Annotated in this window: 49 protein-coding genes, 1 tRNA gene and 1 pseudogene; 24 read left to right on the forward strand and 27 right to left on the reverse strand. The window is 71.4% G+C overall.

Annotated elements, in window-relative coordinates; all coding sequences use genetic code 11:
- Nucleotides 1-88: 88 nt before the first annotated feature.
- Entirely contained in the window at nucleotides 89-904 is an 816-nt protein-coding gene (locus ACZ5NJ_RS36335) for a serine hydrolase domain-containing protein (protein ID WP_468770925.1), read from the reverse strand.
- Between the two features lie 79 nt (nucleotides 905-983).
- Between ACZ5NJ_RS36335 and ACZ5NJ_RS36340 the strand changes: the two genes are divergently transcribed.
- A complete protein-coding gene (locus ACZ5NJ_RS36340) occupies nucleotides 984-1,394 on the forward strand; it encodes a MerR family transcriptional regulator (protein WP_468770855.1) in 411 nt (136 codons plus the stop codon).
- The gene (locus ACZ5NJ_RS36345; protein WP_468770856.1) at nucleotides 1,391-2,410 is read left to right on the forward strand and encodes an aldo/keto reductase; all 1,020 of its coding nucleotides are present in this window, start codon (nucleotides 1,391-1,393) and stop codon (nucleotides 2,408-2,410) included. The genes ACZ5NJ_RS36340 and ACZ5NJ_RS36345 overlap by 4 nt, the downstream gene beginning before the upstream one ends.
- 23 nt (nucleotides 2,411-2,433) lie before the next feature.
- Here ACZ5NJ_RS36345 and ACZ5NJ_RS36350 read toward each other — a convergent pair whose 3' ends face one another.
- From ACZ5NJ_RS36350 to ACZ5NJ_RS36360, 3 genes are all read right to left on the reverse strand, one after another.
- Complete coding sequence (locus ACZ5NJ_RS36350) at nucleotides 2,434-3,294, reverse strand: DUF4429 domain-containing protein (RefSeq protein WP_468770858.1); 861 nt, start codon at nucleotides 3,292-3,294, stop codon at nucleotides 2,434-2,436.
- A 96-nt stretch (nucleotides 3,295-3,390) separates the two neighbouring features.
- Nucleotides 3,391-4,560 (reverse strand): alpha/beta hydrolase, encoded by a 1,170-nt coding sequence (locus ACZ5NJ_RS36355; protein ID WP_468770927.1) that lies wholly within the window; start codon nucleotides 4,558-4,560, stop codon nucleotides 3,391-3,393.
- A 217-nt stretch (nucleotides 4,561-4,777) separates the two neighbouring features.
- The gene (locus ACZ5NJ_RS36360) at nucleotides 4,778-5,431 is read right to left on the reverse strand and encodes a TetR/AcrR family transcriptional regulator (RefSeq protein ID WP_468770860.1); all 654 of its coding nucleotides are present in this window, start codon (nucleotides 5,429-5,431) and stop codon (nucleotides 4,778-4,780) included.
- A 129-nt stretch (nucleotides 5,432-5,560) separates the two neighbouring features.
- On the opposite strand from ACZ5NJ_RS36360, the gene ACZ5NJ_RS36365 reads away from it, so the two are divergent.
- Both ACZ5NJ_RS36365 and ACZ5NJ_RS36370 read left to right on the forward strand, forming a co-directional pair.
- Nucleotides 5,561-7,153 carry an MFS transporter gene (locus tag ACZ5NJ_RS36365; RefSeq protein ID WP_468770861.1) on the forward strand — a complete coding sequence of 531 codons (1,593 nt, stop codon included), beginning with the start codon at nucleotides 5,561-5,563 and terminating at the stop codon, nucleotides 7,151-7,153.
- Nucleotides 7,154-7,352: 199 nt separating this feature from the next.
- Complete coding sequence (locus ACZ5NJ_RS36370; RefSeq protein WP_468770863.1) at nucleotides 7,353-7,733, forward strand: peptidase inhibitor family I36 protein; 381 nt, start codon at nucleotides 7,353-7,355, stop codon at nucleotides 7,731-7,733.
- On the opposite strand, the gene ACZ5NJ_RS36375 is transcribed toward ACZ5NJ_RS36370, so the two are convergent.
- Together ACZ5NJ_RS36375 and aceE are read right to left on the reverse strand one after the other, a co-directional pair.
- Nucleotides 7,714-8,520: a potassium channel family protein gene (locus ACZ5NJ_RS36375; protein WP_468770865.1), complete on the reverse strand. Its 807-nt coding sequence runs from the start codon at nucleotides 8,518-8,520 to the stop codon at nucleotides 7,714-7,716. The two genes, ACZ5NJ_RS36370 and ACZ5NJ_RS36375, sit on opposite strands and share 20 nt — an antisense overlap.
- 93 nt (nucleotides 8,521-8,613) lie before the next feature.
- Nucleotides 8,614-11,361 (reverse strand): pyruvate dehydrogenase (acetyl-transferring), homodimeric type, encoded by a 2,748-nt coding sequence (gene aceE / locus ACZ5NJ_RS36380; RefSeq protein ID WP_468770867.1) that lies wholly within the window; start codon nucleotides 11,359-11,361, stop codon nucleotides 8,614-8,616.
- A gap of 457 nt (nucleotides 11,362-11,818) precedes the next feature.
- On the opposite strand from aceE, the gene ACZ5NJ_RS36385 reads away from it, so the two are divergent.
- From ACZ5NJ_RS36385 to ACZ5NJ_RS36410, 6 genes are all read left to right on the forward strand, one after another.
- A complete protein-coding gene (locus ACZ5NJ_RS36385) occupies nucleotides 11,819-12,244 on the forward strand; it encodes a DUF3052 domain-containing protein (protein ID WP_395509257.1) in 426 nt (141 codons plus the stop codon).
- A gap of 185 nt (nucleotides 12,245-12,429) precedes the next feature.
- Nucleotides 12,430-12,888, forward strand: coding sequence for a peroxiredoxin (locus ACZ5NJ_RS36390; protein WP_468770929.1), 459 nt, complete (start codon nucleotides 12,430-12,432; stop codon nucleotides 12,886-12,888).
- A gap of 141 nt (nucleotides 12,889-13,029) precedes the next feature.
- Nucleotides 13,030-13,605 (forward strand): TerD family protein, encoded by a 576-nt coding sequence (locus ACZ5NJ_RS36395; RefSeq protein WP_042816748.1) that lies wholly within the window; start codon nucleotides 13,030-13,032, stop codon nucleotides 13,603-13,605.
- A 146-nt stretch (nucleotides 13,606-13,751) separates the two neighbouring features.
- The gene (locus tag ACZ5NJ_RS36400; RefSeq protein ID WP_468770869.1) at nucleotides 13,752-14,327 is read left to right on the forward strand and encodes a TerD family protein; all 576 of its coding nucleotides are present in this window, start codon (nucleotides 13,752-13,754) and stop codon (nucleotides 14,325-14,327) included.
- A 25-nt stretch (nucleotides 14,328-14,352) separates the two neighbouring features.
- The gene (locus tag ACZ5NJ_RS36405) at nucleotides 14,353-15,489 is read left to right on the forward strand and encodes a DUF475 domain-containing protein (RefSeq protein ID WP_468770871.1); all 1,137 of its coding nucleotides are present in this window, start codon (nucleotides 14,353-14,355) and stop codon (nucleotides 15,487-15,489) included.
- 143 nt (nucleotides 15,490-15,632) lie between these two features.
- Complete coding sequence (locus tag ACZ5NJ_RS36410; RefSeq protein WP_468770872.1) at nucleotides 15,633-16,382, forward strand: TerD family protein; 750 nt, start codon at nucleotides 15,633-15,635, stop codon at nucleotides 16,380-16,382.
- A 27-nt stretch (nucleotides 16,383-16,409) separates the two neighbouring features.
- Here the strand turns inward: ACZ5NJ_RS36410 and ACZ5NJ_RS36415 are convergent, their stop codons facing one another.
- Nucleotides 16,410-17,201, reverse strand: a complete 792-nt coding sequence (locus tag ACZ5NJ_RS36415) for a TerD family protein (RefSeq protein ID WP_468770930.1) — start codon at nucleotides 17,199-17,201, stop codon at nucleotides 16,410-16,412.
- A gap of 194 nt (nucleotides 17,202-17,395) precedes the next feature.
- On the opposite strand from ACZ5NJ_RS36415, the gene ACZ5NJ_RS36420 reads away from it, so the two are divergent.
- The 4 genes from ACZ5NJ_RS36420 to ACZ5NJ_RS36435 are packed head-to-tail and all read left to right on the forward strand — an operon-like array spanning nucleotide 17,396 to nucleotide 22,693.
- Nucleotides 17,396-18,583, forward strand: a complete 1,188-nt coding sequence (locus ACZ5NJ_RS36420) for an HpcH/HpaI aldolase/citrate lyase family protein (protein WP_468770874.1) — start codon at nucleotides 17,396-17,398, stop codon at nucleotides 18,581-18,583.
- 38 nt (nucleotides 18,584-18,621) lie between these two features.
- Nucleotides 18,622-21,207, forward strand: a complete 2,586-nt coding sequence (locus ACZ5NJ_RS36425) for a phosphoribosyltransferase (RefSeq protein WP_468770876.1) — start codon at nucleotides 18,622-18,624, stop codon at nucleotides 21,205-21,207.
- A complete protein-coding gene (locus ACZ5NJ_RS36430) occupies nucleotides 21,204-22,037 on the forward strand; it encodes an HAD family hydrolase (RefSeq protein ID WP_468770878.1) in 834 nt (277 codons plus the stop codon). The genes ACZ5NJ_RS36425 and ACZ5NJ_RS36430 overlap by 4 nt, the downstream gene beginning before the upstream one ends.
- Nucleotides 22,034-22,693, forward strand: a complete 660-nt coding sequence (locus ACZ5NJ_RS36435) for an O-methyltransferase (RefSeq protein ID WP_468770880.1) — start codon at nucleotides 22,034-22,036, stop codon at nucleotides 22,691-22,693. Before ACZ5NJ_RS36430 ends, ACZ5NJ_RS36435 begins: the two co-directional genes overlap by 4 nt.
- A 40-nt stretch (nucleotides 22,694-22,733) precedes the next feature.
- On the opposite strand, the gene ACZ5NJ_RS36440 is transcribed toward ACZ5NJ_RS36435, so the two are convergent.
- From ACZ5NJ_RS36440 to ACZ5NJ_RS36450, 3 genes are all read right to left on the reverse strand, one after another.
- Nucleotides 22,734-22,937 carry an FmdB family zinc ribbon protein gene (locus ACZ5NJ_RS36440; RefSeq protein WP_468770882.1) on the reverse strand — a complete coding sequence of 68 codons (204 nt, stop codon included), beginning with the start codon at nucleotides 22,935-22,937 and terminating at the stop codon, nucleotides 22,734-22,736.
- A 9-nt stretch (nucleotides 22,938-22,946) separates the two neighbouring features.
- A complete protein-coding gene (locus ACZ5NJ_RS36445; protein ID WP_468770884.1) occupies nucleotides 22,947-23,651 on the reverse strand; it encodes a DUF4383 domain-containing protein in 705 nt (234 codons plus the stop codon).
- A 125-nt stretch (nucleotides 23,652-23,776) separates the two neighbouring features.
- Nucleotides 23,777-25,021, reverse strand: coding sequence for a hypothetical protein (locus ACZ5NJ_RS36450; protein ID WP_468770885.1), 1,245 nt, complete (start codon nucleotides 25,019-25,021; stop codon nucleotides 23,777-23,779).
- 105 nt (nucleotides 25,022-25,126) lie between these two features.
- Between ACZ5NJ_RS36450 and ACZ5NJ_RS36455 the strand changes: the two genes are divergently transcribed.
- Nucleotides 25,127-25,201, forward strand: a tRNA-Val gene (locus tag ACZ5NJ_RS36455).
- Between the two features lie 20 nt (nucleotides 25,202-25,221).
- On the opposite strand, the gene ACZ5NJ_RS36460 is transcribed toward ACZ5NJ_RS36455, so the two are convergent.
- Both ACZ5NJ_RS36460 and ACZ5NJ_RS36465 read right to left on the reverse strand, forming a co-directional pair.
- Nucleotides 25,222-26,058, reverse strand: a complete 837-nt coding sequence (locus ACZ5NJ_RS36460) for a tyrosine-type recombinase/integrase (protein ID WP_468770887.1) — start codon at nucleotides 26,056-26,058, stop codon at nucleotides 25,222-25,224.
- Nucleotides 26,059-26,176: 118 nt separating this feature from the next.
- Nucleotides 26,177-26,497 carry a hypothetical protein gene (locus ACZ5NJ_RS36465; protein ID WP_468770888.1) on the reverse strand — a complete coding sequence of 107 codons (321 nt, stop codon included), beginning with the start codon at nucleotides 26,495-26,497 and terminating at the stop codon, nucleotides 26,177-26,179.
- Nucleotides 26,498-26,912: 415 nt separating this feature from the next.
- Here ACZ5NJ_RS36465 and ACZ5NJ_RS36470 point away from each other — a divergent pair, with 415 nt between their 5' ends.
- A complete protein-coding gene (locus ACZ5NJ_RS36470) occupies nucleotides 26,913-27,974 on the forward strand; it encodes an HNH endonuclease (RefSeq protein ID WP_468770890.1) in 1,062 nt (353 codons plus the stop codon).
- Between the two features lie 213 nt (nucleotides 27,975-28,187).
- On the opposite strand, the pseudogene ACZ5NJ_RS36475 reads toward ACZ5NJ_RS36470, so the two are convergent.
- From ACZ5NJ_RS36475 to ACZ5NJ_RS36490, 4 genes and pseudogenes are all read right to left on the reverse strand, one after another.
- Nucleotides 28,188-28,519: pseudogene (locus tag ACZ5NJ_RS36475) on the reverse strand (site-specific integrase); the annotation flags it as partial.
- A 41-nt stretch (nucleotides 28,520-28,560) separates the two neighbouring features.
- The gene (locus ACZ5NJ_RS36480) at nucleotides 28,561-29,814 is read right to left on the reverse strand and encodes a hypothetical protein (RefSeq protein ID WP_468770892.1); all 1,254 of its coding nucleotides are present in this window, start codon (nucleotides 29,812-29,814) and stop codon (nucleotides 28,561-28,563) included.
- Nucleotides 29,775-31,292, reverse strand: a complete 1,518-nt coding sequence (locus ACZ5NJ_RS36485) for an AAA family ATPase (protein ID WP_468770894.1) — start codon at nucleotides 31,290-31,292, stop codon at nucleotides 29,775-29,777. The genes ACZ5NJ_RS36480 and ACZ5NJ_RS36485 overlap by 40 nt, the downstream gene beginning before the upstream one ends.
- Nucleotides 31,293-31,406: 114 nt before the next feature.
- Nucleotides 31,407-32,600, reverse strand: a complete 1,194-nt coding sequence (locus ACZ5NJ_RS36490) for a DNA cytosine methyltransferase (protein WP_468770896.1) — start codon at nucleotides 32,598-32,600, stop codon at nucleotides 31,407-31,409.
- A 644-nt stretch (nucleotides 32,601-33,244) separates the two neighbouring features.
- On the opposite strand from ACZ5NJ_RS36490, the gene ACZ5NJ_RS36495 reads away from it, so the two are divergent.
- Nucleotides 33,245-33,691 (forward strand): hypothetical protein, encoded by a 447-nt coding sequence (locus tag ACZ5NJ_RS36495; protein ID WP_468770898.1) that lies wholly within the window; start codon nucleotides 33,245-33,247, stop codon nucleotides 33,689-33,691.
- Nucleotides 33,692-33,751: 60 nt separating this feature from the next.
- On the opposite strand, the gene ACZ5NJ_RS36500 is transcribed toward ACZ5NJ_RS36495, so the two are convergent.
- Complete coding sequence (locus ACZ5NJ_RS36500; protein WP_099895366.1) at nucleotides 33,752-33,826, reverse strand: 50S ribosomal protein bL37; 75 nt, start codon at nucleotides 33,824-33,826, stop codon at nucleotides 33,752-33,754.
- 117 nt (nucleotides 33,827-33,943) lie between these two features.
- Between ACZ5NJ_RS36500 and ACZ5NJ_RS36505 the strand changes: the two genes are divergently transcribed.
- A complete protein-coding gene (locus ACZ5NJ_RS36505; protein WP_468770899.1) occupies nucleotides 33,944-34,585 on the forward strand; it encodes a TRADD-N-associated membrane domain-containing protein in 642 nt (213 codons plus the stop codon).
- 7 nt (nucleotides 34,586-34,592) lie between these two features.
- Nucleotides 34,593-34,820, forward strand: a complete 228-nt coding sequence (locus tag ACZ5NJ_RS36510) for a DUF2277 domain-containing protein (protein ID WP_079426589.1) — start codon at nucleotides 34,593-34,595, stop codon at nucleotides 34,818-34,820.
- A gap of 3 nt (nucleotides 34,821-34,823) precedes the next feature.
- Here the strand turns inward: ACZ5NJ_RS36510 and ACZ5NJ_RS36515 are convergent, their stop codons facing one another.
- The 4 genes from ACZ5NJ_RS36515 to ACZ5NJ_RS36530 form a co-directional block, all read right to left on the reverse strand.
- A complete protein-coding gene (locus ACZ5NJ_RS36515) occupies nucleotides 34,824-35,327 on the reverse strand; it encodes a hypothetical protein (RefSeq protein ID WP_468770901.1) in 504 nt (167 codons plus the stop codon).
- Between the two features lie 178 nt (nucleotides 35,328-35,505).
- Nucleotides 35,506-36,120: a DedA family protein gene (locus ACZ5NJ_RS36520; protein ID WP_468770903.1), complete on the reverse strand. Its 615-nt coding sequence runs from the start codon at nucleotides 36,118-36,120 to the stop codon at nucleotides 35,506-35,508.
- A gap of 105 nt (nucleotides 36,121-36,225) precedes the next feature.
- Nucleotides 36,226-37,887, reverse strand: a complete 1,662-nt coding sequence (locus tag ACZ5NJ_RS36525; RefSeq protein ID WP_468770904.1) for an alkaline phosphatase D family protein — start codon at nucleotides 37,885-37,887, stop codon at nucleotides 36,226-36,228.
- A 112-nt stretch (nucleotides 37,888-37,999) separates the two neighbouring features.
- Entirely contained in the window at nucleotides 38,000-38,683 is a 684-nt protein-coding gene (locus tag ACZ5NJ_RS36530) for a GmrSD restriction endonuclease domain-containing protein (protein WP_468770906.1), read from the reverse strand.
- 534 nt (nucleotides 38,684-39,217) lie between these two features.
- Between ACZ5NJ_RS36530 and ACZ5NJ_RS36535 the strand changes: the two genes are divergently transcribed.
- Complete coding sequence (locus ACZ5NJ_RS36535; RefSeq protein ID WP_468770908.1) at nucleotides 39,218-39,799, forward strand: TMEM165/GDT1 family protein; 582 nt, start codon at nucleotides 39,218-39,220, stop codon at nucleotides 39,797-39,799.
- 51 nt (nucleotides 39,800-39,850) lie between these two features.
- Here ACZ5NJ_RS36535 and ACZ5NJ_RS36540 read toward each other — a convergent pair whose 3' ends face one another.
- Together ACZ5NJ_RS36540 and ACZ5NJ_RS36545 are read right to left on the reverse strand one after the other, a co-directional pair.
- Nucleotides 39,851-40,534 carry an HAD-IA family hydrolase gene (locus ACZ5NJ_RS36540; RefSeq protein ID WP_468770910.1) on the reverse strand — a complete coding sequence of 228 codons (684 nt, stop codon included), beginning with the start codon at nucleotides 40,532-40,534 and terminating at the stop codon, nucleotides 39,851-39,853.
- A 133-nt stretch (nucleotides 40,535-40,667) separates the two neighbouring features.
- Nucleotides 40,668-41,825: a peptidoglycan-binding domain-containing protein gene (locus ACZ5NJ_RS36545; protein WP_468770912.1), complete on the reverse strand. Its 1,158-nt coding sequence runs from the start codon at nucleotides 41,823-41,825 to the stop codon at nucleotides 40,668-40,670.
- A gap of 129 nt (nucleotides 41,826-41,954) precedes the next feature.
- Between ACZ5NJ_RS36545 and ACZ5NJ_RS36550 the strand changes: the two genes are divergently transcribed.
- The gene (locus ACZ5NJ_RS36550) at nucleotides 41,955-44,003 is read left to right on the forward strand and encodes a DHA2 family efflux MFS transporter permease subunit (RefSeq protein WP_468770914.1); all 2,049 of its coding nucleotides are present in this window, start codon (nucleotides 41,955-41,957) and stop codon (nucleotides 44,001-44,003) included.
- Nucleotides 44,004-44,077: 74 nt separating this feature from the next.
- Here ACZ5NJ_RS36550 and ACZ5NJ_RS36555 read toward each other — a convergent pair whose 3' ends face one another.
- Entirely contained in the window at nucleotides 44,078-44,599 is a 522-nt protein-coding gene (locus tag ACZ5NJ_RS36555) for a GNAT family N-acetyltransferase (protein WP_468770932.1), read from the reverse strand.
- 134 nt (nucleotides 44,600-44,733) lie between these two features.
- On the opposite strand from ACZ5NJ_RS36555, the gene ACZ5NJ_RS36560 reads away from it, so the two are divergent.
- A complete protein-coding gene (locus ACZ5NJ_RS36560) occupies nucleotides 44,734-45,129 on the forward strand; it encodes a nuclear transport factor 2 family protein (protein ID WP_468770916.1) in 396 nt (131 codons plus the stop codon).
- Nucleotides 45,130-45,198: 69 nt separating this feature from the next.
- Here ACZ5NJ_RS36560 and ACZ5NJ_RS36565 read toward each other — a convergent pair whose 3' ends face one another.
- Nucleotides 45,199-45,516: an antibiotic biosynthesis monooxygenase family protein gene (locus ACZ5NJ_RS36565; RefSeq protein WP_468770918.1), complete on the reverse strand. Its 318-nt coding sequence runs from the start codon at nucleotides 45,514-45,516 to the stop codon at nucleotides 45,199-45,201.
- A 70-nt stretch (nucleotides 45,517-45,586) separates the two neighbouring features.
- Between ACZ5NJ_RS36565 and ACZ5NJ_RS36570 the strand changes: the two genes are divergently transcribed.
- Nucleotides 45,587-47,608, forward strand: coding sequence for a phosphatase PAP2 family protein (locus ACZ5NJ_RS36570; protein WP_468770920.1), 2,022 nt, complete (start codon nucleotides 45,587-45,589; stop codon nucleotides 47,606-47,608).
- A 228-nt stretch (nucleotides 47,609-47,836) separates the two neighbouring features.
- Here ACZ5NJ_RS36570 and ACZ5NJ_RS36575 read toward each other — a convergent pair whose 3' ends face one another.
- The gene (locus tag ACZ5NJ_RS36575) at nucleotides 47,837-49,087 is read right to left on the reverse strand and encodes a cytochrome P450 (protein WP_468770921.1); all 1,251 of its coding nucleotides are present in this window, start codon (nucleotides 49,085-49,087) and stop codon (nucleotides 47,837-47,839) included.
- Between the two features lie 267 nt (nucleotides 49,088-49,354).
- Between ACZ5NJ_RS36575 and ACZ5NJ_RS36580 the strand changes: the two genes are divergently transcribed.
- Nucleotides 49,355-50,524 (forward strand): steroid 3-ketoacyl-CoA thiolase, encoded by a 1,170-nt coding sequence (locus ACZ5NJ_RS36580; RefSeq protein WP_468770923.1) that lies wholly within the window; start codon nucleotides 49,355-49,357, stop codon nucleotides 50,522-50,524.
- Nucleotides 50,525-50,679: 155 nt separating this feature from the next.
- Here ACZ5NJ_RS36580 and ACZ5NJ_RS36585 read toward each other — a convergent pair.
- On the reverse strand, nucleotides 50,680-50,761 hold an 82-nt coding region (locus ACZ5NJ_RS36585; RefSeq protein ID WP_450619489.1), incomplete at its 5' end, for an aggregation-promoting factor C-terminal-like domain-containing protein.

The following is a 50,761-nucleotide window of genomic DNA, read 5'->3' on the forward strand; positions in this document are numbered from 1 at the left end:
GCGATCTGGCACAACCGGGCCACCGGAACACCGATCACACGATCACTGATCGCCTACGACCACTGACCAGGACTTCGGACTTACTCGTCTAGGCCCGGAGCTCCGCGAGGACCGCGTCGGTGAAGGGGGTCCACGCCTCCACGGCCCAGGGGCCGAAGGCGCGGTCCGTCAGCGCGACGCAGGCGGCGCGCACGTCCGGGTCCACCCACAGGAAGGTGCCGGACTGGCCGAAGTGCCCGAAGGTGCGCGGGGAGGAGGTGAGGCCCGTCCAGTGCGGGGACTTGCCGTCGCGGATCTCCAGGCCGAGTCCCCAGTCGTTGGGCGACTGGTGCCCGTAGCCCGGCAGGACGCCCTTGAGGCCGGGGTGGACCACGGAGGTGGCCTCGGCGACCGTGCGCACGTCCAGCAGCCGGGGCGCCTGGAGTTCGGCGGCGAAGCGCACCAGGTCGGAGACGGTGGAGACGCCGTCCTTGGCGGGGGAGCCCTCCAGGCTGGAGGAGGCCATGCCCAGCGGCTCGAAGACGGCCTCGCGCAGGTAGTCGGCGAAGGGGATGCCGGTGGCCTTCGCGAGGTGGTCGCCGAGCACCTCGAAGCCGGCGTTGGAGTACAGCCGGCGCTGCCCGGGCGGGGCCGTCGCGCGGTGCTCGTCGAAGGCCAGGCCGCTGGTGTGGGCGAGGAGGTGACGGACCGTCGAACCCTCGGGGCCGGCCGGCTCGTCCAGCTCGACCGCCCCCTCCTCGTAGGCGACGAGGACCGCGTACGCGGCGAGCGGCTTGGTGACCGAGGCCAGCGGGAAACGGCGGTCCACCGGCCCGTGGGAGCCGGCCAGGCTCCCGTCCGCGCGCACGACGGCCGCCGCCGCGGCGGGCACCGGCCAGTTCTCCACGGCCCGCAGGCTTTCCAGGCTGTTGACGCCCTCCATGCTCTCCATGGCTCCGAGCCTACTTGCTTGGAGTGCACTCCAGGGTTCTAGCGTTGAGGTCATGAACCTGACGGAGACGCGGTACACGATCAGCGAGGTCGAGGCGCGGACCGGTCTGACCCAGCACACGCTGCGCTGGTACGAGCGGATCGGCCTGATGCCGCACGTGGACCGCTCCCATTCGGGACAGCGGCGGTTCAGCGACAAGGACCTCGGCTGGCTGGCCTTCGTGGGCAAGCTGCGCGCCACCGGCATGTCGGTGGCGGACATGGTCCGGTACGCCGAACTCGTCCGCGAGGGGAACCACACGGTCGACGAGCGCCGTGCGCTGCTGGAGCGGACGCGCCGGGAGGTACTGGCGCGGGTCGCCGAGCTGACGGACGCGCTCGACGTCCTGGACTGCAAGATCGCGATGTACGCGCAGAACACCGCGAACGCGGTGGGCGCGGGAACGGGGAAGGGACAGTCATGACGGAGCAGACCACCATCACACGCGTCGAGCTGGGCAAGGGCGGCCCGGCCGTCGGGATCCAGGGCCTCGGCTGCATGGGCATGAGCGAGTTCTACGGGGACACCGACGAGACGGCGGCCCGCGAGACCCTGGACGCGGCGCTGGCCGCCGGGGTCACCCTCTTCGACACGGCGGACATCTACGGGCGGGGCGCGAACGAGGAGTTCCTGGCGCCCTTCGTGGCCGCGCACCGGGACGAGATCACCCTCGCGACGAAGTTCGCCATCGAGCGCACCGACGACCCGGCGTACCGGGGGGTCCGCAACGACCGCGCGTACATCCGCCAGGCGGTCGAGGGCAGCCTGCGGCGGCTCGGCGTGGACGTCATCGACCTCTACTACATGCACCGGCGCGACCCGGCGGTGCCGTTCGCCGAGTCGGTCGGCGCGATGGCCGAGCTGGTGCAGGAGGGGAAGGTGCGCCACCTGGGCCTCAGCGAGGTCACCGGAGCCGAGCTGCGCGAGGCACACGCGGTGCACCCGATCGCGGCGCTGCAGTCGGAGTGGTCGCTGTTCAGCCGGGGCGTGGAGCGCAGCGCGGTGGGCGCGGCGGCGGAGCTGGGCGTGGCCTTCGTGCCGTACTCGCCCCTCGGGCGCGGGTTCCTGACGGGCGCCTTCGCGGACGCGGCGGCCGAGCTGTCGGCAGGGGACTTCCGGCGCGGCCAGCCGCGCTTCACGGGGGAGAACGCCAAGGCCAACGCGGCCCTGCTGACGCCGGTCCGGGAGATCGCCGCCGCGCACGGTGCGACGCCGGCGCAGGTCGCGCTGGCGTGGGTGCACCAGCGGGCCTCGGTGCACGGACTGACGGTGGTGCCGATTCCGGGGACCCGCAAGCCGGGGCGCCTCGCGGAGAACACGGCCGCCACGCGGATCACCCTCACGGCCGCCGAGCTGGCCCTGCTGGAGCCGCTCGCGTCCCAGGTCGCGGGGGCCCGCTACCCGGACATGGCCTTCACCTCGGACTCCCGCGAGGCGTAGCCGCCGGGAGCCGGCCGGGCCGGCTACGCGCCGGCCGTGAAGCGGGCGCGGAGGGTTTCGTACTCCGCGTCCGTCAGCAGGCCGGTGCTGTGCAGCTCGCTGAGGTGCCGCAGCCGCTCCCCGGACACCCGCGCCCGCGGCACGGACCCCACCGGCGCCCGCTCCCGCAGCGCGGCGAGCACGGCGGCCGCGAACGGCAGCGACTCGTGCACCGCCCCGTAGCCCACGCCGAACACCGCCGCCGCGAGGTCGTGGTCGGGGGCCGGCGGGGTCTCCGCGGCGTCGCGCGGGAGCAGCCGCAGGTGCCCGCCGCCGGGGCGGTCCGGGGACACCCACTCCACCCCGGCCAGCGCGGCCAGTGCGAACCTCTGGTCGCCGGCCCGCCACTTGGTGCTGCTCGCGCCCGTCCGCGACCAGTGGAACGTCACCGCGGACCCGTCGAACCCCACCCGCGCGTCGTACGCCTTGAGCGTCAGCGGCGGCTGCGGGACCGCGACGAGGAACCGTTCCGCCGGAGCGGTCCCGCCGGTCCCCAGCCGCTCGCGCAGCGCCTGGGCGAAGGCCGCCGCCTGCTCCGCCCGGTCCCCGGGCAGGACGAGCCGGTACGGATCGCAGGACTCCTTCAGCTGCCCGGCGGCAGCCTCCACCAGCGGATCGGCCCCCGGCCGCGGCACGGCGCGCAGCACCACGCTCTCCCGCCGCCCGACCCCGGCCGCGGCGGCGCCCACCGACACCCCGGACAGCGCTTCGAGGGGGATCCGGCGCTCGCCCAGCGCGTGCCAGAGCCTTGGAGTCCGTATCCCCCGTACGAAGCGGATGAGCACCGAGTCCGAGTCGGCGTCGAACTCCCAGACGGCATGATTTCCGGCCAGTACGTCACCCATGCGGCACATGGTAAAGGGACGCGCCCCCGCGCGTCCCCCTCGTCATCCGGCCCGGTTTTTTCGACTTGCTACGGGTCTGCGGCGGCTCAGCCGCCGTCAGTCACCGTCCGTGCCGGAAATTCCGCCCCGGCAGTCGTCGCTGCCGTTCGCGCACGCGACGGAACCGAAACCCCCGGTTCCGATCTTGGCGAAGTTCTCCAGCGAGGCCGTGCCTGGCTCGAAATAGCCGGTGTGGCTGTGCGCCCCGGCCGAGGAGAGCAGCCGGGCTCCGAACCCGGCCGAGACCGGGTCCGCCCCGTGCCCGACCCCGCCGACCTCCAGGTGCGGTACGTCGGCGATCCAGTCGCCCTCGGCCCGCGTGGCCCACACCCGCGCCGAGGTGTGCAGCTCGGCGGCGTTCCCGACGCGCATGCCGGGGCTGCCCGCCACCACCACGTCGGTCACCCGCTGCGGCAGGGCGTGCGCGGCGACCCCGCACACCACGGAGCCGTAGCTGTGGCAGAACAGGGCCACGCTCGCCCGGCCGGGCAGCGCCGCGGCCAGGGCCTCCAGCCGTACGGCGCCCTGTACGGCGAGCCGGCCGGTGGCGGCGTCCACGCCGACCCCGGCGGGGGCGACGTAGCCGGCCCAGGCGATCACGGCGGTTCGGGCCGCGGGCGCGGCCGCGAGCTCGGCGTCGTAGAGGGACTGCGCCATGCCGGCGGGCGCGGTCAGCCGGCGCTGGCTGCGCTCGAAGGTGAGGGCGTCGGTGTCCACGCCCGGCACGATCACGGAGACCCGGCGGGCCGCGTCGAGGTCGCCGAAGACCTCGGCGACCAGGCCGTCGCCGCTGGGGTCGAAGAGGAGGATCTGCCGGCCGGGCTCGGCGAGGGACTCGAAGCGGTGGGCGCGGCGTATCGCGTTCGCGCGGTCGGCCGGGGTGAGGGCGACGTCCGCGCCCCGGGCCTCCTCCAGGCGCGCGCTCTGGGCGAGCGCGTTGTGGTTGGCCCGGTAGCGGGTCGCGGCGGGGGCCCCGTCGAGGTTGCCGACCACGAGCGGGTAGCCGTCGGCGAGGTGGGCCCGCTGGGCGGTGCCGAGGCCGTCGAAGAAGCGGGCCACCGTCCGTACCGGGGCGTCGGCCGCCGGCACCGGACGGCCGTCGATCCGCGCCGTGGCCCACGCGGCGAGCGCGGCGGCCCGCGCCGGAACCACGGTCTCCGGGCGGTGCACGGCGGTCCAGCCGGTCGTCGCCAGCATCAGGAAGACCACGCCGAGGGCGAGCAGCATGCGCAGGACGGCCGGGGGCGCGGGGACGTCGGCGATGGGGTGGGCGGGGCGGCCGGGCAGGTTCACTGGAGCCAGATTAGGAGACCGCTGGAGCCCGTGGTGGCAGGGGTGACGGGACTCACGGCCGTCCGGGGCGCCGCTCGCCCCGCCCGGTCACGCTCCGTCGCGAGAGGGGTCGTCGGGTGCGGTCGGCGGGGTGGCCGGAACCCGTCGTCGTTTACTCCGGACGGCGCCAGTCGGCGGCCAGCGCGGGGCCGATCTGGTCGAGGTAGGCCTCGGTCATCCGCCGGATCGCCGTCACGCTGACGTCCTCGCCCTGCCCCCAGAGCCGCCCGGTGACCCTCATCACCCCGGAGAACGCGGCGACGGCGACCCGGGGCCGCGGGTCGGCGTCCAGGTCGAGCCCCTCGCGCTCGGCGATCAGCCGCGCGACCTGCTCCTCCAGCTCGGTCGAGCGGCGCAGGTGGACGGCGAGCAGGGCCGGGGTGGACTCGATCAGCCGGTAGGCCCGCATGTAGAGGTCGACGGGGACCAGCTCGGAGATGGCCTCGTCGAGGGTGTCCCAGGAGACGAGCACGGCGTTGCGCATCGCCTCCAGCGGCGGCTCGTCGGCCGGGCGCTCGCTCAGCGCGGTGACGAAGTGGGACTCGACCAGGTCCTGGACGGCGAAGGCGACCTCCTCCTTGTTCGCGAAGTAGCGGAAGAAGGTGCGCTGGGAGACCTCGACCGTCTCGGTGATCTCGTCGACGGTGGTGCGCTCGTAGCCCTGCGAGACGAACAGGAGCAGCGCGGCGCGCAGCAGGGCGTCCCGGGTGCGCCGCTTCTTGCGCTCGCGCAGCCCGGCCGCCCGCGCGGGGCGCTCGTCGGTCATCACCGCGGGGTCCTCTCCGATGCTTCATCTGACGCTGAGTGAGCGGTCAGGGTACCCGTGACGGAGCTGACAGCCACTGCCGCGTTAAGCCGTTTGTGAACTGTCAGTCGCTGTCATAATCTGCTGGGCATGACTGGTCAGATCACCCTCGCCAAGGAATCGAGTCCGCCGCCGGTCCGCACCGGCCTTCGCGGCCACCCGTGGCTGACCCTCTTCGCCGTGGCGATCGGGGTCATGATGGTCACCCTCGACGGCACGATCGTCGCCGTCGCCAACCCCGCGATCCAGAAGGACCTCGGCGCCAGCCTCGCCGAGGTGCAGTGGATCACCAACGGCTACCTGCTGGCCCTCGCCGTCTCCCTGATCACCGCCGGCAAGCTCGGCGACCGCTTCGGACACCGCCAGACCTTCCTCATAGGCATCGCCGGCTTCGGGCTCTCCTCGGCGGTGATCGGCCTGTCCGACGGGGTCGGGCTGGTCATCGGCTTCCGCGTCGCCCAGGGCCTCTTCGGGGCCCTGCTGATGCCGGCGGCCCTCGGCCTGCTGCGCGCCACCTTCCCCGCCGAGAAGCTGAACATGGCCATCGGCATCTGGGGCATGGTCATCGGCGCCTCGACCGCCGCCGGGCCCATCGTCGGCGGGCTGCTCGTGGAGCACATCAGCTGGCAGTCCGTGTTCTTCGTCAACGTGCCGGTCGGCATCGTCGCGCTGGCCTTCGGCCTGTTCATCCTGCTCGACCACCGCGCGGAGAACGCCCCGCGCTCCTTCGACCTGCCGGGCATCGTGCTGCTGTCGGCCGCGATGTTCTCCCTGATCTGGGCGCTGATCAAGGCCGCGGAGTGGGGCTGGGGCGACGTCAAGACCCTGCTCTTCCTCCTCGGTTCCCTGGTCTGCTTCGCCCTCTTCGCCTTCTGGGAGACCCGGGTCGCCGAGCCGCTGATCCCGCTCGGCATGTTCCGTTCGCCGGCGCTGTCCGCGGGCACCGTCCTGATGGTGCTGATGGCCTTCGCCTTCATGGGCGGCCTCTTCTTCGTCACCTTCTACCTGCAGAACGTGCACGGGATGAGCCCGGTCGACAGCGGCCTGCGCCTGCTGCCCCTCACCGGGATGATGATCATCGGCTCCCCGCTGGCCGGCGCCGCCATCACCAAGGTCGGCCCGCGCGTCCCGCTCGTCGCCGGCATGGTGGCCACCGCCGTCGCCTGCTTCGGGATGTCCCGCCTCACCCCGGGCACCGGCAGCCTCGCCATGTCCCTCTGGTTCGCCCTGCTGGGCCTGGGCCTCGCGCCGGTGATGGTCGGCGCGACCGAGGTCATCGTCGGCAACGCCCCGCTGGAGCTCTCCGGCGTGGCCGGCGGCCTCCAGCAGGCCGCCATGCAGGTCGGCGGCAGCCTCGGCACCGCCGTCCTCGGAGCGGTCATGGCGGCCGAGGTCAGTGACACGTTCGGGGACAACTGGCAGCGGGCGGGCCTGCCCCCGCTCACCCCCGAACAGCTGGAACTCGCGGAGAAGGGCGTCCAGGTCGGCATCGCCCCGGTCCCGCCCGGGGTGCCCGAACCGGTCGCCCAGACCATCTCCACCGTCGCGCACGAGACCTTCGTGTCCGGTATGAGCACGGCCTTCACCTGCGCCGGAGTGGTAGCGGTCCTCGCCGCGGTCGTCGCCTGCTTCACCAAGCGCGGCGAGAACGCCGGGGCCGGGGCGGGAGCGGCCCACATCTGAGCCGGGCCACCCGCCGTTACGGCCGCGTCAACACCGCGCCCGCCGCAGCCCCGCCGCAGCCGTGCGGCGGGGCTGTCGCCTATCAGGGTGGACCCGCCCGCGGCCCCTTCCGCTCGGACGTCGTCGCAGGTCAGCGTGGTGCCACGGAGCCCTCGGAAACCGTCCGGGGCCCGTACGTCCACAAGGAGTTGACCCCGTCATGCGTACGTGGAGCACCGCACGCGTCACCACCCTCGCCGCCGCCCTCCTGGCCGCCTGCGCCCTCATCCCGTCCACCGCCACCGGCGCCCACGCCGCCTCCCCGCCCTGCGCCACCGGGGAGCTGTGCCTGTGGGCGAAACCGGACTTCAAGGGCACCAAGCAGACCTACGACCTCAGCACCCTCGACATCAACAGCTGCACCACGCTGCCGCCCAAGGCCGGCTTCCAGTCCCTCGTCAACCGCACCGGGCGCCCCGTGACCACGTACCAGTCGGCCGAGTGCGCGGAGACCGGCGAGTTCCAGACCTACCCCGGCGACGGGGTCTGGCTGCCCCAGTCCCCCTACCAGGTCAGGGCGTTCAAGGTGTGGGAGCGGTAGGCCCCGCCTGACCGGCGGCCGGCTCGGGGCCCTGGGCGGCCTGGGCGGGCATCGCGCACGGGGATCCGCGGCCCAGCCGCGCGACCTCGGCCCGCAGCGCCCGCACCTCCTCCTGGAGCTCCCGGACGGCCGCCAGCTGGAGCCGCTCCACCTGGTCGTCGCGTTCGAACCGGGCGATGAACCAGGCCGCGATGTTGGCGGTCACCACACCGAGCAGGGCGATCCCCGACAGCATCAGCCCCACCGCCAGGACCCGGCCCAGCCCGGTGGTGGGGGAGTGGTCCCCGTACCCGACGGTCGTCATGGTGGTGAAGGACCACCACACCGCGTCGCCCAGGTTCTTGATGTTCCCGTTCGGCGCGTCCCGCTCCACGCTCAGTACCGCGAGCGAGCCGAACATCAGCAGCCCGACCACCGCGCCCGCCACGTACGTGGTCAGCCGGATCTGCGGGGCCATCCGTGCCCGCCGCCCCACCAGCATCAGCGTCGCGACCAGTCGCAGCAGCCGCAGCGGCTGCACCAGCGGCAGCACCACCGCCGCCAGGTCCAGCCAGTGCGTCCGGACGAAGACCTTCCGGTCGCCCGACAGCCCCAGCCGCACCACGTAGTCCACCGCGAACGCCGCCCACACCGCCCACTCCGCGTGGGTGCAGGCCCGGTGCACGGCCTCTCCCGCGTCCGGAGCGACGATCGGCACGGCGTAGGCGACGGCGAAGGCCACGGCGAGCACCAGCAGGGGGACCTGGGTCCGGCGCTCCCACCGCGCCTGGCGGGAGGGTTCCTTCATACCGATCATCGTAGGGAAAGCGGACGGGGGCGCTGGGACAGGTGTCCCAACGCCCCCTCGGAAGAGTGACCCCTCCGGCGGCTCCCGCAGCGGCTACGCGTCCCCGCCCGCCGCGCCCGGGTCGGCGGCCGCGACGTCCAGGAGCTGGTAGCGGTCGATGGCCTGCTTCAGGGCCGAACGGTCGATCTTCCCCTCGCGGGCCAGCTCGGTCAGCGTCGCCAGGACCACCGACTGGGCGTCGATGTGGAAGAAGCGCCGCGCCGCGCCGCGCGTGTCGGCGAAGCCGAAACCGTCCGCGCCCAGCGAGGTGTACGTCCCCGGCACCCAGCGCGAGATCTGGTCCGGCACCGCCCGCATCCAGTCCGACACCGCCACGAACGGCCCCTCCGCACCCGACAGCTTCCGGGTCACGTACGGGACGCGCTGCTCCTCCTCCGGGTGGAGCAGGTTGTGCTCCTCCACCGCGACGGCCTCACGGCGCAGCTCGTTCCAGGAGGTCGCCGACCAGACGTCCGCCCGGACGTTCCACTCCTCGGCCAGGATCCGCTGCGCCTCCAGCGCCCACGGCACCGCCACGCCCGAGGCCATGATCTGGGCCCCGACGGCGCCCGAGGTGCCCTGCGAGATGCGGTGGATGCCCTTGAGGATGCCCTCGACGTCCACGTCGGCCGGCTCGGCCGGGTGCTGGATCGGCTCGTTGTAGACCGTCAGGTAGTAGAAGACGTCCTCGCCGGGCTCGTTCGTCTCGGTCGGGCCGTACATGCGCCGCAGGCCGTCCTGGACGATGTGCGCGATCTCGTAGCCGTAGGCCGGGTCGTACGCCACACAGCCCGGGTTGGTCGACGCCAGCAGCTGGGAGTGACCGTCGGCGTGCTGGAGGCCCTCACCCGTCAGGGTGGTCCGGCCGGCGGTCGCGCCCAGGACGAAACCGCGCGCCAGCTGGTCGGCCATCTGCCAGAACTGGTCACCCGTGCGCTGGAAGCCGAACATCGAGTAGAAGACGTAGACCGGGATCAGCGGCTCGCCGTGCGTCGCGTACGCCGAACCGGCGGCGATCAGCGAGGCCGTGCAGCCGGCCTCCGAGATGCCGTCGTGCAGCATCTGGCCGGTCGGGGACTCCTTGTACGCCAGGAGCAGGTCGCGGTCGACCGCCTCGTACTGCTGGCCCAGCGGGTTGTAGATCTTGGCGCTGGGGAAGAAGGCGTCCATACCGAAGGTGCGGTACTCGTCGGGCGCGATCAGCACGAAGCGCTTGCCGATCTCCTTGTCCCGCATCAGGTCCTTCAGGACGCGGACGAAGGCCATCGTCGTGGCGATCGACTGGTGGCCCGAACCCTTCTTGGCCGCCGCGTACGCCTTGTCGTCCGGCAGGACCAGGGGCTTGGCGCGCACCACGCGGGTGGGCACGTACCCGCCGTGGGCGCTGCGCTGGTCGTGCATGTACTGGATCTCGGGCGAGTTGCGGCCCGGGTGGTAGTACGGCGGGGCGCCGTTCTCCAGCTGCGCGTCCGTGATCGGGATGTGCAGGCGGTCGCGGAAGCGCTTGAGGTCGTCGACCGTCAGCTTCTTCATCTGGTGCGTGGCGTTGCGGCCCTCGAAGTTCGGGCCGAGGGTCCAGCCCTTGACCGTCTGCGCCAGGATCACCGTCGGCTGGCCCTTGTGGGCCTTGGCCGCCGCGTAGGCCGCGTAGACCTTCTTGTGGTCGTGGCCGCCGCGGCCCAGGTGCTGGATCTGCCGGTCGGTCATGTTCTCGACCATCGCGCGCAGCCGCTGGTCCCCGCCGAAGAAGTGCTCGCGGATGTACGCGCCCGACTCGGTGGCGTACGTCTGGAACTGCCCGTCGGGGGTGGAGTTCATCTTGTTGACCAGGATGCCGTCGCGGTCCTGGGCCAGCAGCGGGTCCCAGGAGCGGTCCCAGATGAGCTTGATGACGTTCCAGCCGGCGCCGCGGAAGACCGACTCCAGCTCCTGGATGATCTTGCCGTTGCCGCGCACCGGGCCGTCGAGGCGCTGGAGGTTGCAGTTGACGACGAAGGTCAGGTTGTCCAGGCCCTCGCGGGCGGCGAGCGACAGCTGGCCGAGCGACTCCGGCTCGTCCATCTCGCCGTCGCCGAGGTACGCCCAGACGTGGGACCTGGAGGTGTCGGCGATCCCGCGGGCCTCCATGTACCGGTTCATCCGGGCCTGGTAGATCGCGCCGAGCGGGCCCAGGCCCATCGAGACGGTCGGGAACTCCCAGAAGTCCGGCATCAGCCGCGGGTGCGGGTAGCTCGACAGGCCGTACGGGGCCTTCGACTTCTCCTGGCGGAACGCGTCGAGCTGCTGCTCGGTGAGCCGGTCCAGCAGGTAGGCGCGGGCGTAGATGCCGGGGGAGGCGTGGCCCTGGAAGAAGATCTGGTCGCCGCCGTCGCCCTCGTCCTTGCCGCGGAAGAAGTGGTTGAAGCCCACGTCGTAGAGGGAGGCGGAGGAGGCGAAGGTGGCGATGTGCCCGCCGACGCCGATCCCGGGGCGCTGGGCGCGCGAGACCATCACGGCCGCGTTCCAGCGGGTGGCGTTCAGGACCTTGCGCTCGATCTCCTCGTTGCCGGGGAAGAAGGGCTCGTCCTTGGTGGCGATGGTGTTGACGTAGTCCGTCGAGCGCATCTCGGGGACGGCCACGCGCTTCTCGCGGGCCCGCTCGATCAGTCGCAGCATCAGGTAGCGGGCGCGCTCACGGCCCCGCTCGTCGACGGCGGCGTCCAGGGAGTCGAGCCACTCCTTGGTCTCCTCCGGGTCGAAGTCCGGGACCTGGCTCGGCAGGCCGCCAATGATGATCGGATTGCGATCGGATGCGGAAGCCACGCTGTTCCTTCGCTGTCAGGGGAGTCGTGCCTTGGGTCGCCGCCTCCCATGGTCTAACGCCCGGCCGAAATCTTCACCTCTACCACTGGGTAACACCTGGAGCGGGGAAGGAGCGCCGGGCGGGCCGTGCCGGTCCTGCGCGCGGCGGGGCCAAATCGCAACCTTACGCCCAGGACGATCACCGGGTTCGTAAGGCCGTTCGTCCCTCAAACAGGTAGGAAAGTCCTCATGCGATGCCGAATGGGCTGGAATGGTGTGGGATGAATCACCGGTGGTCCACCGTGGAACCCTGAAACGTACGGCAAAGTTGCGGCGAGACGGCCGCAATCGTCACCGTTTCGACGGTCTCGGCGGCCGGGTACTTGCGCGATCCGCCGCGCCCGTGTGGACTACGCCCAATGCTGCGCGTACGCGCGCCGCCGAAAGACATTCACCGAACATGAGCAGGAGGCACCCCGTGAGCGCGACCGCGGACCACGCGGAGAGCCTGGCCGCCCGGCTGGGTTTCCAGTCCGAACAGGTGGTCCAGGAGATCGGCTACGACGAGGACGTCGATCAGGAATTCCGTGAAACCGTCGAGGACCTCGTCAGTGAGCTCGCAGACGAGGACTACGACGACGTCGCCGACGCGGTGCTGCTGTGGTTCCGCGACGAGGACGGCGATCTGACGGACGCCCTGGTCGATGCGACCGAGCTGGTCGAGGACGGCGCACTGATCCTGCTGCTGACCCCCAAGACGGGCCGTGACGGCTATGTCGAGGCCAGCGACATCAGCGAGGCGGCGGAGACCGCGGGCCTCTCGCTGGCCAAGGGCCTGCCCGTCGGCAAGGAATGGACGTCCACCAAGCTGGTGACGCCGAAGGCCGCCAAGTCCAAGAAGTAAGCCGCGCCCCGCAGCCGAGCGGAACGCCCACCCCGCCGACCCGGTCCACGCCGGGGCCGGCGGGGTGTGCGCGTTTCCGGGCCCGCTCCGGCCCTGCCGGCGGCCCGTTCCGCGAGGGGCGGCCTTAGGGTGGGTCTCACCCGAACGGCCCCGTGCGGGACCGCAGGAACGAAGGGATGCGAGAGATGGCGATCGAGGTCGGAACCAAGGCCCCGGACTTCGAGCTCAAGGACAACCACGGCGCCACCGTGCGGCTCTCCGACTTCCGGGGGGAGAAGGCCGTCGTGCTGCTCTTCTACCCGTTCGCCTTCACCGGCGTGTGCACCGGCGAGCTCTGCGAGCTGCGCGACCAGCTGCCCCGCTTCCAGAACGACGACGTCCAGCTGCTGGCCGTCTCGAACGACTCCGTGCCGACCCTGCGCGTCTTCGCCGAGCAGGAGGGCCTGGAGTACCCGCTGCTGTCCGACTTCTGGCCGCACGGCGAGACCTCCCGCGCCTACGGCGTCTTCGACGAGGAGAAGGGCTGCGCGGTCCGCGGCACCTTCGTCATCGACAAGGACGGCGTCGTCCGCTGGACCGTCGTCAACGGCCTGCCGGACGCGCGTGACCTGAACGAGTACATCAAGGCCCTCGACAGCCTCTGAGGACCACGGCCTCTGAGAACCACCGGACGGGTTCCGAACGAAAACCGCCTTGTGGGCGGGAACCCGTCACTAGGATCGAAACGTTGATCCGGTAGAAACGCACGCGGGGCACCGCCCCACACACCTACCAATGGAGGACTCGTGGGAGTCAGCCTCAGCAAGGGCGGCAACGTCTCGCTGACCAAGGCCGCGCCCAACCTGACGGCGGTCATCGTCGGTCTGGGCTGGGACGCCCGCACCACCACCGGTGTCGACTTCGACCTCGACGCCAGCGCGATCCTGACCAACGACCAGGGCAAGGTCGCCACCGACTCGAACTTCGTGTTCTTCAACAACCTGAAGAGCCCGGACGGCTCGGTCGAGCACACCGGTGACAACCTGACCGGCGAGGGCGAGGGAGACGACGAGGCGATCAAGGTCAACCTCGCCGGCGTCCCCGCCGACGTGGCCAAGATCGTCTTCCCGGTCTCCATCTACGAGGCCGAGAGCCGCCAGCAGAGCTTCGGCCAGGTCCGCAACGCCTACATCCGCGTGGTGAACCAGGCCGACAACAGCGAGCTCGCCCGCTACGACCTCTCCGAGGACGCCTCCACCGAGACCGCCATGGTCTTCGGCGAGCTCTACCGCAACGGCGCCGAGTGGAAGTTCCGCGCCATCGGCCAGGGCTACGCCTCGGGTCTGCGCGGCATCGCGCAGGACTTCGGCGTCAACGTCTGAGTCGTCTGAGCGGTCCGGGCCGTCCGAGCCCGGAAAAGTTCGTCCGTCCGGCGCCGTGCACCTCTGTGTACGGCGCCGGACCGGCTTTGCCACCATGGAGGCGGGTGGCCCGGCCACCATCACATTCGTTCGGGGAGGACCACATCATGGGCGTCACACTCGCCAAGGGGGGCAACGTCTCCCTCTCCAAGCAGGCACCGAACCTCACCCGGGTTCTGATCGGGCTCGGATGGGACGCGCGCTCGACCACGGGGGCCGACTTCGACCTCGACGCCAGCGCGCTGCTCTGCCGCGACGGGCGGGTGCTCGGCGACCCGTACTTCGTCTTCTACAACAACCTGAAGAGCCCCGAGGGCTCCGTCGAACACACCGGCGACAACCTCACCGGCGAGGGTGAGGGGGACGACGAGTCGATCATCGTGGACCTCACCAAGGTCCCGGCCCAGGTCGACAAGATCGTCTTCCCGGTCTCCATCCACGAGGCGGACAGCCGGCGGCAGAGCTTCGGCCAGGTCAGCAACGCGTTCATCCGCGTGGTGAACATGGCGGACGACCAGGAGCTGGCCCGCTACGACCTGACCGAGGACGCCTCCAGCGAAACGGCGATGATCTTCGGCGAGCTCTACCGGTACGGGGGCGAATGGAAGTTCCGTGCGGTGGGCCAGGGGTACGCGTCGGGGCTGCGGGGCATCGCTCTAGACTTCGGGGTCAACGTTTCGTAAAGCCGTACAAGACGATGGGGTGCCAGTGGTTCTGAAAACCTTCGGCTGGTCGTTCGCAATCACTGCGCTCGGTCTGGCCGCAGCGGTGTTCTACGGGGGGTGGACCGCTTTCGGGATCGTGGCGATCCTGTCGATCCTCGAAATCTCGCTGTCCTTCGACAACGCGGTGGTCAACGCCGGAATCCTGAAGAAGATGAATGCCTTCTGGCAGAAGATCTTCCTCACGGTCGGCGTGCTCATCGCCGTGTTCGGCATGCGCCTGGTCTTCCCCGTCGTGATCGTCGCGATCAGTGCCAAGATCGGCCCGCTCGACGCGGTCGACCTCGCGATGACCGACAAGGAGATGTACAAGCAGCTGGTCACGGACGCCCACCCGTCCATCGCCGCCTTCGGTGGCATGTTCCTGCTGATGATCTTCCTCGACTTCATCTTCGAGGACCGCGACATCAAGTGGCTCGCCTGGCTGGAGCGCCCGCTCGCCAAGCTCGGCAAGATCGACATGCTGTCCGCGTGCATCGCGCTGATCGTCCTGGTCATCACCTCGATGACCTTCGCCACCCAGGCCCACCAGCACGGCGGGGCCCACGTGGACAAGGCGCAGACCGTCCTGGTCTCCGGCATCCTCGGCCTGATCACCTACATGATCGTCGGCGGCCTCTCCGGCTTCTTCGAGAACAGGCTGGAGGAAGAGGAGGAGGCCGAGCACGAGGCGGAGGAAGCGGCCAAGAAGAGCGGCAGGCCCGTCTCGGCCGTCGTCATGGCCGGCAAGGCCGCGTTCTTCATGTTCCTCTACCTGGAGGTCCTCGACGCCTCCTTCTCCTTCGACGGGGTCATCGGCGCCTTCGCCATCACCAACGACATCGTGCTGATGGCGCTCGGCCTCGGCATCGGCGCCATGTACGTCCGCTCGCTCACGGTCTACCTGGTCCGCCAGGGCACCCTCGACGACTACGTCTACCTGGAGCACGGCGCGCACTACGCCATCGGCGCGCTCGCCGTGATCCTGCTCGTCACCATCCAGTACGAGATCAACGAGGTCATCACCGGTCTCGTCGGCGTCGTGCTGATCGCCTGGTCCTTCTGGTCCTCCGTACGCCGCAACAAGCGGCTGGAGGCCGAGGGCGGTGACGGGGAGCCCGCCGAGGTCGGCGCCGGGGTGTGACCCGGCCCTGATTGCGGAACGCTCCTTGAGGAGCCGTCTCTTCTTCGGCGGGGCGGCCGCGCGGATCCCACGGGACCGCGTGGCCGCCCCGCGGCATATCCGCGGCCCGGCCGCGCAATGACCGACCAGGGGGGTTGGGGTACATGGGGTTCTTCGACGGGTTCTTCGACGGGATCAGGGGCGCCCGCGCGATGCGGTTCGACTCGGGCCACGCCTCGTCGAACGCCATCGAGCTGACGAAACGGCAGCCGACGGTCTCGCTCACCAAACAGCAGGCCGTCCACGGCAACCTCCGGGTGAACCTCTCCTGGCGGATGCGCACCTCGGACATCGGCGGCCGCTCCGGCCAGAGCGGGCAGCTCTTCCGCCACCCGTTCAAGCTGTTCAAGCCCGACATGGTGCAGGCCCACACCCAGGGCATGGTCAACGTCGACCTCGACATGGGCTGCCTCTACGAGCTGACGGACGGCACCCGCGGCGCCGTGCAGCCGCTGGGCAACCTGCTCGGCGACCTCAACGACCCGCCGTACGTGAAGCTCAGCGGGGACGACCGGTTCGGCTCGCCGTCCGGGGAGACCCTCTACGTCAACCTCGACCACGCCGACGAGATCAAACGGCTGCTGGTCTTCGTCTACATCTACGACCAGACCCCGGCCTTCGACCGCACGCACGCCCTGGTCACCCTCTACCCGACCGCCGGCCCGCGCATCGAGATCCCGCTGGAGGAACGCCACCCGCAGGCCCGCTCCTGCGCGGTGGTCTCCCTGCAGAACGTCAAGGGCGAGCTGATCGTCCGCCGCGAGGCGAAGTTCGTGTACGGGTTCCAGGCCGAGCTCGACCGGCTGTACGGGTGGGGGCTCCAGTGGGGGCGGGGCTACAAGACCAAGGCCTGAGCCCCGCCCGGGGCACTCGGCGCGCGCTCAGCGGCGGATGAACTGCGGGCCCTGCACCGGGAGCCGGAAGGAGGGGTCCCCGCCCGGAGCCGGCACGGGCACCGGGGAGACCTGCTGCGGGTAGCCGTAGGCGGGCTGGACCGGCGGCGGGGCCTGGGTGGCGGGGGCCGGGACCGGCGGGCGCATGGCGGCGGTGCGGTCGTCGCCGGGGGCGGCGGGCCCGGGGCCGGGGGCGGCGGGGGCGCCCGGGGCGCCCTCCCCGGCCTCGGCGGCGTTCTCGTCGACGGAGATCCCGTGGTCCGTCGCGAGCCCCACCAGGCCGTCGGAGTAGCCCTCGCCCAGGGCGCGGAACTTCCACCCCTCGCCCCGGCGGTACAGCTCGCCGCAGATCAGCGCGGTCTCGGCGCCCGTCTCCGGCCGTACGTCGAAGTGGGCCAGCGGCTCCGGCGCGGCGCCCGGGGAGGCGTCGTACAGCTGGATGCGCAGGTCGTGGACCCGCTGGAAGGGCACGTCCTCGGCGGAGGCCACGACCAGGATCCGGTCCACGACCGGCGGCACGGCCCGCAGGTCCGCCTGCACCGCGTCGGTGACCGCCTCGCCGGCCTGCTTCTTGCCCAGGCGCCAGACGGACCCGGAGGGGTGGCGGGGCTGGTTGTAGAACACGAAGTCCTCGTCCGAGCGCACGCGCCCGTCCGCCCCCACGAGCAGCGCGGAGGCGTCCACGTCCGGCACCTCGGGCCCGGTGGTCCAGCGCAGCACCGCCCGGACCGCCGTGGCGGCCACCGGGATGTTCGAGCCCTTCTGCATCGCGTGCGTCATGCCGGTCATCCTGCCCTCCCGGGCGGGGCAGGGACAATGCGGCCCCCCGTACGCCCTTGTCCCCGACCGGTGAGCTGGGCATGGTGCGAGAGGGTTACCGGAACTTCATGCGTTTGAGGAACTCTTGACCCAGGTTCGTACGTACTATTACCGGCCACGCCAGTTGGGCCGCCGAGGCAGTACGGGGGAAGCACATGCGTCACTTCGGGCACATATCGCCCGCCGTCCGTGAGGGCCTCTTCCACCAGGAGCCCGCGGACTTCACCCTGGCCTCCCCCGCCCGCACCCTCGCCGCAGCGCTCGGGGCCACCCTCTACAGCCCGGCCACCCGCCCGCGCCTGGCCGCCGACATCCGCAAGCAGGCCGGCCGCGGCGTCGTCTCGATGGTCCTCTGCCTGGAGGATTCCATCAGTGACGCCGACGTCGTGGACGGCGAGGAGAACCTCGTCCGGCAGTTCGCGGTGCTCGACGCCGAACGCGACGCCGCGGACTCCGGCGCCGGCGAGCTCCCGCTCCTCTTCATCCGCGTGCGCACGCCCGAGCAGATACCCGACCTCGTGCGCCGCCTCGGCCGGTCCGCGCGGAATCTGGCCGGATTCGTACTTCCGAAATTCACGGAATCGCGGGGGACGGCCTTCCTCGACGCCGTGGCCCACGCCGAGGCCGTCAGCGGCCTGCCCCGGCTGTACGCCATGCCCGTGCTGGAGACCCCCGACCTCCTCCACCTCGAAACCCGGTTCGAGGCCCTCGCCGGCATCGCGCGCACCGTGGACCGCCACCGCGAGCGGGTCCTGGCCCTGCGCCTGGGCGTCACCGACTTCTGCTCCGTCTACGGGCTGCGCCGCACCCCCGACATGACCGCATACGACGTCCGGATCGTGGCCGGCGTCATCGCCGACGTGGTGAACGTCCTCAGCCGCGCCGACGGCACCGGCTTCACCGTCACCGGCCCCGTCTGGGAGTACTTCCGCAGCCAGCAGCGCCTCTTCAAGCCGCAGCTGCGCCGCAGCCCCTTCCTGGAGGAGGGCGTCGAGGAACTGCGCACCGCGCTGATCGAGCACGACCTCGACGGGCTGCTGCGCGAGGTCGAGCTCGACCGGGCCAACGGGCTGCTCGGCAAGACCTGCATCCACCCCGCCCACGTCACCCCGGTGCACGCGCTGTCGGTCGTCTCCCACGAGGAGTTCAGCGACGCCCAGGACATCCTGCGGCCCGAGCGCGACGGCGGCGGAGTGATGCGTTCCGCCTACACGAACAAGATGAACGAGGTGAAGCCCCACCGGGCCTGGGCCGAGCGCACCATGCTGCGCGCCGAGGTCTTCGGTGTGGCGAGGGAGGAGGTCGGCTTCGTCGACCTCCTGACGGCCGGGCTCCAGCTGTGAGCGCGCCGCGGCAGACGACGAGTACGACGAGGACGGCGATGGACGGCGAGACGACGGACACGGTGTGGCCCGGGACCTGGGTCGCACAGCGGCTGGGCGTACGCCTGGAGGACGGCCCGCAGGGCGCGTCGGAGGGCGGCTCGGAGGGGTCCGGCGGCGGGGAGCGGCTGACGCAGCTGCTCGGGCTGGCCCTGCGGCGCAACCCCAAGCGCGCCCACCTGTTGGTCTCGCAGGTGCTGGGCAAGCACGTCCCGCAGTCGCCCGCGACGGTGTACGCCGCCGGGTACGGGCTGGGCGAGCGGGTCCGGGAGCTGCTCGGCGACCGGGCGGCCTCCGCCGTGGTCCTCGGCTACGCCGAGACCGCCACCGGGCTCGGCCACTGCGTCGCCGACGGGCTGGGAGCGGCGCCGTACCTGCACTCCACGCGCCGGCCGGTGCCGGGCGTGCGGCCCGCGGGCGGGTTCGAGGAGGCGCACTCGCACGCCACCTCGCACCTGCTGCTGCCCGAGGACCCGGCGCTGCTCGCCGGGGACGGGCCGCTGGTCCTGGTCGACGACGAGTTCTCCACCGGCAACACCGTCCTGAACACCATCCGCGACCTGCACGCCCGCCACCCGCGCGGCCACTACGTGGTCGTCGCCCTGGTCGACATGCGCTCGGCCGCCGACCGGGACCGGCTCACGGCCTTCGCCGCCGAGCTGGGCGCCCGCGTGGACCTGCTCGCCCTGGCCTCGGGCACGGTCTCCCTTCCGGAGGACGTCCTGGCCAAGGGGCAGGCCCTGGTGGAGCGGTACGAGCCCTCGCTCCCGTCCGGGCGGGCCGTCGGCCCGACGACCGGCGCCGCCGGGCCTTCGGCCGCTGCCGGAGGGGGCGGCCCCGCCGGACCGGCCGGGCCGTCGGTCCCCGCGCGTGACCCCGGCGGGGCCCCGTACGTCCGGGTTTCCCTGCAGTGGCCCGCCGGGGTGCCCGACGGGGGCCGGCACGGGTTCACCCCCGGCCACCGTGCAGCACTGGACGAGGCCCTGCCCGCCCTCGCCCGGCAGGTGGCGGCCGCGCTGGGCGAGCGGCCCGGGAGGGTCCTCGTCCTCGGCAACGAGGAGCTGATGTACGTACCGCTGCGCCTCGCCGAGGCCCTGGAGGAGCGCGGGGCCGCCGCCGAGGTGCGGTTCTCCTCGACCACCCGCTCGCCCGTCCTCGCCGTCGACGATCCCGGCTACGCCATCCGCACCCGCCTCGTCTTCCCCGCCCACGACGCCCCGGCCGACGGCCCCGGCGACCGCTACGCCTACAACGTCGCCGGCGCCGGCTTCGACGCCGTCGTCGCCGTCGTGGACTCCGCCGGGGACACCCCCGCACTGCACTCCGGGCTGCTCGCCGCCCTGGCCCCGCACACCGGCCGCGTCGTACTGGCCGTCGTCCCGTCGTACACGCCGGGCGCCCCCGGCACCCCCCACCGGCAGGAGCCGACCATGTCCGAGCCGCGCCCGGCGGAGCCCCTGCGCGGGCCGGCCTTCTCCTCGTACGCCCCGGAGGACGTCGGCTGGCTGCTCCAGGACCTCTCCGCCGTCGCGCTGGAGGCCCCGACCGAGGAGCGCGAGGAGGCCATCCAGGCCGGCGGCGCGCACTACGCCGAGTCCCTGCCCGTCGAGTACCAGCCCTCCGCGGACTACCAGGAGCTGTACCAGGACGCCCTGGCCGCCTCCGCCGCCCGCGTCGCCCGCGCCGTCGGCACCGTCACCGAGACCGTCCTCGCCGAACGGTCCCCCTCCCCGGTGCTGGTCTCCCTGGCCCGCGCCGGCACCCCCGTCGGCGTGCTGATGCGCCGCTGGGCCGCCGCCCGGCACGGCCTGGACCTGCCGCACTACGCCGTCTCCATCGTGCGGGGCCGCGGCATCGACGCCAACGCCCTGCGCTGGCTCGCCGCCCACCACGACCCGGCCGACGTCGTGTTCGTCGACGGCTGGACCGGCAAGGGCGCCATCACCCGCGAGCTGCGCGAGGCCCTGTCCGCCTTCCCCGGCTTCAACCCGGAGATCGTCGTCCTCGCCGACCCCGGCGCCTGCGTCGAGACGTACGGCACCCGCGAGGACTTCCTGATCCCCTCCGCCTGCCTGAACTCGACCGTCTCCGGCCTCGTCTCGCGCACCGTCCTGCGGTCCGACCTGGTCGGCCCGGACGACTTCCACGGCGCGAAGTTCTACCGCGAGCTGGCCGGGGCCGACGTCTCCACCGCCTTCGTGGACGCCGTGGCCGCCCGCTTCGACGAGGTCGCCGACGCCGTGGCCGCCGAGGTCAAGGAGCTCCTCGCCGCCGACCGCACCCCCACCTGGGTCGGCTGGGCGGCGGTCGAGCGGATCAGCGAGGAGTACGGCATCCACGACGTCAACCTGGTCAAGCCGGGCGTCGGCGAGACCACCCGCGTGCTGCTGCGCCGCGTACCGTGGAAGATCCTGGCCCAGCGCGGCGCCGGCTCCGACCTGGACCACGTACGCCTGCTCGCGGGGCAGCGCGGCGTACCCGTCGAGGAGGTCGACGGCCTCCCGTACACCTGTGTAGGACTCATCCACCCCCGCTTCACACGCGGCGCCACCGGCGCCGACGGAAAGGCAGTGGCCGCCCAGTGACCCGTCACGGAACCGTCCTCGTCGCCAGTGACCTCGACCGTACGCTCATCTACTCCCCGGCCGCCCTCGGCCTGACCATGCCCGACCCGCAGGCCCCCCGGCTGCTGTGCGTCGAGGTGCACGAGGGCAAGCCGCTCTCCTTCATGACGGAGACGGCGGCGGCGCTGCTGGCCGCCCTGGCCGCCGACCCGGCGGTGGTCTTCGTCCCCACCACCACCCGTACGCGCAAGCAGTACCAGCGGATCCGCTTCCCCGGCCCCCCGGCCCCGTACGCGATCTGCGCCAACGGCGGCCAGCTGCTCGTCGACGGGGAGCCCGACCGGGACTGGCGGCGCGCGGTGGCCCGGCGGCTCGCGCAGGAGTGCGCCCCGCTGGAGGAGGTCCAGGGGCACCTGCTCGCCGTGTCCGACCCGCGGTGGCTGCGCAAGGCGCGGATCGCCGAGGACCTCTTCGCCTACCTGGTCGTCGAGCGGGCCCTGGTGCCCGACGAGTGGCTCAAGGCGCTCACCCGCTGGGCGGAGGAGCGGGGCTGGACCGTGTCCCTCCAGGGCCGCAAGATCTACGCCGTCCCGCGCCCCCTGACCAAGAGCGCCGCGATGCGCGAGGTCGCCCGCCGCACCGGCGCCGCCACCACCCTCGCCGCGGGCGACTCGCTCCTCGACGCCGACCTGCTGCTGGCGGCCGACCGGGCCTGGCGCCCGGGCCACGGCGAACTGGCCGACGCCGGCTGGACCGCACCGACGGTGACCGCCCTGCACGAGGCCGGCGTACTCGCGGGTGAGGAGATCGTCCGTTCCTTCGGGCGGGCGGTTGCGACACTGACCGCATGACCAAGGGCAACAGCACCAAGATCACGGACGAGCTCTACCGCTACGTCCTCGCGCAGAACCCCCCGCTGGACGAGTTCCAGCGGGGGCTGGTCGCCACCACCTGGGAGAAGTTCCCCGAATCCGCCGGCATGCAGTCGGCGGAGGAGCAGGGCCCGCTGCTGGCCTTCCTGGTCCGGCTGACGGGCGCCAGGCACGTCGTGGAGGTCGGCACCTTCACCGGCTTCTCCGCCCTGTCGATGGCCCAGGCCCTGCCGGCCGACGGCCGCCTCATCGCCTGCGACGTGTCGGAGGAGTGGACCGCGTACGGCCGCGCGGCGTGGGAGGCGGCGGGCGTCGCGGACCGCATCGACCTGCGCATCGCCCCCGCCCTGGACACCCTGCGCGCCCTGCCGGCGGAGCCGCACATCGACCTCGCCTACGTCGACGCGGACAAGGAGAACCAGATCCTCTACTGGGAGGAACTGGTCCCGAGGCTGCGCCCGGGCGGCCTGATCGTCACGGACAACACCCTCTTCCACGGGACGGTGCTGGACGAGTCCCCCGACAGCAGGGGCGCGGCCGTCCGCGCGTTCAACGACCACGTCAGGGCGGACACCCGCATGGACTCCGTCCTCCTGGCCGTCTCCGACGGCCTCACCCTGTCACGCAAGCGGTAGCGGTGGCGGTGGCGGTGGCGCCAGGGGGTTCCCCGGAGGCTCAGCAGCAGCCGCCTCCGCCGCAGCAGCCCCCGCCGGACGGAGCGGGGGCACTGCCGGTCCCGCCGACGGCGACGGCGGACAGCAGCTTGACGGTGTCGCCGTGCCCGGCGGGGCAGTCGGCGGGCGCGGAGGACTCGGCCATGGGACGGCTCACCTCGAAGGTGTCGTCGCAGGTCCGGCAGCGGTATTCGTAACGGGGCATGCGCACAGGCTAACGGGCCGCCGCCCTGCCCCGGGCGCGTTCCTCCCGGGCGGCCTGCTCGGGGTGGCGGGCGCGCCAGTACGGGTTGTCGTGGGGGAGGGCGCTGCCCACCCTGCCGTACATCCCGAACCACATCAGCATCACGCCGACGACGAAGCTGAACAGCACGTTCTGGATCCTGAAGGCCAGGAAGTTCAGTCCCGTGTCCAGCAGGGCCAGGTTCACGAACCCGCTGGCGATGAAGAGCAGCCCCAGCACGATGTTGAGGGTGGAGGCGAAGGTCCCGCCGATCACCATCCCGGCGACGAGCAGGAGGCCGAAGCAGATCGACAGCACGCTCAGCGCGCCGTTGGTGTTCAGCGCCAGGACGGTGTCGCCGCCGGTGTCGAAGAACCCGATCCGGTGGACCAGCCCCAGTACCCCGAAGACGATCAGCAGCAGGCCCGTCAGTCCGGCGCCGACCCGGTAGACCTTGCTGAGCTTGTGGTCGCTGGGCAGGTGCTCGTCGAGCCGTGCGTTGACGGGGTGCAGCAGCCGCTCCGCCAGCCGGGGGCCCTGCCGTTCGGGGGGCGGTCCGTAGGGCTCGTGGGGGACGTAGGGCGCGTAGTGCTCGTGCGGTTCGGTGCACCCGTAGGCCGCGTGCGGCACGTACGTCTCCGGGCGCGCGGGGGGTGCGTGGCGCTCGCGCGGCCTGTGGAAAGCGTGGGCAGCCATGGCGCCCTCCTCGATTCCGTTCCCGGCACCCTCCAGCATCCGCCGCCACCCGGATCCGGACAACTCCGGGGGCGAGCGGGGGCGTCGGGATCCACCCAGATCCGACGTCCGGAGCCGGGCGGGTCTTACCCGCCGACGCGGCGGCCCCGCATGTCCGCGACGACCCGGCCCACCGCCGCCCGGACCTCCTCCATCTCCTGGAGGAAGTGCCAGTAGTCGGGGTGGCGCCCCTCCAGGCCGCCGAGCGCCCGTTCCATCCGGGCCACCGATTCGTCCAGCGGCCGGGCGTGCCGCGGATCGGGCACGCTGCGGCCCTCCATCGCCAGCCGCTGCGCGTCCCGGATCGCGAACCGGGTGCGCTGCACCTCCGCCTGCGGGTCCCGCGCCACCGCCTCCAGCCGCGACAGCCGGTCCTGCGCCGCCGACACCGCCTCGTCGGTGGCGTCCAGGCCCGTCCGCACCGCCTCGACCAGCGCCGTCACGTCGGCCCAGCGCTGCTCGTCCCGCGCCCGGCCCGCCTCCGCCAACCGCTCCTCGGCCTGCGCGACATCCCGTACGGCCTGGTCGGGAACGTGCTGGAGGTCCTGCCAACAGGCCGCGCTGAACCGGCGGCGCAGCTCGCTGAGCACCGGATCCACCCGGTCCGCCCGGTTGCGCAGCGCCTGCGCCCGGGTCCGCAGGCTCACCAGCCGGTGGTCGATCTCCGCCGCACGCTCCGGCAGCCGCTGCGCCTCGGCCCGTATCGCCTCGGCGTCCCGCAGGATCCGGTCGGCCCGCTGCACGGTCTCCTGCACCCCGTGCTGCGCCGCGCCCTGGTTCAGCTTCGTCAGCTCGGGACCCAGCGCGGCGAGCCGCGCCGCCAGGTCGTCGGCCCGCATCCCCTTGGCCCGTACGGCGTCCAGCGCGTCGCTCGCGCCCAGCAGCGCCGCCTTCGCCCGCTCGCGGGCCGGCGCGACCCGGGCCAGCTGCGTCTCCGCCTTGTCCAGCAGCGGCCGCAGCCCCTGCGCGAACCGCTCCAGCTCCTCCTTGACCCGTACGAGCTCGTCCCGCGCCCGGGTCAGCTGCTGCCGGGCCTGCGCGGCGACGGAGCCCTCCAGGTCGACCCGGTCCAGGTCGTGCGCGTCGACGGCCTCGATGTAGGTGTGGCTGACCTCGTCGATGCGCCGCCCGAGCGCGGCGAACCCATCGGCGGCCTGCCGCGCGGCGGGAGAACCGTCGGCGGCGGCGATGGTCTCCATCGAGATCCGCAGGTCCCGCTGGGCGGTGTCCAGCTCGTAGAACGCGGCCGCGGCGGCATCCTTCGCCGCCTGCGCGTCCGCCCGCCGACTCTCGTCCCGCCCACCGAACCACCGCCGGGATGCCGTCGTCACAGTCCCTCTCCCGTACCCCGTCCGCCAAGCCCGGGTCCATTCTCCCCCACGGGATCGGGTTTGCGTGGGGGGTCGGCCCTGCATGTAGGCTGTCCACTCGTCCACGGGTGCGTAGCTCAGGGGTAGAGCGCTGCTCTTACAAAGCAGATGTCGGCGGTTCGAAACCGTCCGCGCCCACCAGCACGAAGACCCCTCGCCGATCATGGCGGGGGGTCTTTTGCATCCACATCTGACATCAACGGGGACGGTCGGTCACGACCGGGACGGCTTCTGAGCAGCCAATCCATGTGACTCACGGCTTCGCGCTGCGTGTCCTGGACGACGATCTGGCTGTGGCCGAGGATCTCCATCACGACGCGCGGCGGGACGCCGGCGGCGGTGAGCAGCGTCGCCGTACCATGCCGGGCGTCGTGGAGCCGGACGACGCGGAGATCGGCGTTCTTCGCGACGCGGGTGAACGAGCGGTAGAGGTTCCGCGGCTCGATGGGCTGCCCGTTGCGGGTGGTGAAGACGTACCCGGTGTCGGTCCAGTTGTCTCCGGCGCGCTCGCGGGCAGCAGCCTGCTTGAGACGCTGCCACCGCAGGGGAGCGACGCAGATCCGGGGAGCGAGAGCGTCTGCTTGCACCGGGGCCCTTGGGGTCGTCCTCGTACACCTCCCCGGCGACGCGCTGTCGTTGAGTTCTGACCGGGTCCTTCCGGGCGGCGGCGAGGAAGTCGAGCGTCTCGTCGAGCGACCAGGGGGGGAGAGCTCCCGGGCGGCGACGGTGGGCGGCTCGACGAGCGTCGCGACGTTCCGGCTCACCAGCTCCTCACGGCAGGCCGCGGTGAGGGCGGTACGCAGCACGCGGTGCGACTCCTTGGCCGTGGCGGCGCTGGTTTTCTTCTCCAGCTGGACGAGGAAGCGGCGGACGTCGGCGACGCTGAGGGATTCCAGCCGCTTCGAGCCGATCATCGGGACGAGGTAAAGCCGGATGTGCACCTCGTACTTGGCCGCGGTGGTCTTCTTGCGGCGCGGCTTGACGTGCTGCTGGCACATGTATACCCGCTGGGGGTGTGTCAGCCCACCCCCAGCGGGGCGGGTCGGTAGGCCGCAGGTCTGGGCTATCTCCCGCCATGGTGTGCGGGCTGGGGCGTCGGTGGGCCGTGCGGGGGGCTCAAGGACAACCGGTGGCGACCAACGGTGACAGGTCGGCTACGAGGCCCCACTCGATGCGCATGACGCCCTGAGTCATGGAGCAGGCGTAGGCGACGAGCACGAGCTTGACGTCTTCTGACAGCAGGGCGAGGTCGGGATGGGGCTCTTGCTCCTCCGACTCGTCGAGGCCCAAGTCGAAGGCTTGTTGCATGGGCTCGGGGCCGTGCCGGCGTATCAGGGCGGCTCGGAAGCCCGTGGCGCGTCGCAGTCGTGTCGCCGTGACGGGGACGTCTTTCTTCGCGTAGCGGAGCGGATAGACCACATGGTCACTAAGGATCATGAGCGTTCGTCCCTGTAAGCGCACAGGAGTGGCCGCGGGGAGTGAGGCGAGGCCTACTTGCAGTTCCTCGTACTGCGCGGCGTACAAGCCGTGTTCGTATGCCTCCAGGGTCTGGGTCTGTACTCCTTCGTGGCCGTTACGGGCTCGGGCATGGGCTCGAACCAAGCTGGCGGGGATCAGGTCGCCCAAGGGCCCTGCAGCGTCGCCGAAGGTCTTCTCGGCCCACCCTGGCACGGTTGCCATGACCTACCGCCCTTCCCCCTTGTGGCACCTGAGTGCCGAGCAGCAACGAAACCGTGCAGGCTGGGTGCGAGCCGCGCTAGAGGGCATACGGCGCATGACGAGGCGCACAGCGTCCGGCATCGGTTGCGTCGGGTGGCAGGTGGCCGTCAGTGGTGGGCCGTACGCTGCCGCCATGCACAGAGGAGCGATCACACAGGGATCCGTGCTCAAGGCCATCGCGGAGTACGACGAGTTGGGACAGGCTGAGTTCCTAGCGAAGTACGGCTTCGGCGAGGCTCGCTCGTACGTTGTGGTGCACGAGGGGCGGGAGTACGACTCCAAAGCCATAGCCGGCGTGGCGCACCAGTGGGATCAGGGGCGAGCTCTCAGACCTGATGAGTTCAGCGGAGGCAAGGAGCACGCCGTGGCGTGGCTGACGCGGGCAGGCTTCCAGGTCAAGGCCGTCAAGAATCCTGATTGGGCCCGGGATGAGATCATCCTTGCCTGTCAGCTCGTGAGGGAGAACGGCTGGAAGGGGCTGGATGCTCAGGACGCCAGGGTGGTCGAGCTGTCCGGCCTGCTCCAGCTGCTTCCCATCCACGCCGAGGCGGAGCGCAACGAGAAGTTCCGCAACCCGAACGGAGTGGCACGCAAGACGTTCGACATCGCCACGCGACACCCGGAGTACCAGGGCAAGCCCACCAACGGCGGCGCCCTCGACGTGGCGGTGCTGATGGAGTTCCTTGCCCGGCCCGACGAGATGACCGAGGCCGCTCGACTCATTCGGCAGGGCATCTTGACCGGCGAGTTGCAGAGCCTTGCGCCGACCGAGGACGAGGAGTTCGACGACTACAGCGCTCCTGAGGGACGGCTCCTCATGCGCCGGCACCAGGCCCGCGAGCGGAACAAGAGCCTGCGGAAGAAGAAGATCGCTTCTGTGACTCAGCGCGGTGGGCGGCTGGCGTGTGAGGCGTGTGGGTTCGACTTCGAGCAGGTCTACGGCGACCGCGGTGCTGGGTACATCGAGTGCCATCACGTTGTGCCGTTGCACGAAGCGGGCCAGGGGCGGACCAAGCTCAGCGATCTCGCCCTCATATGTGCCAACTGTCACCGCGTGATCCATCGGCGTGCGCCATGGCCGACACCTGAGGAGCTGCGGGCCTCCATCGAGCGAAAGCATGCAGCTGACAGGCGTGCCGCGGAAGCCATTGCACGGCCACGCAGGGCGGCTGACGAGCAGATGCCGAACCCGTGATCTGACATCCACTGCTGACATCAACGGCGGCACATAGAGGCAGTCCCGGAGGACCGTGAACGACAGTCATCGCCAGGGCCATCGGGGTACTCAGCCGCCGTAGGGCGGGCTTACAGAGCAGATGTCGGCGGTTCGAAACCGTCCGCGCCCACCAGTGCAGAGGCCTCCAACCGATCTTGGTTGGGGGCCTCTGACGGTAGTTCTTGACGGCAGTCAGCCCGTCGTGGGCCTACGCCGCAGCAGCCGGTCCATGTGCCCGATCGCCTCCCGTCGGGTCTCCTCCGTCACGTGAGTGTAGATGTTCATCGTGACGGCGATCTGCGAGTGCCCCAGGATCTCCATCACCACCCGCGGGGGCACTCCGGCGGCGAACAGCAACGTGGCGCAGCCGTGCCGGGCGTCGTGCAGGCGGACCCGAGGGAGCGGGATCACCCGCGTCCACCGGTTCTTGGCGGAGTCGGAGTACGGCTCCTTCTGAACGCGCTGGATCTGGTTCCGCACAGTGAGGTCCGGCGGCTGAGGTCGATGTCCGACCAGCTGAGCCCGAACCGAGCGCACGGCGAGGTCTGGTCGAGGTCCCAGAGCTTCAGCTCGAAGACCCAGGCAGGAAGCCGCGGAGATGCCTGGGACCAACGACCCGTATGGGCGAGCCGTCAAGCACGACTTCAGCTGCTTTAAGTACAACGTCGTCAGGTCCCACTACGACACCTTGAGCTTTGGGGACGAGCTTTTCCAGCGCCTCGGCCACGTAGGTTGTAACCTGATGATATCCCTTGCGTCGGACTTCTCCAGCTCCGCCGTACTTGCATTCAAAAAGGTACGCAGAGACGCCTTTCTGGATTATGGCGACGTCGGCACCTACCGGGTCTGCGGAACTCGCAAATACCCCTTCCATCAGGTCGATGTAAGGAGACGGCACGCCATAGTGATCCCATATCCTACTCGCTTCGAACCAAATGTCCCAGGTTTGCCCGTCCGGCGATACCGTGACGTAATTTGGCCCGCCTCTTTTGCTCCCGGACAGCGGGCGCAGACTAGCTAGTTTCCATCCCGCATCGCGAAGGCTTTTGAGTAGGACTCCGAGGGCACCCAGATGAAACAATCGCCATCGAACATCATCGTCAGGCAATAGGTGTCGCCTGGCAAACTCCAGCAGGTCTGGCTTGTCGGCGTCGGCAAGGAGTTCCGCGACATCCGCAAGGTGAGTCCAAGGTGCGCCTGACCTCCGCAAAGCGATGATGTCTTGCCGGGTCGGACGGATACCAGTCGAGGCTTCGAGAGGGGGCTGCTTTCTCACGGCGAACAGCGTGGATAGTTCCTCCTTCGCCGCGCCTTTCAGGGACTCCCTCTCCAGCTGCAGAGCATCTTTGCGGATCTTCGCGATCTGATCAATGGTCCAGCTGAGAGATGTCGCCATCACTTGATCTGCAACTCTTGCCCGCTCGTTCACGACGAATCCGTCTGCTGGCCAGCCTCGGCGGACTGCCGAAGCGACCCAATCAGTGCCCGGGTCCGGACTAGGAGATACCCTGCGGGTCCTTCTGCTACTTGCCGGTAGAGCATCGGTCCAGTCGGTGGCCTTCCTGGGCCACCCCTTGAGCAGCGCGACCACCTGGGCATACAGCACACGATTGGCACGCTGTTGAATTTCAAGCGAAGACCACTTCACGTCGGCCCAGTCGTCCGCAATGCCAGCCAGGGCATTGTAGAGCTGAGCTTTACTGCTCCAGCCTCGAAGGACCTCCTCCAGCCCGTCTTCGGGTATTTCATGCTTATGTGAGACCGAATTCAGATCGGACATCATCGAATATGTTGCAGTTGCTGGTTGATCCAGTTCCATTCCGACCCGAGCGCATCTTTCTCTGACAATTTCTCACCGAGTTCATCCAGGGTGGGGTCATCAAGTCGTGCAAGCCACGGCCCGAAACAGATAAGGTACGCCTCGGCCAGTAGTGCTCCGAGGGTGGCGTCGGAGACCTTGAGTCCGATGGTTACACTCTGTGGTAGCGAAAGGAAGAGCGCTGGCCCCATCGCGGTGTCCGGAGATGTGTAATGAATCTCATATATGCGCGAGACGCGATCCGCGAGATCGGATAGCTGGTCACTCAAAAGAGGCAGGCCACTTGCCCGTTCAAGGAAAATTTCACGGAACAAACTAGGTTCGGGTGGAGCGATGGGGATCTGTGCAAACCTACGCCCGAGTGCAAGACCGAAGCGAAATACCCGTTGGGCGTCAAGAGAGTTGTATGTGCCGATGAGGCGCCACTCTTGGCCAGCCTTGTACTCGATTATTCTGAGCTGCGCCGCCCCTCCAGGTATCCCTTCATCTTCAGTCATTGGGGACGAAACCGGTGTGTCTGCCCATCCCAAACGAATTTCGGTCGGATCTCCCGGTGCCGCACGGCCGACAGTGACCGACTCCATCGAGTCGCCGGTCAGCCACGTGAGAAGGCCGCCGAAAATCCGGTCCATGTCTGCCCGATTGGCCTCATCGATGAGAAGCCATTTGTCTTCCTGAATAGCCTGCAATACATAGCCCGGCGCGAAGTGGATAGATCCCTTACTGTCGATGGTGTCACCACCGATGAGCTCGCGAACCGTCCAACTTTCGTCAGCCGTCACAGTCATGAGCTCGTGAGGCACCTCCATGCCGTAGGCGGATGGGTCGGCCTGCACCTCTCGTATGACCTCCCAGATCAGGGAGGACTTGCCAGTACCTGGCGGCCCAACGAGCATGATCGCCTTATGTGAGGCGATAGCGTTTTTCAGCATCCTTCGGGTTCGCTCGTCGATCTTCAGCACAGGCACCAGGCGTGGTGCCGGGGCCGTCTGGGCAACCGTCGCGTCGAGGGGGAGGGTCGCAAAGACATCGCTTCCGGCCGCAGGAACTCCTTCGACCGACAATCCGCCCAGGGTCGACCGAAGGATGTTGGTCAAACGCTCAGCTTCAGGACCTGGGTGTCCGATGAGCAGATGCCTGGGCACCCACGCAGGGGATGCCCCCTCATGCTGCTCCATGAGCATCAGTGGCTGGCCGGTACGTCTGACGACGTTCCGTGCTGCCTCGATGCCGGCCTCGTACTCCTGTGGGTACGGAATCAGAGCGATCAACAGACCCGCTTGCTGCGCGCGACTCGACTGCGTCATCCGCACGGCCATGTTGCCAGCCTTGCTGACGTAGCCCGTGTAGATCTTCCCAGGTCGAAGACCGATCAGTTCAGAGAGTCGACTCTCCAACTGTCGGTACTTCGTAGCGCTGGGAGCTGGGTGGTTGATGCCGGCCAGCAAGCGGTCAATCTCGATCAAGGTGTCGGACACGAGGCGAGGGTAACCGCTATCTGAGGTTCAGAGGAGGAGAACCCAGGACCTCACATCGCACAAAGCACCTATCGTTGAAGCAGCGTTGAGGCTCCACTAGCCGCAGACAAGTCGCTAGAGGAGACGTGTTGGCCGGGTCAGCTCGACGTGCTCCTTCATGTGGAGGAGGAACGTCTCATCGAACCTCAGATTTGCCTTTTGCGCGCGTGAGTAGAAGCCGGCGGCCGCGCGGTGACTCAGCGGGCTGAGCCCTTCACGGTCGACGAGGTCCATGAGGTGTGTGTACTCGCGATGCTCCGGCCACATGGATACGTAGGAGCGCCACCTTTTGCCCTTGTGTCCCCATGCCGCAGTGGGCCATCGAGCGCCTTCCGGCAAGCTGTCGCCTTCGGCCTTGTCGTATTCCCCCGGGCTCACAAGCTGCTCACCCAGCCACTGCGAAACGCCGACTGTGACCGCGTTGCCGACCAACTTCCAACGGTCACGCCCGCCTTTTTTGTCGGCCGTCGCTTCGGTCAATGTCCAATCCTTGGCGAACCCCTGAAGTCGCTCGGCGTCAGTGATGGACGGGGTCACAATCCGGTAGCCAGAAGGGTTCCCAGGTATCCAGATGCCTGGGGGTGACGGGATGCTCAGCCCCGAGCCGCCCTTCACCGTGGGAACCGCGTCGCGTGCCCACCCCAAACCGCGGAGACCCTCGGTCCAGTAGAAACCATGAGCGTCGCCTGCCCGCCCGCTCTCATCGGGCTCACCTGCGTCCTCGGCAAGAAGCACACTCCGAGGGTCCTCGATACGACTGGCGACGAAGAGAACACGCTGACGCCGCTGCGGCACTCCCGTGAATCGAGAGTCGACGAGCCGGTATGCCCACGCGTACCCGAGAGCTTCGAGCTCTTGTACGAGGTGGAGCATCGCCTTGCCCTTGTCAAGCACCAGCATGTTCCGCACGTTCTCAAGCACAAGCCAGCGCGGGTGGTGCTTCTGGAGCAAGCGGAAGACATGGGACACAAGGCCTGACTGCTCCCCCCCAATGCCAGCGGTACGACCGGCTTGGGAGAGATCCTGGCAGGGAAACCCTGCTGTCACGACGTCCACATCGCCGGGAAGGGCATCAAGCTGCTGAACGTCAGGCTCAAGGGGAATATCAGGGAAATGCCTGGTGAGAACAGCCTGGGCCGGTGACCAGACCTCGCAGAGCAGCACAGTCTCCAGCCCGGCCCTACTGAGGCCCAGCTCAAGACCACCCACGCCAGCGAAGAGACCCGCCACCCGGAGGGGCGGGTGACTGACCACTTGCTCACTTCTCACGGTGGAGATCCTGTCATACAGGGCCTACGTCGACTGCGTCACGGAGCACTCTCGTCAGACGCGTCCAGGCAACTCTGACCTGCTGAAAAATGCGAGGCGCACGGGCTTCCGGAGCAGTGTGCCGGTGGTGCTCGTGTCCGTGACCAAGCCCGCGATCATGAACAGCTCTCGGTGTCAGTTACACCAGGGCGGCTGGTCGAGTTATGGAGTGGCGCAGCGGAAGAAGAAGGACGCTGAGGCCAAGATGCGGACGCTTCGGAAGAAGAAGTGAGCTGGTGGGTGGGCTGCCGCTGACGTCCATGGGTGACATCGATGGAGGCGGATCCGGCAGTGCCGGGCGGTCGCGGAGAGGTGTTGCGGCCTGGGCTGAACGGGGTGGCGGGTGCGGTTTGGGCGAGCTTGCACAGGAGAGGTCGGCGGTTTGGGACCGGCCGTGTTCATCAGTGCAGAGGCCTCCAGCCGATCTTGGTTGGGGGCCTCTGGCGTGTTGCGAGGGGGTGGCGTGCGTGCCGGTGCCGGGGGGGTGCACGGGGTGGGGGGTTCGTCAAGGTACGGGGTTTCGGGGGGTGACCCGGGGTGGGGGGGCTGGGCTTACTGGAGGTCCGGTCGCGGCGGAGCGACGGGAAGCGAGAGGAGCAGCAGCCATGTCCCACCAGGTCCACACGGCGGGTCCCACCCCTGCCAAGCGGCGGATGTTCCGCTACATGATGGTCCTCACCTCGGCCGCCTTCATCGCCGGCGGTGTCGCGTCCCTGCCGGCGTCGGCGTCGGCGGCGGAGCTGCCGCGGGCCCCGGCGGCCGTGAAGGGCGGGGCGCTGCCTTGTCCGTCCGGCTACGTGTGGCGGGACAGCTACGACGGCGACGCCCTGTGCGTCACGCCGGCCGAGCGGGACCGGGTGCATGCGCTGAATCCATACCGGCAGCCCGGTGGGGGTGCGTACGGGCCGGCCACCTGCAAGCCGGGCTACGTGTGGCGGGAGAAGTGGGTCGGGGACACGCTGTGCGTGACGCCCGCCGAGCGGGCCCGGGCCAAGGCGCACGGGCAGCTGATCGACAACGGGCCGAACCTGATTGGCATACCCGGGATGTGATCCCCGTCCACGAGCCCCCGGCCGGTCGCGGCCGGGGGCTTCGGGGTGCGCTGGGCGGGGTCAGGCGTTGGGGCGCTTTCCGTGGTTGGCCTTCTTCTTCTTGCGGGCGCGCTTCTTGTTCCCTCGCTTGGCCATCGGACGTCTCCCTCGATTCGCCTGTCATGCGGATGTTCCGGGCGTTCGCCAGTCTAGGATCCGGGGCGGTTTCCCGCGCGGCGGCGCGGGGACCATCCCGCGCAGGGGGTGGGGCGCGTGGCCGGTGTCGGGGAGTGGGTCGGGGCCGTCGGGGCGTTCGGGCTGGGGGCCTGTGGGCTGGGGCTCGCGGCCTGGTGGCCGGGCCGGGACCGGTTCGAGCGGGAGCGGGACGCCGAGCGGGAGCGGCTGCTCGCGCAGATCGGGCGGCGGGAGCCCGAGGAGGGCGAGCCCCGGCTGGTGGACGCCTCCAGGGGGCGGGGGGAGCCCGAGAGGGAGCGGTACGACGACTTCACGCCGGTCCTCGTCGAGTACTACGCCTACGGGCTGGCGCAGGCGCGCAGCAGCTTCGCCACCAGCCAGCGGTTCGCCGGGGTCGGGGCGGCCGTGCTGCTCTTGGGGATCGGGCTCGCGGTGTGGAAGGCCGAGAGCGGCGGGGAGGCGTACCTCGGGGTGGTGACCAGTTCGGTCGGGGTGGTCGTCACCCTGGTCGGGCAGCTGTTCCACCGCAGGGCCGACGCCGCGCTGCGGCACATGGCCGCCCAGACCGCCTCCCTCCGGGAGGACCGGCGGGCCGCGGAGAGCACCCGGCAGGCGATCGCCCTGCTGGAGGACGTCTCCGACCCGGACCTGCGGGCGCGGCTGCAGGCCGGGATCATCATGCGGCTTTCCGGGGCACAGCTGCCGCCCGCGGGGTCATAGTGGAGGTATGTGCCGCTCGATCAAGACCCTGCGCCCGCCCGCCATCCCCGAGAAGGCCACCGAGGAGGAGATCCGCGCGGCCGCGCTCCAGTACGTACGGAAGGTGTCCGGGTTCCGGGCGCCGGCCGCGCACAACCAGGAGGTCTTCGACGCCGCCGTGGACGCCGTCGCCGAGGCGACGCGGCTGCTGCTGGACGGGGTGCAGGTGCGTGGGCGGGCCGCTGCCGCGGTGTGAGGGTCAGCGGGCCTCCGCCGCGCGGCGGCGCAGCAGCCAGATCCCGGCGCCGAGCGCACCGGCCGCGAGGGTGCCGCCGAGAGCGATCTGGGCCCGGCTCATCGAGTCGACGCTGCCGCCGAGGCCGCCGCGGGCGGCGCCGGGGGAGACCTGGAGGGTGACGGTGACCCGGCGCCCGCCGCACTCGAAGGTGACGGGGTACGAGCCGGGCGTGGCGTCGCTGAAGACGGTGGCCGAGCCGAAGAGGTTGCTGGCGGTGGAGTTGCCCGGGGCCAGTGAGACGGCGTTGAAGACCCGGGAGGACGCCCGGCCGGTCCGGGTGCTGCAGCCGTCGACGTTGAGGCCGACGCGGCCGCCCGGTGCGACGGTGCCGGGGGAGACGGTGGCGGAGGGGGTCGCACCGCCGGCCGGTACGGCGGAGGCGAGCGTGGCGGGTGCGGCGGCTGTGAGGACCAGTGTCGCGGCGGCGACTCCGGTCAGACGATGCCGGATGCGCGTGGGGGGCATGGCGGGATCTCCTCGGGCTCCTCGGAACGGCGCGTCCGGGGCACGGATGTGACGCCGATTCGGTGGCGCGCCGTGTTCTGGACGCTAGAAGCCGGGGCGGCGGGCCGCGATTGCTGCCGGGTGAACGGGTGACCCGGTGGTCCACCCGGCCCATCCTCCGGGGGTTCCTCGGCCGGGGTCAGGCCGTGGCCGCCGGTGTGGCCGGCGGGCGGCGGAGGAGGAAGGCGGCCAGGGAGCCCGCGGCGAACAGGGCGAGCAGAGAGACCGCCGTGCCGAGCCAGGCCGTGCCCAGCCACTGGGTGCCGAAGTAGCCCAGCGCCACGCTGTAGCTCGCCCAGCTCAGGCCCGCCAGGACGGACCACGGCAGGAACTCCGCCACCGGGCGCCGCGTCTTGCCCGCGCCCAGCGAGACCACCGACCGGCCCGCCGGGGCGAAGCGGGCCAGCACCACCAGCAGGCCGCCGCCACGGGCCAATGCCGTGCCGAGGCGTTCGTGGGCCCGGGTCAGGCGGCGGGAGCGGGCGATGGCCCGGTCCAGGCGCGGCCCGCTGTGCCGGGCCAGCCGGAAGGCCGCCATGTCACCCAGCACCGACGCCGAGGCGGCGACCGCCAGCAGCAGGGTCACGTCGGGCACCCGCGCGGCCGTCCCGCCGGCCGCCGCCGCGGCCGCGGCGCCGCTGATCACCAGCACCCCGCTCGGCAGCACGGGCAGGAACACGTCGAGCAGGACCGACACCGCCACCAGGACGTAGATCCACGGGCTCGCGGTCAGCGACCCCATCGTCTCGATCACAGCGGGACTCCCCAGTCCGGAACGCCGCGTGGTCGCGGGGAGGCGGCAGGGGCGGCTTGACAGCCATACAGCGTACGCCCGGCGCCCCCGCGCCGGAGCCCCGCCCTACTCCGCTCCGGTGAGGTCGCGGTCCAGGACCGTCACCAGGCGGGCACCGGGCCGCGACCTGCGGGCCTGGTCGAGCCGGAGCCTGGCCCCGCGCCCCTCCAGGGTCAGTGTCATCAGCTGGTTGCCGAACCACGGGCCGCCCGTACGCCGCCAGCTCAGCGGCGGCCGCCCCGTCCGGCCGTGCCGCGAGAAGCCGCGCCCCAGCCAGCGGCCCAGCCGTGACCAGCCCAGCCGGAAGCCCCATTTCACCACCGGGTGGATGGAGTTGTGCACCGGCGAACAGGTCAGCTGGAAGACCCGCGCCGTACTGGGTATGAGCGGCTCCGCCACGTACGCGTGATGCACGTCCCCGGACAGGACGGCGACGGTCGCCGGAGCCTTCGGGCCCGTCCCGACCTCCTCGATCAGGTCGCTCAGCGCGGCGAAGGAAGCCGGGAACGCCGCCCAGTGCTCCAGGTCGCCGCGCCGCCGCAGGTCCTCCCCGATCCGGGCCCACCGCCCCCCGCGCTCCCCGCGGCAGAGCGCGGCGTTCCACACTTCCGCGTCGTGGATCAGCGGAGGCATCAGCCAGGGCAGGGAGGAGCCGATCAGCAGGTGGTCGTAACCGCCGTGCCCGGACAGGGCGTTCTCCCGGAGCCAGCGCTGCTCCGCAGGATCGAGCATGGCGCGGCCGTCCTCGGCGAGCACCCGGGCGGCCCGGGTGTCGACCATCAGCAGCCGCGTCCGGCCGAAGTCCCGCCGGTAGCTCCAGCGCACCGATGCCGGGTCGGCGTCGGCGGCGGCCGCGAAGGCGCGCAGCGCGTCCGTGCCGTCGGGGGTGGCCCGTACGGCCGCGTACAGGGGGTCCGCCGCGAGCTCGGCGGGGGAGAGGTTGCCCAGGTGCTGGTACACCCAGTACGACATCAGGCCGCTGAGGACCCGCTCCGGCCACCAGGGGGTGGCGCGCATCCCGGCCTGCCAGGAGGCGCTGGTGTTCCAGTCGTCTATGACGTCGTGGTCGTCGAACACCTGCAGGCTGGGGACGGTGGACAGCAGCCAGCGGATCTCCGGGTCGCCCCAGGACTCGTCGTAGAGGCGGGTGTACTCCTCGTAGTCCGCGACCTGGGCGCCCGGGGCCTCGCTCAGGTCCCGGCGGGCCGCCAGCCACCGCCGGGTGTCCTTCGACAGCTGGTCGGCGTAGACCTGGTCGCCGAGCAGCAGTACGAGGTCCGGCCGGGGCTGCGCGGGGTCGGCGGCCAGCCGCGCCGCGAGGGTGTCGAGGGCGTCGGCGCCGTGCGGCCCGCGGCGGCCGGCGGGCGGGGCGGCCTGCCGGCAGGAGCCGAAGGTGATGCGCAGGCCGGGCGCCGGACGGCCGGCCCCGCCCCCCACGGCCGGGGTGGCGATCGTGCTGGGCGGGAAGCGGCCACCCGGCTCGGGCCAGACGGGGAGGCCGTCGAGCAGGACCTCGTACGCCGTGGCCGTGCCGGGCGTCAGACCGGTGACGGGTATCAGGGCGTAGTGGTGGCCGGTGATCTGGAAGGTCCGGGCGCTGCCGCCGGACCCGTCGGCGCACCTGACCTCCGCCGTGCACGGGCGGTCCGCCTCGACCCATAGCGTGGCGGAGCCGCCCGTGTCCCAGTCGACGTAGCGCAGCAGCGGTCCCAGTCGCAGTCCGGCCATCCGACTCCCCCTCCTCGACAGCCCTTTCGATCACGGTACGGGGCGCGGAGGGGGCCCGGCCTCCCCCTCGCGGGGGATGGCGGGGGTGAAAATCCCCGGGAGCGGCGGGGTGTCAGCAGCCGTTCAGGACGTTCACCAGGGCGGTCTTCTCCCCGGCGTCCATGCTCAGCCCCCAGTACTGCTTCACCTGCACCCACGAACGGGCGTACGTACAGCGGTAGGCGGTCCGCGGCGGCAGCCACTTGCCGGGGTCGAGGTCGCCCTTGGCCTGGTTGACGTTGTCCGTGACGGCTATGAGCTGGGGGCGGGTGAGGTCGTTGGCGAACTGCTGGCGCTTGGCGGTGGTCCAGGTGTTGGCGCCCGAACGCCAGGCCTCGGCGAGCGGGACCATGTGGTCGATGTCGACGTCCGAGGCGGCGGTCCAGGTGGCGCCGTCGTACTCGGAGTACCAGCTGCCGCTGACGGCGGCGCAGGAGGAGTCGGTGACGACGTTCACGCCGTCGCGCTTGAGGACCGTCTCGCGGGTGTTGCAGGTGCCGGAGACCGTGATCCAGTGCGGGAACTGGGAGCGGCTGTAGCCGGTGAGGGTGCCCTCGGCCGCCGGCGTGACGGTGGCCAGGTAGGCGCGGGCCTCGGCGGCGCTGATCGGGGTGGGCGGGGAGGCCAGGGCGGCCGGGGCGTTCACGAGGGAGGTGAGGGCGGCGAGCGCGACGGCGGACGCGAGGACGCCGGCGCGCCCGGCGCGGCGGATGCGACGCGCGTAGACGGAGGGCGTGCGGAAGGGCGTGAGGGGCATGAGGGGCTCCCTGGAGCGGGGGGTTGACGGCCGTGCGGCCCCGGCGGGGCGCGGCCATGGTGTCGGCGCCGGATGTCGCGGCGATGGGCGCCAGGTGACAGATTGCCGACATGAGCACGTCACATCAAGAAGATCAACGCCCCGCGCTCAAGGGGAAGTTGAGATTCCGGCCGCGAGGGCGGGGCAGGGTGGGGTCAAGCTCGCATTCCGGGCGCCCGCCCCGGCGGTCGCGGTCGCGTACCCTGGACGGAGCAGAAGGGGAGTAGCTCTTCGCCGGACCGTCGACATACTGCTGGGTCACCCCAGCCGGCGCCCGGAGGCGAGCCGCGTCAGCGGACCGCCAGCGAGACCTTCGGCCGCAGTGTCCTGTCCATGTGACGCGACGCGCGTGGCGCAGCATGCCGATACCGCATGCGCGCGGTGCGCGGTGTGTCGACGTATTCCAGGGCGCCGTCGAGCCGAAGCGACCCCTGATACTCCCCAGGTCTCTCGGTTCCGATGGCGTCCTGCCCGACCGATCGAGGTTTCTCCCCCGTGTTCAGCTTCACCGTGCTGGCGATCGCCTTCGGCGTCGTCTTCCTCGCCGAACTCCCCGACAAGACGGCCCTGGCCGGCCTGATGCTCGGCACCCGCTACCGGGCGTCGTACGTCTTCGTGGGCGTGGCCGCCGCCTTCGCCGTGCACGTCGCGCTCGCCATCGCCGCGGGCAGCGTGCTCACGCTCCTGCCGCACCGGCTCGTCCAGGCCGTCGTCGGCCTTCTCTTCCTCGCGGGCGCGGCCATGCTGCTCCTGAAGAAGAGCGACGAGGAGGAAGAGGTCAAGCCGCCCGCCGACCAGTCCTTCTGGAAGGTCTCCGGCGCCGGCTTCATGCTGATCCTGGTGGCCGAGTTCGGCGACCTGACCCAGATCATGACCGCCAACCTGGCGGCGCGGTACGACAACCCGCTCTCCGTCGGCCTCGGCGCCGTGCTGGCGCTCTGGGCGGTGGCGGGCATCGGCATCCTGGGCGGGCGCACCCTCATGAAGTACGTGCCGCTGCGGCTCATCACCAAGGTCGCGGCGTGCGTCATGGCGGCGCTGGCCGGGTTCTCCCTCTACGAGGCGATCACGGGCTGACGCGTGCCGCGCCCCCGGGCCCCGGCGCGGCCTCCGCGCCGGGGCGGGGGATCATCGCGCCGGCGTGAGGGTGAGCCGGACGGAGCCGTCCCCGGCGGCGCCGACGCGCACCGCGGTGAGGTCGTCGACGTGGACGGTCGGGCCGTGGGCGGCGGCGCGCGGGCCTATGCCGATCACGCGCATGCCGGCCGCCAGGCCCGCCGCGATGCCGGCGCCGGAGTCCTCGAAGACCACGCAGTCGGCCGGGTCCACGCCGAGCTCCGCCGCACCCTTGAGGAAGCCCTCCGGGTCGGGCTTGCTGGCCCCGACGGACTCGGCGGTGACGCGCACGTCCGGCATCGGCAGGGCCGCGGCCGCCATGCGGACCGCGGCCAGGGCGGCGTCGGCGGAGGTGACCAGGGCGTGCGGCAGACGGGCGATGGCCGCCATGAACTCCGGCGCGCCCGCGACCGGCACCACGCCGTCGGTGTCGGCCGTCTCGCGGGCCAGCATCTCGGCGTTCTCCGCGTGGTTGACCTCCATCGGGCGCTCGGGGAGCAGGAGGGCCATGGTGGCGTAGCCCTGCCGGCCGTGGACCACCTTCAGGGCCTCCCGCGGGTCCAGCCCGTGCGACAGCGCCCACTCGCGCCAGCAGCGCTCGACCACCGCGTCGGAGTTGACGAGGGTGCCGTCCATGTCCAGGAGCAGCGCCCTGGCGTTGAGGATGACGTGGGCGGAAGCGGTGCTGGCCGACATCGGCGGGGCTCCAGACGGGGCGGGAGAAGAGAACAAGCGGTTCCGCCCACCGGTCAGGGGGTGCGGGCGGAACCACTTTGTTCCTACACGATACAAAACCCGGGGCGGTGTGCGCCACCGCCCCGGGCGTGAGTCATCCCTCCAGGGCCCGCCGGGTGTCCGGACCGTAGACGCCCCAGGGGTCCCCGTAGACCCCGTACTCCATCTGGAAGTCCGTCACGGCCCGCTCCACGGAGCGGCCGTAGCGGCCGTCGAACCGGCCGTCGTACATCCCCCGGTCCGCCAGCAGCCGCTGGAGCTTCAGCACCTCGGGGCCCGAGTCGCCGGAGCGCAGCGTGGCCGGCTTGGCGGGCGGCGGCGGGGGCGGGGCGACGGGCTTGGTCGCGCGGGGCGGGCTCGCGGAGGGGGACGGCGACGGCGGGGCGGACGTACGGGAGGGGCTCGGGGAGGCGGACGCGGAGGCCGAGCGGGAGGCGCCGGCCGAGGGGGACGGCGAAGCCGGGGCGGAGGGGCTCTCCGCGGGGCCGGACGGGTTCTGTGACGGGCCCGCCGGCGCCCCGCCCGTCACCGGGACCGACGGTTTGGGGTCGGCCAGGGCGGTGTCGTCCTTCCCGGAGCCCGTGAACAGGCCGATCGCCAGCGCCGCCACCCCGGCCGCCACCACGGCGCCCGCCACGGCCGGCACCGGGACCGCGCGCCGCCGCTTCGGCCGCCCGGCCCCCGGCCGGAGCCCCTGCGCGGGCACGGCCCGCAGCCGCATCGTCCCGTCGGACGCCCCCGGCCCGGACGCCCCCGGCCCGGAAGCCCCCGGCCCGGCGGACCGGGGCGCCGCCGGCACGGGCGGCATCACGGTGGTCGGCGCGCCGTCGCCCTGGACGGGCCACGCCGCCGGGTCGGCGGGGACGGGTGGGATCACGGTGGTCGCGGCGTCCTCGCCCTGGCCGGGCCACGCCGCCGGGTCGGCGGGGACCGGCGGGAGCATGGTCGTCGGGGCCTCGGCAGGGGCGTCGGACCATGCCGCTCCGGTGGGCGGGGGCGGGGGTATGGGCGGCATCGCCGTCGTCGGGGCCCCGTCGGCCTCGGGCGGGAGCGTCGGGAAGGGGGTGCCGGCGGCGGGGCCGGGCTGGGCCACGGCACCCAGGACCGGCTGGGGCGGTGGGGCCGCGACCGTCCCCTCGGCGTCGGGCACGCCCATGTACGGGCGGATCCGCAACGGGTTGAACCCCACGCCCCGCGCGCACGCGCAGTCGGCGCCCGCGGCGCCGCATTCCGGACAGCGCTCAGCGCTCACTGATAACCCCTCCCCTGGACACTGCGAGCGATTATGCAGACCCCTTCGGCCCCACCCAACCCTTCCGAGAGGCCATAACGGGACGGACCGCTCAGGATGGAGGTGTCGATCAGGCGTGAGGAGGAGCCGATGGCTCAGGATGTGACCGCGTCGCCAGTGAACCCCGCCCAGGGCGCAGAACACGCCTCGCGCGAGGTTCTCGTCTCGATCGGGGCCCTGTTGCTGGGCCTGCTGATCGCCGCACTCGACCAGACCATCGTCTCCACCGCCCTCCCCACGATCGTGAGCGAGCTCGGCGGCATGGAGCACCTGTCCTGGGTGGTCACCGCCTACATGCTGGCGTCCACCGCCGCCACGCCCCTGTGGGGCAAGCTCGGCGACCAGTACGGGCGCAAGAAGCTGTTCCAGTACGCCATCGTCATCTTCCTCATCGGCTCCGCGCTCTGCGGCCTCGCCCAGGACATGCCGCAGCTGATCGGCTTCCGCGCCCTCCAGGGCCTGGGCGGCGGCGGGCTGATGGTGCTGTCGATGGCGATCGTCGGAGACATCGTCCCGCCCCGCGAACGCGGCAAGTACCAGGGCCTCTTCGGTGCCGTCTTCGGCGCGACCAGCGTGCTCGGACCCCTGCTGGGCGGCCTGTTCGTGGACCATCTCTCCTGGCGCTGGGTCTTCTACATCAACCTCCCCATCGGTCTCGTCGCCCTCGTCGTCATCGCGGCGGCCCTGCGGATCCCGGCCCGTCCCTCCCGGCACACCATCGACTACCTCGGCACCGTCCTGATCGCCGGCGTCGCCACCTGCCTCGTCCTCGTCGCCTCCCTCGGCGGCAGCTGGGGCTGGGGCTCGGCCCGGATCGTGGGCCTCGCCGTCCTCGGCGCCGTCCTCCTCGTCGCCTTCCTGTCCGTCGAGCGGCGGGCCGCCGAACCCGTCCTGCCGCTCAAGCTGTTCCGGATCCGCACCTTCACCCTCTGCTCGGTGATCAGCTTCATCGTCGGCTTCGCCATGTTCGGCGCGATGGTCTACCTGCCGACCTTCCTCCAGGTCGTCCGGGGCGTCTCCCCGACCATGTCGGGCGTCCACATGCTGCCGATGGTGCTCGGCCTGCTGATCGCCTCCACCGCCTCCGGGCAGATCGTCAGCCGCACCGGGCGCTGGAAGGTCTTCCCCCTCGCCGGCACCGCCGTCACCGCCGTCGGACTGCTCCTCCTGCACCAGTTGCGGCGCACCAGCTCCGACCTGGAGATGAGCGCCTACTTCTTCGTCTTCGGCGCCGGCCTCGGCCTGGTCATGCAGGTGCTCGTCCTGGTGGTGCAGAACGCCGTCAGCTACGCCGACCTCGGTGTCGCCACCTCCGGTGCCACCTTCTTCCGGTCCATCGGCGCCTCCTTCGGCGTCGCCATCTTCGGCACGGTCTTCACCAGCCGGCTCGGCGAGAAGCTCACCCGCACTCTCGCCGGCGTCCCGCTCCCGCCCGCGGCGAGCGCGGAACGCATCGAGGCGGACCCCCGGGCCATCGGCGCCCTCCCGGCCGCCGTGCGGCCCCGGGTGCTGGACGCCTACTCCAGCGCCATCACCGACGTCTTCCTCTACGCGGTGCCCCTGGTCCTGCTCGCGTTCGTGATCGCCTGGTTCCTCAAGGAGGACAAGCTGCGCGGCTCCGTCACCGCACCCGATGTGACGGAGACCCTCGCCTCCAACCCCGTCCAGCGCTCCTCACACGACGAGGTGGCGCGCGCCCTGTCGGTGCTCGGCACCCGTGAGGGCCGCGTCCACGTCTACGAGAAGATCACCGCCAGGGCGGGTTACGACCTGCTGCCCGCCGCGAGCTGGATCCTGCTGCGGATCAAGAAGTACGGCTCGGTCGATCCGGCCCTGCTCGCCGAACGCACCGCCGTCCCGCTCAAGGCCGTCACCGACGCCGCCCGCCAAGTCGAGGAGCGCGGGCTCGCCGTCCGGGAGGGGCTCTCGCTCGTCCTGACCGACCGCGGCCGCGAGTCCGCGGACCGCCTGGCCGCGGCCCGGCAGGAATCCCTCGCCGAGCTCCTCGGCGACTGGTGGGGCCCGGAACGCCCCACCGACCTCGTCAAGCTGGTCGAGGAGCTCAGCCGGGAGCTGTGCGGATCCGACGCGGAGGAGCCGTACGCGGCCCTGCCGCGCCGCGACCACGCGGCGCGCTGACGGGCGGGGGCGCGAGGAGGAGCGGGCCGGGCGCGAGGGGGAGCGGGCCGGGCGCGAGGAGGAGCGGGGCCGGATCAGACCAGCGGCTTCTCGAACCAGTGCTGGGCGTACGGGCCGGAGTTGTACGCCGGTATCTCCCGGTACCCGTGACGCGCGTAGAGGGCGCGCGCCTCCACGAGGTCGGTCCGGGTGTCCAGCCGCACCCGCACGGCTCCCAGCGCACGCGCCTCGTCCTCCAGTACGGCCAGCAGGGCCGCCCCGCCGCCCGTGCCCCGGGCGCCGCCGTCGACGTAGACCCGCGTGAGTTCCGCGGTGGTCGGGTCGAGGAGCCGTATGCCGCCGCAGGCCAGGGGCCGCCCGTCGAGCCGGCCGACGACGAACTGCCCGGTCGGCGGCCGGAGCTCGTCGGCCGGGAAGTCCAGCATCCCCTGGTCGATCTCCGCCTCCGTGACGGACCGCTTCCAGTACCGCCCGGCGACCTCCGCGTAGTACGCGCGCCGCAGGGCGGTGGCGTCGGCCGTCGTGAACGGCTCCGGCGCGACGACCCAGCCGGAGGCGCCGGCCCGGCCCGTCACAGTGTCCGCACTGCCCGCCATGGTGATCTGAGTGGTCGGATTCCTGTCCATGCCGCCATTGTGGAGGCCCGCCCCCGTCCCCCGCGTGGAATATCCACAGGCACGGGCCGATGATGAGAAAAGGCGAAAATCCCACGAATGAAGGGTGGACGGTCATGTCGGAGCATCCGGACTGTGCCCTGATCCGCCGCGGCTACGAGGCCTTCGGCAAGGGCGACATGGAGACCCTGGGCGGCCTGATGACGGCTGACGTCATCCACCACGTGCCCGGCACCAGCCCCCTGTCCGGTCACCACAAGGGGCGGGAAGCGGTCCTCGACCTCTACCGCCGCATGGGAGAGGAGACCGGCGGCACCTTCAGGGTCACCCTGGAGCGCGTCCTGGTCGACGGCCGGGGCCACGCGATGTCCTTCCACACCGCCATGGCGGACCGCGGCGACCGGGGCATCGAGATCCACGAGGGACTCTTCTTCACCATCGTCGGCGGCAAGATCACCGACATCGACCAGTGCACCCAGGACATCGACGAGAGCGACGCCTTCTGGAGCTGAGCGCCCGGAAGCCGCAGCGGAGGGGCCCGGGGCGCGCACGCCCCGGGCCCTTCCGCCCGTCCCCCGTCCTCACGCCTTCTTCGGCGCCGCCTGCTGCACGACCTCGAACGACCACACCTGCGACCCCGAGGCCGCCGGCTTCGGCCGGTCCCCGCCGCCCTGGTGCGCCGCCTTCATCGGACCCTCCATCCACGCCTGGAAGTCCTCCTCGGAACGCCAGCGCGTGTACACGAGGTACTGGTCCGTGCCCTCGACCGGCCGCAGCAGCTCGAACCACTCGAACCCGTCCGAGTTCTCCACGGCGCCCGCCCGCGAGGCGAACCGCTGCTCCAGCACCTCCCGCTGCTCGTCGGGAACCGTCAGGGCGTTGATCTTCACGATGCTCATGCCGCCATCCTAGGGATCCCGCGGGGGATATCGTCGTCCCGGTAGTGATCCCCAGTGAGGACGGCGAGGCGTGGCTGACGCGGCGGAGCACGGCGGTGCCAACGGACATGCCGGGGTCATAGGCGGTAGCGGCAGACTCGGGGCGGCGCGCCTCCTGCTGTGGGCGCTCGCGGGGGTGCTCGCCGTCCGACAGGCCGCCTCCGTCCTGCGCGTGCCCCCGGGCGAGTGGTTCGGCGACCTCCACCTCTCGGCGAGCACCGCCGCGCCCGGAACCCTCTACGACGCCGGGCAGTTCACCGGTACCCCCTTCGCCGGCCTGGTCCTCAAGCCCCTGGCCGGCCTCGCCGCGCCCTCCTCCCTGGAGGTGGCCTGGACCTGCCTGACGCTGCTGCTCGTGGCCGCCGTCGGGGTGGTCGCCGCACGCGGGCTGCCCGACCCGGTGCCGCGCCGCACCGCACTGCTCGCGGCCCCCGTGCTGGTCGCCCTGATGATGGTCTCCCTGCCCGTCCGCGCCACCGCCTTCCCGGGCCAGACCGCCGTCCTGCCCGTCCTGCTGGTGCTGCTCGCCTTCTTCCGGGTGCCCGGCGGCAGACCGGCCGGCTTCCTCGTCGGCCTCGCCGCCGCCCTCCAGCCGGCCCTCCTGCTCTTTGCCCCGCTGCTGTGGCTGACCGGCCGCCGCCCCACCGCCCGCGCCGCCGCCGCGACCTTCGCCGCGGCCACCGCGCTGGCCTGGGGCGCCCTGCCGCGCGACTCGTGGACGTACTGGATCCACCACCTCGCCGGCACCGGACTCGGCGGCTCCCCCGACGGCCTGGCCAACCAGTCCGTCCACGGAGCCCTGCTGCGCTTCGGCCTCACCGGCCCCGCCGAGATCCTCCTGTACGCCGCCCTCGCGGCCGCGGTCATCCGGGCCGCGCTGCGGCGCGCCGCCCGCTACGCCCGCGACGGCCAGCTGCTGCTCGCCGTCGCCGTCACCGGCTGCGCGGCCGTCGCCGTCTCCCCGACCGGCTGGCGCCACCAACTGCTGTGGGTGCTGCTCGCGGTGGCCGGCAAGGTGGGGGAGCGGGCCGCCGACCGGCGCGTGTGGCCGGTGGCCGTGGTCCTGGCCATCACCCTGCCGAGCGCGGTCCTGCTGCCCAACATGGCCGCGCTGGCCCCCGTACGGGACAACGTGCCGCTCCTCGCGGCCGTGGCTGCGGCCTGCGCCGTGCCGTTCCTGCCGCGTTCCTCCCCGTACTGGCGCGAGCCCGTCCCCACCCTCTACGGGCACCCCGCCGCCGCCCGCTGGGCGCGGATCCCGCTGCTGCCGTTCTGGCGGCGTGCGCTGTCGCGCCCCAACCTGCTGCTGGAACTCCTGCTGATACGGGTCGGCTACTCGATCTACTCGCACATCCGCGCCGCGGCCCCCGCGAGCCGCTCCCTCGCCGAGCGCAACGGGAGCCGGATCCTCGGCATCGAGCGGTACCTCGGCATCGACATCGAGCGCGCCGTGAACCGGGCCGTGGTCGACGCGCCGTGGCTGGAGGCGTTCTTCGACTTCTACTACTCCTCCTTCCACTTCGTGGTGCCGCTCGCGATCCTCGCCGTCCTCTACCGGCGCCGCCCCGCCGACTACCGCTGGGCGCGGGCCTCGCTGGGCCTGGCGACCGTCATCGCGCTGGCCGGGTTCTGGCTGTTCCCGCTCGCGCCGCCGCGGCTCATGCCGGGCCTCGGCTTCGTCGACACGGTGCACGGGGCGCAGGACCTGGCGAACCCCTCGTACGGGGCGATGACCGCGATCTCCAACCAGTACGCGGCGATGCCCTCGCTGCACTTCGGCTGGTCGCTGTGGTGCGGGATCGTGGTGGTCGTGCTGGCGCCGAAGGGCTGGCAGAAGCTGCTGGGCGCGCTGCACCCGCTGTTCACGGTGTGCGCGATCGTGGCCACCGCCAACCACTGGGTGCTGGACGCGGTCGGCGGGGCGGCCGTCGTCGGCGCGGGCTTCGGCCTGGTCCACGTCCTGTCGGGGCCGCGCGGGCTGCGGGTGAGCCTGCCCGTGCAGCGCCGGACGGCGGCGGGGGAGCCCGAACGGGTGACGGCCGCGCGGCGGTAGGGCCCGGGGTCGGGCGGCGGTCGGGGGTTGCGGGCTGACGGCCCCGCAGGCCGAAGGGGCGCCGGGGCGCGTCGGCCCCGGCGCCCCTTCGGTGGATCGCCGCGTGCTGTAAGGATCGGCCCACTTCCCGGGTTCCGCCACTCGGGCGGCCGTCCGGTGCGGCCGGTCCGGCGGACGGCAGGGGCCGGGGCGTGGGAGATGACGGCCCCCGCCGTCCTGGGTCACGGGTCAACCGGCGCTGACCCGGAGCTCCTTGATGCCGTTGAGCCACGCCGCCCGAAGCCGTCGCGGGCCGCCGCCCCCGGGGGCGAGCCGCAGGTCGGGCAGGGTGTCGGCGAGGGCGTTGAAGATCAGGTCGATCTCCATGACGGCCAGGGACTTGCCGAGGCAGAAGTGCGGGCCCCCGCCGCCGAAGCCGAGGTGCGGGTTGGGGTCGCGGGTGATGTCGAAGACCTCCGGGTCCGAGAAGACCTCCGGGTCGTGGTTGGCGGAGGAGTAGAACATCCCCACCCGGTCGCCCGCCTTGATCTTCTGCCCGCCCAGCTCGGTGTCCTGGGTGGCGGTGCGCTGGAAGGAGACCACGGGCGTGGCCCAGCGCACGATCTCCTCCGCTGCCGTCGAAGGCCGGGTCGCCTTGTAGAGCTCCCACTGCTCGGGGTGGGTGAGGAAGGCGTGCATGCCGTGGCTGATGGCGTTGCGGGTGGTCTCGTTGCCGGCGACGGCCAGCAGCAGCACGAAGAAGCCGAACTCGTCGGAGCGCAGGTTGCCCTCGCCCTCGGCCGCCACCAGCTGGGTGACGATGTCCTTGGCCGGGCACTCCTTGCGTTCGGCGGCCAGGTTCATCGCGTACCCGATGAGTTCGACGGCCGCGTTGGCGCCGACCTCCTCGGTGATCGCGTACTCCGGGTCGTCGTACGCGACCATCTTGTTCGACCAGTCGAAGATCCTGGCCCGGTCCCGCTGCGGTACGCCGATCAGCTCGGCGATGGCCTGGAGGGGGAGTTCGCAGGCGACCCGGGTGACGAAGTCGAAGCTGTCGTCCCCCGACGCCGCCCGCGCCTCCTCGACGATCGTGCGGGCCCGGTCGCGCAGGGCCTGCTCCAGGCCGCGGATGGCGCGCGGGGTGAAGCCGCGCTGCACGATCTGCCGTACGCGGGTGTGTTCCGGGGGGTCCATGTTCAGCATGATCAGGCGCTGGGCCTCGATCTGCTCGCGCTGGACGTGCGCGTTGAAGCGGATGATCGCCGTGTTGGTGGTGGAGGAGAACAACTCCGGGTGCGTGGAGACGTACTTGACGTCCGCGTGCCGGGTGACGGCCCAGTAGCCCTCGTCGTCGAACCCGGTGACGCCGCGGGGCTGGGCGCACCACCACACGGGAGCGGTCTGCCGCAGCCGCGCGAACTCCGGGAGCGGCACCCGTTCCCGCAGGAGGTCGGGGTCGGTGGCGTCGAAGCCTTCGGGCAGCGCGGGACAGGACATCGGGCGGCTCCAAGGTCTGACAAAAGGCCTGACGATCCATCAGAAGCTGGCTTGAAGGTAGTAACGAGTTCTAGAAGTGACAAGGGCCTCCGCGTCAACTGTTGCGTGTGGAATCCGTGGAGGGGGCGTGCAAGACCCTTGCGTGGCAGGGGTTCGGGTCATAAGACTGCGGTAGATAACTAGAACGCGTACTAGTTCGAGCGTGTGGGCCGCCGGGGCGGCCCGTCATGCAGGCGCTGTGCAGAGTGTGCAGGAGAGGACGAGCTCATGGCCGCGGAACCCGTCATCGTCGAAGCCGTACGCACGCCCATCGGGAAACGCGGGGGCGCCCTGGCCAATCTCCATCCCGCCTACCTGCTCGGCGAGACCTACCGCGAACTCCTCGCCCGTACCGGAATCCAGCCCGACTGCGTCGAGCAGATCGTCGGCGGCACCGTCACGCACGCCGGCGAGCAGTCCATGAACCCCGCCCGCAACGCCTGGCTCGCCATGGGGCTCCCGTACGAGACCGCCGCCACCACCGTCGACTGCCAGTGCGGCAGCTCCCAGCAGGCCAACCACATGGTGGCCAACATGGTCTCCGGCGGGGTCATCGACATCGGCATCGCCTGCGGCGTCGAGGCCATGAGCCGGGTGCCGCTCGGCTCCGGCTCCAAGCACGGCCCCGGCAAGCCCTTCCCGGACGAGTGGAACGTCGACCTCCCCAACCAGTTCGAGGCGGCCGAGCGGATCGCCCGCCACCGCGGCCTGACCCGCGAGGACGTCGACCGACTCGGCGTCCTCTCGCAGGAGCGGGCCGCCACCGCCTGGGCCGAGGAGCGCTTCAAGCGCGAGACCTTCGCCGTCCAGGTCCCGACGACCGAGGAGGAACAGGCCGCCGGGCAGGGCATGTGGCGGCTGGTCGACCGGGACGAGGGCCTGCGCGACACCAGCATGGAGGGCCTGGCCCGGCTCAAGCCGGTCATGCCGACGGCCGTGCACACCGCCGGGAACTCCTCCCAGATATCCGACGGCGCCGCCGCCGTGATGTGGGCCTCGCGCAAGATGGCCCGCGCCCTCAAGCTCAAGCCGCGCGCCCGCGTCGTCGCCCAGGCCCTGGTCGGCGCCGACCCGCACTTCCACCTCGACGGGCCCATCGACGCGACGCGGGCCGTCCTCGGCAAGGCCGGGATGTCCCTCAGGGACATCGACCTCGTCGAGATCAACGAGGCCTTCGCGTCGGTGGTCCTCAGCTGGGCCCAGGTCTTCGGACAGGACCTGGAGAAGGTCAACGTCAACGGCGGTGCCATCGCCCTCGGCCACCCCGTCGGCGCCACCGGCGCCCGGCTGATCACCACCGCGCTCCACGAGCTGGAGCGGCGCGACAAGGAGTTCGCGCTGATCACCATGTGCGCGGGCGGCGCACTGGCGACCGGCACGATCATCCAGCGCCTCTGAGCGCGCCGCGCGCGCCGGAGCGCGCCCACCGAACCCCGTGGGATGGGATGCGAGAGGCCCCGGTGGCCGGACCTGGGGAGGCCGGCCACCGGGGCCCTCGTGTGTCTGCTGTGCTGCGGTCCGCTGTGCTGCCGTGGGTGGCTGCCGTGGGCGGCTTAGTACCAGTGGTTGGCCTGCCAGAAGTTCCAGGCGCCGACCGGGCTGCCGTAGCGGTCGTTCATGTAGTCCAGGCCCCAC

This window comes from Streptomyces sp. NPDC032091 (genome assembly GCF_055580265.1).

Bases quoted from the DNA above. Each gene is read 5' to 3' on its own strand.
- ACZ5NJ_RS36575 (WP_468770921.1), bottom strand. From the start codon at position 49,087: ATGTCCTGTCCCGCGCTGCCCGAAGGCTTCGACGCCACCGACCCCGAC.
- ACZ5NJ_RS36460 (WP_468770887.1), bottom strand. From the start codon at position 26,058: ATGTGCCAGCAGCACGTCAAGCCGCGCCGCAAGAAGACCACCGCGGCC.
- ACZ5NJ_RS36415 (WP_468770930.1), bottom strand. From the start codon at position 17,201: ATGACGCACGCGATGCAGAAGGGCTCGAACATCCCGGTGGCCGCCACG.
- ACZ5NJ_RS36470 (WP_468770890.1), top strand. From the start codon at position 26,913: ATGCACAGAGGAGCGATCACACAGGGATCCGTGCTCAAGGCCATCGCG.
- ACZ5NJ_RS36445 (WP_468770884.1), bottom strand. From the start codon at position 23,651: ATGGCTGCCCACGCTTTCCACAGGCCGCGCGAGCGCCACGCACCCCCC.
- ACZ5NJ_RS36550 (WP_468770914.1), top strand. From the start codon at position 41,955: ATGGCTCAGGATGTGACCGCGTCGCCAGTGAACCCCGCCCAGGGCGCA.
- ACZ5NJ_RS36340 (WP_468770855.1), top strand. From the start codon at position 984: ATGAACCTGACGGAGACGCGGTACACGATCAGCGAGGTCGAGGCGCGG.
- ACZ5NJ_RS36540 (WP_468770910.1), bottom strand. From the start codon at position 40,534: ATGTCGGCCAGCACCGCTTCCGCCCACGTCATCCTCAACGCCAGGGCG.
- ACZ5NJ_RS36355 (WP_468770927.1), bottom strand. From the start codon at position 4,560: ATGCTGCTCGCCCTCGGCGTGGTCTTCCTGATGCTGGCGACGACCGGC.
- ACZ5NJ_RS36530 (WP_468770906.1), bottom strand. From the start codon at position 38,683: ATGCCCCTCACGCCCTTCCGCACGCCCTCCGTCTACGCGCGTCGCATC.
- ACZ5NJ_RS36495 (WP_468770898.1), top strand. From the start codon at position 33,245: ATGTCCCACCAGGTCCACACGGCGGGTCCCACCCCTGCCAAGCGGCGG.
- ACZ5NJ_RS36345 (WP_468770856.1), top strand. From the start codon at position 1,391: ATGACGGAGCAGACCACCATCACACGCGTCGAGCTGGGCAAGGGCGGC.
- ACZ5NJ_RS36525 (WP_468770904.1), bottom strand. From the start codon at position 37,887: ATGGCCGGACTGCGACTGGGACCGCTGCTGCGCTACGTCGACTGGGAC.
- ACZ5NJ_RS36420 (WP_468770874.1), top strand. From the start codon at position 17,396: ATGCGTCACTTCGGGCACATATCGCCCGCCGTCCGTGAGGGCCTCTTC.
- ACZ5NJ_RS36365 (WP_468770861.1), top strand. From the start codon at position 5,561: ATGACTGGTCAGATCACCCTCGCCAAGGAATCGAGTCCGCCGCCGGTC.
- ACZ5NJ_RS36440 (WP_468770882.1), bottom strand. From the start codon at position 22,937: ATGCCCCGTTACGAATACCGCTGCCGGACCTGCGACGACACCTTCGAG.
- ACZ5NJ_RS36390 (WP_468770929.1), top strand. From the start codon at position 12,430: ATGGCGATCGAGGTCGGAACCAAGGCCCCGGACTTCGAGCTCAAGGAC.
- ACZ5NJ_RS36580 (WP_468770923.1), top strand. From the start codon at position 49,355: ATGGCCGCGGAACCCGTCATCGTCGAAGCCGTACGCACGCCCATCGGG.
- ACZ5NJ_RS36425 (WP_468770876.1), top strand. From the start codon at position 18,622: ATGGACGGCGAGACGACGGACACGGTGTGGCCCGGGACCTGGGTCGCA.
- ACZ5NJ_RS36565 (WP_468770918.1), bottom strand. From the start codon at position 45,516: ATGAGCATCGTGAAGATCAACGCCCTGACGGTTCCCGACGAGCAGCGG.
- ACZ5NJ_RS36560 (WP_468770916.1), top strand. From the start codon at position 44,734: ATGTCGGAGCATCCGGACTGTGCCCTGATCCGCCGCGGCTACGAGGCC.
- ACZ5NJ_RS36370 (WP_468770863.1), top strand. From the start codon at position 7,353: ATGCGTACGTGGAGCACCGCACGCGTCACCACCCTCGCCGCCGCCCTC.
- ACZ5NJ_RS36480 (WP_468770892.1), bottom strand. From the start codon at position 29,814: ATGGAACTGGATCAACCAGCAACTGCAACATATTCGATGATGTCCGAT.
- ACZ5NJ_RS36435 (WP_468770880.1), top strand. From the start codon at position 22,034: ATGACCAAGGGCAACAGCACCAAGATCACGGACGAGCTCTACCGCTAC.
- ACZ5NJ_RS36515 (WP_468770901.1), bottom strand. From the start codon at position 35,327: ATGCCCCCCACGCGCATCCGGCATCGTCTGACCGGAGTCGCCGCCGCG.
- ACZ5NJ_RS36465 (WP_468770888.1), bottom strand. From the start codon at position 26,497: ATGATCCTTAGTGACCATGTGGTCTATCCGCTCCGCTACGCGAAGAAA.
- ACZ5NJ_RS36375 (WP_468770865.1), bottom strand. From the start codon at position 8,520: ATGAAGGAACCCTCCCGCCAGGCGCGGTGGGAGCGCCGGACCCAGGTC.
- ACZ5NJ_RS36410 (WP_468770872.1), top strand. From the start codon at position 15,633: ATGGGGTTCTTCGACGGGTTCTTCGACGGGATCAGGGGCGCCCGCGCG.
- ACZ5NJ_RS36510 (WP_079426589.1), top strand. From the start codon at position 34,593: ATGTGCCGCTCGATCAAGACCCTGCGCCCGCCCGCCATCCCCGAGAAG.
- ACZ5NJ_RS36360 (WP_468770860.1), bottom strand. From the start codon at position 5,431: ATGACCGACGAGCGCCCCGCGCGGGCGGCCGGGCTGCGCGAGCGCAAG.
- ACZ5NJ_RS36400 (WP_468770869.1), top strand. From the start codon at position 13,752: ATGGGCGTCACACTCGCCAAGGGGGGCAACGTCTCCCTCTCCAAGCAG.
- ACZ5NJ_RS36350 (WP_468770858.1), bottom strand. From the start codon at position 3,294: ATGGGTGACGTACTGGCCGGAAATCATGCCGTCTGGGAGTTCGACGCC.
- ACZ5NJ_RS36555 (WP_468770932.1), bottom strand. From the start codon at position 44,599: ATGGCGGGCAGTGCGGACACTGTGACGGGCCGGGCCGGCGCCTCCGGC.